The 56,503-nt window shown below is 66.9% G+C and carries 49 protein-coding genes (1 of these 49 cut by a window edge); 25 read left to right on the top strand and 24 right to left on the bottom strand.

What is annotated here, in order from left to right:
• From creB to ABE522_RS09795, 7 genes are all read left to right on the top strand, one after another.
• A protein-coding gene (gene creB, locus ABE522_RS09825; RefSeq protein ID WP_191771053.1) for a two-component system response regulator CreB crosses the window boundary here: on the top strand, positions 1-469 show its 3' portion. The gene continues 251 nt to the left of window position 1, outside the view; 469 of the gene's 720 nt are visible here — the last part of the coding sequence; its start codon lies off the left edge, out of view; its stop codon occupies positions 467-469.
• Positions 470-471: 2 nt separating this feature from the next.
• Entirely contained in the window at positions 472-1,905 is a 1,434-nt protein-coding gene (gene creC / locus ABE522_RS09820) for a two-component system sensor histidine kinase CreC (protein ID WP_346591528.1), read from the top strand.
• A gap of 87 nt (positions 1,906-1,992) precedes the next feature.
• A complete protein-coding gene (gene creD, locus ABE522_RS09815) occupies positions 1,993-3,348 on the top strand; it encodes a cell envelope integrity protein CreD (protein ID WP_346591527.1) in 1,356 nt (451 codons plus the stop codon).
• A 146-nt stretch (positions 3,349-3,494) separates the two neighbouring features.
• Complete coding sequence (locus ABE522_RS09810; RefSeq protein ID WP_346591526.1) at positions 3,495-5,111, top strand: M20/M25/M40 family metallo-hydrolase; 1,617 nt, start codon at positions 3,495-3,497, stop codon at positions 5,109-5,111.
• 105 nt (positions 5,112-5,216) lie between these two features.
• A complete protein-coding gene (gltX, locus tag ABE522_RS09805) occupies positions 5,217-6,623 on the top strand; it encodes a glutamate--tRNA ligase (RefSeq protein WP_346591525.1) in 1,407 nt (468 codons plus the stop codon).
• Between the two features lie 25 nt (positions 6,624-6,648).
• On the top strand, positions 6,649-7,134 hold the full coding sequence (locus ABE522_RS09800) for a Fur family transcriptional regulator (RefSeq protein ID WP_042612667.1): 486 nt from the start codon (positions 6,649-6,651) through the stop codon (positions 7,132-7,134).
• A gap of 478 nt (positions 7,135-7,612) precedes the next feature.
• Positions 7,613-8,752: a metallophosphoesterase gene (locus ABE522_RS09795; RefSeq protein WP_346591524.1), complete on the top strand. Its 1,140-nt coding sequence runs from the start codon at positions 7,613-7,615 to the stop codon at positions 8,750-8,752.
• Here ABE522_RS09795 and ABE522_RS09790 read toward each other — a convergent pair.
• On the bottom strand, positions 8,718-9,683 hold the full coding sequence (locus ABE522_RS09790) for a TIGR03571 family LLM class oxidoreductase (protein WP_346591523.1): 966 nt from the start codon (positions 9,681-9,683) through the stop codon (positions 8,718-8,720). The genes ABE522_RS09795 and ABE522_RS09790 overlap by 35 nt on opposite strands.
• A 184-nt stretch (positions 9,684-9,867) precedes the next feature.
• Here ABE522_RS09790 and ABE522_RS09785 point away from each other — a divergent pair, with 184 nt between their 5' ends.
• Positions 9,868-11,109: an MFS transporter gene (locus ABE522_RS09785; protein WP_346591522.1), complete on the top strand. Its 1,242-nt coding sequence runs from the start codon at positions 9,868-9,870 to the stop codon at positions 11,107-11,109.
• Between the two features lie 140 nt (positions 11,110-11,249).
• Here ABE522_RS09785 and ABE522_RS09780 read toward each other — a convergent pair whose 3' ends face one another.
• The 4 genes from ABE522_RS09780 to ABE522_RS09765 form a co-directional block, all read right to left on the bottom strand.
• The gene (locus ABE522_RS09780) at positions 11,250-12,197 is read right to left on the bottom strand and encodes a nucleoside hydrolase (RefSeq protein WP_346591533.1); all 948 of its coding nucleotides are present in this window, start codon (positions 12,195-12,197) and stop codon (positions 11,250-11,252) included.
• Positions 12,198-12,516: 319 nt separating this feature from the next.
• Positions 12,517-14,673 (bottom strand): TonB-dependent siderophore receptor, encoded by a 2,157-nt coding sequence (locus tag ABE522_RS09775; protein ID WP_346591521.1) that lies wholly within the window; start codon positions 14,671-14,673, stop codon positions 12,517-12,519.
• A gap of 197 nt (positions 14,674-14,870) precedes the next feature.
• Positions 14,871-16,577 carry a malate dehydrogenase (quinone) gene (mqo, locus tag ABE522_RS09770; RefSeq protein ID WP_346591520.1) on the bottom strand — a complete coding sequence of 569 codons (1,707 nt, stop codon included), beginning with the start codon at positions 16,575-16,577 and terminating at the stop codon, positions 14,871-14,873.
• A gap of 212 nt (positions 16,578-16,789) precedes the next feature.
• Positions 16,790-17,695, bottom strand: a complete 906-nt coding sequence (locus ABE522_RS09765; protein WP_042614669.1) for a LysR family transcriptional regulator ArgP — start codon at positions 17,693-17,695, stop codon at positions 16,790-16,792.
• Between the two features lie 133 nt (positions 17,696-17,828).
• Here ABE522_RS09765 and ABE522_RS09760 point away from each other — a divergent pair, with 133 nt between their 5' ends.
• The 3 genes from ABE522_RS09760 (at position 17,829) to ABE522_RS09750 (ending at position 22,595) form a co-directional block, all read left to right on the top strand.
• Positions 17,829-18,464: a LysE/ArgO family amino acid transporter gene (locus ABE522_RS09760; RefSeq protein ID WP_042614668.1), complete on the top strand. Its 636-nt coding sequence runs from the start codon at positions 17,829-17,831 to the stop codon at positions 18,462-18,464.
• 144 nt (positions 18,465-18,608) lie between these two features.
• Entirely contained in the window at positions 18,609-20,588 is a 1,980-nt protein-coding gene (locus ABE522_RS09755) for an alpha/beta hydrolase family protein (protein WP_346591519.1), read from the top strand.
• Between the two features lie 81 nt (positions 20,589-20,669).
• Entirely contained in the window at positions 20,670-22,595 is a 1,926-nt protein-coding gene (locus ABE522_RS09750; protein ID WP_346591518.1) for an alpha/beta hydrolase family protein, read from the top strand.
• Positions 22,596-22,648: 53 nt separating this feature from the next.
• Here ABE522_RS09750 and ABE522_RS09745 read toward each other — a convergent pair whose 3' ends face one another.
• Positions 22,649-24,400: a peptide MFS transporter gene (locus ABE522_RS09745; protein WP_346591517.1), complete on the bottom strand. Its 1,752-nt coding sequence runs from the start codon at positions 24,398-24,400 to the stop codon at positions 22,649-22,651.
• A 76-nt stretch (positions 24,401-24,476) separates the two neighbouring features.
• Positions 24,477-25,628 carry an acetyltransferase domain-containing protein gene (locus ABE522_RS09740; RefSeq protein ID WP_346591516.1) on the bottom strand — a complete coding sequence of 384 codons (1,152 nt, stop codon included), beginning with the start codon at positions 25,626-25,628 and terminating at the stop codon, positions 24,477-24,479.
• 141 nt (positions 25,629-25,769) lie between these two features.
• Here ABE522_RS09740 and ABE522_RS09735 point away from each other — a divergent pair, with 141 nt between their 5' ends.
• The 3 genes from ABE522_RS09735 (at position 25,770) to ABE522_RS09725 (ending at position 31,322) form a co-directional block, all read left to right on the top strand.
• Positions 25,770-27,737 carry an OPT family oligopeptide transporter gene (locus ABE522_RS09735; protein WP_192083122.1) on the top strand — a complete coding sequence of 656 codons (1,968 nt, stop codon included), beginning with the start codon at positions 25,770-25,772 and terminating at the stop codon, positions 27,735-27,737.
• Between the two features lie 140 nt (positions 27,738-27,877).
• Positions 27,878-29,956, top strand: a complete 2,079-nt coding sequence (locus ABE522_RS09730; protein WP_346591515.1) for a S9 family peptidase — start codon at positions 27,878-27,880, stop codon at positions 29,954-29,956.
• A gap of 124 nt (positions 29,957-30,080) precedes the next feature.
• Complete coding sequence (locus ABE522_RS09725; RefSeq protein ID WP_346591514.1) at positions 30,081-31,322, top strand: DUF819 family protein; 1,242 nt, start codon at positions 30,081-30,083, stop codon at positions 31,320-31,322.
• 424 nt (positions 31,323-31,746) lie between these two features.
• Here the strand turns inward: ABE522_RS09725 and ABE522_RS09720 are convergent, their stop codons facing one another.
• The 5 genes from ABE522_RS09720 to ABE522_RS09700 are packed head-to-tail and all read right to left on the bottom strand — an operon-like array spanning position 31,747 to position 34,780.
• Positions 31,747-32,226 (bottom strand): hypothetical protein, encoded by a 480-nt coding sequence (locus ABE522_RS09720; protein WP_101100193.1) that lies wholly within the window; start codon positions 32,224-32,226, stop codon positions 31,747-31,749.
• A 49-nt stretch (positions 32,227-32,275) separates the two neighbouring features.
• Positions 32,276-32,536, bottom strand: coding sequence for a cell division topological specificity factor MinE (gene minE, locus ABE522_RS09715; protein ID WP_042615170.1), 261 nt, complete (start codon positions 32,534-32,536; stop codon positions 32,276-32,278).
• A 2-nt stretch (positions 32,537-32,538) separates the two neighbouring features.
• Positions 32,539-33,348: a septum site-determining protein MinD gene (gene minD / locus ABE522_RS09710; RefSeq protein WP_042615169.1), complete on the bottom strand. Its 810-nt coding sequence runs from the start codon at positions 33,346-33,348 to the stop codon at positions 32,539-32,541.
• Positions 33,349-33,390: 42 nt separating this feature from the next.
• Positions 33,391-34,170 (bottom strand): septum site-determining protein MinC, encoded by a 780-nt coding sequence (gene minC, locus ABE522_RS09705; protein WP_191770989.1) that lies wholly within the window; start codon positions 34,168-34,170, stop codon positions 33,391-33,393.
• Between the two features lie 13 nt (positions 34,171-34,183).
• Positions 34,184-34,780 carry a GNAT family N-acetyltransferase gene (locus ABE522_RS09700; protein WP_042615168.1) on the bottom strand — a complete coding sequence of 199 codons (597 nt, stop codon included), beginning with the start codon at positions 34,778-34,780 and terminating at the stop codon, positions 34,184-34,186.
• 140 nt (positions 34,781-34,920) lie between these two features.
• Between ABE522_RS09700 and ABE522_RS09695 the strand changes: the two genes are divergently transcribed.
• From ABE522_RS09695 to ABE522_RS09675, 5 genes are all read left to right on the top strand, one after another.
• Complete coding sequence (locus ABE522_RS09695; RefSeq protein WP_346591513.1) at positions 34,921-36,111, top strand: sensor histidine kinase; 1,191 nt, start codon at positions 34,921-34,923, stop codon at positions 36,109-36,111.
• On the top strand, positions 36,111-36,752 hold the full coding sequence (locus tag ABE522_RS09690; protein ID WP_042615166.1) for a response regulator: 642 nt from the start codon (positions 36,111-36,113) through the stop codon (positions 36,750-36,752). Before ABE522_RS09695 ends, ABE522_RS09690 begins: the two co-directional genes overlap by 1 nt.
• A gap of 228 nt (positions 36,753-36,980) precedes the next feature.
• Complete coding sequence (locus tag ABE522_RS09685; RefSeq protein ID WP_346591512.1) at positions 36,981-38,054, top strand: polyketide cyclase; 1,074 nt, start codon at positions 36,981-36,983, stop codon at positions 38,052-38,054.
• A gap of 88 nt (positions 38,055-38,142) precedes the next feature.
• Positions 38,143-38,514 carry a DUF423 domain-containing protein gene (locus tag ABE522_RS09680; protein WP_346591511.1) on the top strand — a complete coding sequence of 124 codons (372 nt, stop codon included), beginning with the start codon at positions 38,143-38,145 and terminating at the stop codon, positions 38,512-38,514.
• Between the two features lie 3 nt (positions 38,515-38,517).
• Positions 38,518-39,192, top strand: coding sequence for a DNA-3-methyladenine glycosylase family protein (locus tag ABE522_RS09675; protein ID WP_346591510.1), 675 nt, complete (start codon positions 38,518-38,520; stop codon positions 39,190-39,192).
• Positions 39,193-39,357: 165 nt separating this feature from the next.
• Here the strand turns inward: ABE522_RS09675 and ABE522_RS09670 are convergent, their stop codons facing one another.
• The 4 genes from ABE522_RS09670 to ABE522_RS09655 form a co-directional block, all read right to left on the bottom strand.
• Positions 39,358-40,170, bottom strand: a complete 813-nt coding sequence (locus ABE522_RS09670) for a M15 family metallopeptidase (protein WP_346591509.1) — start codon at positions 40,168-40,170, stop codon at positions 39,358-39,360.
• 9 nt (positions 40,171-40,179) lie between these two features.
• Positions 40,180-40,800: a hypothetical protein gene (locus ABE522_RS09665; RefSeq protein WP_346591508.1), complete on the bottom strand. Its 621-nt coding sequence runs from the start codon at positions 40,798-40,800 to the stop codon at positions 40,180-40,182.
• Positions 40,801-40,852: 52 nt separating this feature from the next.
• Positions 40,853-41,032, bottom strand: coding sequence for a type II toxin-antitoxin system antitoxin (locus tag ABE522_RS09660; protein WP_057508857.1), 180 nt, complete (start codon positions 41,030-41,032; stop codon positions 40,853-40,855).
• 61 nt (positions 41,033-41,093) lie between these two features.
• Positions 41,094-41,858 carry an SPFH domain-containing protein gene (locus ABE522_RS09655; RefSeq protein ID WP_406846334.1) on the bottom strand — a complete coding sequence of 255 codons (765 nt, stop codon included), beginning with the start codon at positions 41,856-41,858 and terminating at the stop codon, positions 41,094-41,096.
• A 246-nt stretch (positions 41,859-42,104) separates the two neighbouring features.
• On the opposite strand from ABE522_RS09655, the gene purT reads away from it, so the two are divergent.
• Complete coding sequence (gene purT / locus ABE522_RS09650; RefSeq protein WP_346591507.1) at positions 42,105-43,292, top strand: formate-dependent phosphoribosylglycinamide formyltransferase; 1,188 nt, start codon at positions 42,105-42,107, stop codon at positions 43,290-43,292.
• 1 nt (position 43,293) lies between these two features.
• On the opposite strand, the gene ABE522_RS09645 is transcribed toward purT, so the two are convergent.
• Positions 43,294-44,511 carry an endonuclease/exonuclease/phosphatase family protein gene (locus tag ABE522_RS09645; protein ID WP_346591506.1) on the bottom strand — a complete coding sequence of 406 codons (1,218 nt, stop codon included), beginning with the start codon at positions 44,509-44,511 and terminating at the stop codon, positions 43,294-43,296.
• 38 nt (positions 44,512-44,549) lie between these two features.
• Positions 44,550-45,305, bottom strand: coding sequence for an arginyltransferase (locus ABE522_RS09640; RefSeq protein ID WP_101100203.1), 756 nt, complete (start codon positions 45,303-45,305; stop codon positions 44,550-44,552).
• 152 nt (positions 45,306-45,457) lie between these two features.
• On the opposite strand from ABE522_RS09640, the gene ABE522_RS09635 reads away from it, so the two are divergent.
• Positions 45,458-46,027: an EF-hand domain-containing protein gene (locus ABE522_RS09635; RefSeq protein WP_346591505.1), complete on the top strand. Its 570-nt coding sequence runs from the start codon at positions 45,458-45,460 to the stop codon at positions 46,025-46,027.
• Positions 46,028-46,165: 138 nt separating this feature from the next.
• On the opposite strand, the gene ABE522_RS09630 is transcribed toward ABE522_RS09635, so the two are convergent.
• The 4 genes from ABE522_RS09630 to ABE522_RS09615 all read right to left on the bottom strand — a co-directional run bounded on the left by ABE522_RS09630 (position 46,166) and on the right by ABE522_RS09615 (position 49,931).
• On the bottom strand, positions 46,166-47,392 hold the full coding sequence (locus ABE522_RS09630) for an RNA polymerase sigma factor (RefSeq protein WP_346591504.1): 1,227 nt from the start codon (positions 47,390-47,392) through the stop codon (positions 46,166-46,168).
• A 239-nt stretch (positions 47,393-47,631) separates the two neighbouring features.
• The gene (locus tag ABE522_RS09625; RefSeq protein ID WP_346591503.1) at positions 47,632-48,141 is read right to left on the bottom strand and encodes a pathogenicity-like protein; all 510 of its coding nucleotides are present in this window, start codon (positions 48,139-48,141) and stop codon (positions 47,632-47,634) included.
• A 10-nt stretch (positions 48,142-48,151) separates the two neighbouring features.
• A complete protein-coding gene (gene tesB, locus ABE522_RS09620) occupies positions 48,152-49,060 on the bottom strand; it encodes an acyl-CoA thioesterase II (protein WP_042615152.1) in 909 nt (302 codons plus the stop codon).
• 91 nt (positions 49,061-49,151) lie between these two features.
• Positions 49,152-49,931, bottom strand: coding sequence for an enoyl-CoA hydratase/isomerase family protein (locus ABE522_RS09615; protein ID WP_101100208.1), 780 nt, complete (start codon positions 49,929-49,931; stop codon positions 49,152-49,154).
• 34 nt (positions 49,932-49,965) lie between these two features.
• On the opposite strand from ABE522_RS09615, the gene ABE522_RS09610 reads away from it, so the two are divergent.
• On the top strand, positions 49,966-50,418 hold the full coding sequence (locus ABE522_RS09610) for a copper chaperone PCu(A)C (RefSeq protein WP_346591502.1): 453 nt from the start codon (positions 49,966-49,968) through the stop codon (positions 50,416-50,418).
• Between the two features lie 131 nt (positions 50,419-50,549).
• Here the strand turns inward: ABE522_RS09610 and ABE522_RS09605 are convergent, their stop codons facing one another.
• On the bottom strand, positions 50,550-50,957 hold the full coding sequence (locus ABE522_RS09605) for an acyl-CoA thioesterase (protein WP_343244158.1): 408 nt from the start codon (positions 50,955-50,957) through the stop codon (positions 50,550-50,552).
• The gene (gene uvrA, locus ABE522_RS09600) at positions 50,957-53,959 is read right to left on the bottom strand and encodes an excinuclease ABC subunit UvrA (RefSeq protein ID WP_346591501.1); all 3,003 of its coding nucleotides are present in this window, start codon (positions 53,957-53,959) and stop codon (positions 50,957-50,959) included. Before uvrA ends, ABE522_RS09605 begins: the two co-directional genes overlap by 1 nt.
• 292 nt (positions 53,960-54,251) lie before the next feature.
• On the opposite strand from uvrA, the gene rplU reads away from it, so the two are divergent.
• The 3 genes from rplU (at position 54,252) to cgtA (ending at position 56,098) form a co-directional block, all read left to right on the top strand.
• Positions 54,252-54,569, top strand: a complete 318-nt coding sequence (gene rplU, locus ABE522_RS09595; RefSeq protein ID WP_042615146.1) for a 50S ribosomal protein L21 — start codon at positions 54,252-54,254, stop codon at positions 54,567-54,569.
• Between the two features lie 11 nt (positions 54,570-54,580).
• A complete protein-coding gene (rpmA, locus tag ABE522_RS09590; RefSeq protein WP_042615145.1) occupies positions 54,581-54,844 on the top strand; it encodes a 50S ribosomal protein L27 in 264 nt (87 codons plus the stop codon).
• Positions 54,845-55,042: 198 nt separating this feature from the next.
• Positions 55,043-56,098, top strand: a complete 1,056-nt coding sequence (gene cgtA / locus ABE522_RS09585; RefSeq protein WP_101100211.1) for an Obg family GTPase CgtA — start codon at positions 55,043-55,045, stop codon at positions 56,096-56,098.
• Positions 56,099-56,503 lie beyond the last annotated feature (405 nt).

The raw sequence follows: 56,503 nt of genomic DNA, 5'->3' as shown, positions 1-56,503 counted from the left end.
GCTGCCGGTGATCTTCCTGACCGCGCGCAACGATGAGGTCGACCGGGTGATGGGGCTGGAGCTGGGCGCCGATGACTACGTCACCAAGCCGTTTTCGCCGCGCGAACTGGTGGCGCGCGTGCGTGCCCGACTGCGCCGCAGCGGCGTGGCGGGGACCGCGTCCGATGGCCGCTGGCAGCAGCAGGGTACGTTCCATATCGACCGGCAGGGCCGCCGCATCCGCTATGGCGAGCAGCTGCTTGACCTGACGCGCTACGAGTACGCGCTGCTGGCGGCGCTGCTGCAGCGACCCGGCGCCATTCTCAGCCGCGCCCAGCTGATGGACCGCGGCTGGGATGCCAGCGCCGACAGCGCCGACCGCACCGTGGACACCCACATCAAGACGCTGCGCGCCAAGCTGCGCGGTGCCGGGGCCACCGATGATCCGATCCGCACCCATCGCGGCGTCGGCTACGCGCTGGAGGCCTGAGCATGCGGCTGGGGCTGAAACTGTTCCTGGGCTTTTTCCTGATCGTCGGCCTGGCTGCGTTCTTCGTGATGCGCGTGTTCGTGGAGGAAGTGAAGCCAGGAGTGCGCCAGGCGATGGAGTCCACCCTGGTGGATGCAGCCAACGTGCTCGCCGAACTGGCGGCGCCCGAACTCAAGGCCGGTACGCTGGCCCGCGGTGGCTTCACCTCCAGCCTGGCCCGCGCGCAACGCCGCGACCCGAAGGCGATGGTCTGGCGCTTTCCCAAGCGCGCGCTGGACTACCGGGTGACCATCACCGATGCCAAGGGCATCGTGTTGTACGACTCGCTGGGCCGTGACGTCGGCCGCGACAACTCGCGCTGGAATGATGTCCATCGCACCCTGCGTGGCGAGTACGGCGCGCGGTCCAGTCCGGAGGTGCCCGGCGATGCCACCCACACGGTGATGCACGTGGCGGCGCCGGTGTACGACCCGGCCGATGGCCGCACGCTGATCGGCGTGCTGTCGCTGTCGCAGCCCAACCGAAGCATCGATCCTTTCATCACCGCCAGCCAGCGCCAGATCATGCTGCGCGGTGCGTGGCTGATCGGCCTGTCGGCGCTGATCGGGATCCTGATGACGGCGTGGTTGATGACCGGTGTGCGGCGGCTCAACCGCTATGCGCAGGCGGTCAGTGCCGGTGAGCCGGTGGCCCCGCCGAAGCCGCGGGGCGATGAGATCGGCGACCTCGGCCGCGCGCTGGAAACCATGCGCCGGAAGCTGGAAGGCAAGGCGTACGTGGAGCAGTACGTGCAGTCGCTGACCCATGAAATGAAAAGCCCGCTGGCGGCGATCCGCGGCGCGGCCGAGTTGTTGCAGGAGCCGATGCCGGCCGAAGACCGCGAGCGCTTCGCGCGCAGCATCGTCGACCAGCAACAGCGGCTGACCCAGACCATCGACAAGCTGCTGGCCCTGGCCGAGGTGGAACAGCACGGCTGGCTGCAGTCACGTGACACGTTGTCCGTGGCCACGCTGTTCGCCGCGGTGGTGCAGGGTGCGCAGCTGCGCGCGCAGGCCGCCGGCGTGCAGGTGCAGGTGCAGCCTCCCGGCACGATGGCGCTGCAGGGCGATGGCTACCTGCTGCGCCAGGCGCTCGGCAACCTGCTGGACAACGCGATCGATTTCTCGCCGGCCGGCAGCAGCATCCAGCTGATCGCTGCGGTGCAGGCCGGCGGCATCGCGCTGCAGGTCGTCGACCAGGGGGCCGGCATCCCGGAGTTCGCTCGCGAGCGCGTGTTTGAACGCTTCTATTCGCTGGCACGCCCAGCGACCGGCGCACGAAGCTCCGGTCTGGGGCTGCCGTTCGTCAGCGAGGTGGCACGCCTGCATGGCGGACACGCCAGCGTGGAAGCGGGGACACCCGGCGGCACCCGCGCGGTACTGTGGCTGCCGCGCTAGCGGCCACTTCACATTCGCTTCAAACTCAGCTCAAACCCCGCACACCCGCGGTGTCCATCCTGCAGGCCTCTCCAACGAGGATGGACCATGAAATCCCTGCACCTGTTCCTGCGCTTCGCCATTGTCGGCGGGCTGATCCTGCTGTTGCTGGTTCCGCTGCTGCTGATCCGCGGTGTGATCACCGACCGCAGCGAGTACCGCGAAGAGGCGTTCCGCCGGGTGGCCGAAAGCCGCGCCGGCACCCAGCAGCTGGTCGGCCCGGTGCGCGTGGTGCCGTGGATCGAACGCACCACGGTGGTGGTGGTCGACAAGGCGGGCAAGAGCAGCAACGAGGTGCGGATCACCCAGGGCCACTGGCTGCAGATGCCCCGCCAGTTGAGCGTGGATGGACGGCTGGCGCCGGACCTGCGCTCGGTCGGCCTGTTCAAGGTGCCGGTGTACAGCTGGCAGGGGCACATCGCGGCCGACTTCGCTGCCGATGACTACCCGGTGAAGGAGGGGCGCAGCTATGGCACGCCTTACCTGGCCATCGGCCTGAGTGATGTGCGCGGCCTGGTCGGTACGCCGGACCTGCGGGTCAACGGTGCGCCGTTGCGGCTGCAGCCGGGCGTCGGCATGGCCGACGCGCTGGGGCGTGGCCTGCACGCCGAGGTAGCCGGGTTTGACGATGCACGCGGTGGCACGCTGGCCGCCAGCCGGATCGAGCTGGACCTGCAGGTGGATGGCAGCCGCTCGCTGGCGGTGGTGCCGGTGGGCGATGACAACCAGATCGCGCTGCGTTCGCGCTGGCCGCACCCCTCGTTCGCCGGTGCGTTCCTGCCCAATGAACGCCGCGTCGATGCGCAGGGCTTCGAGGCGCGCTGGACCGTGTCTTCGCTGGCGTCCGATTCCCAGCGCCAGCTGCGTGCAGGTGATCCGTCGACGCAGGCGGTGGAGGTCTCGCTGGTGGATCCGGTGGACGTGTACACCCAGGCCGACCGCGCTTCCAAGTACGGCGTGCTGTTCGTGCTGCTCACCTTCGTCGGCTTCCTGCTGTTCGAACTGATCCGCCAGCTGCGTATCCATCCGCTGCAGTACCTGATGGTCGGCCTGGCGCTGGCGATCTTCTTCCTGCTGCTGATCAGCCTGTCCGAACATATCGCCTTCTGGCAGGCCTACGTGATATCGGCGCTGGCCTGCATCGGCCTGCAGGCGGTCTACCTGGCCAACGTGCTGGGCCACTGGAAGCGCGGTGCGGGCTTCGCGCTGATGCTGACGGTGCTGTACGGCGCGCTGTATGGCCTGCTGGTGTCGGAGAACAACGCGCTGCTGATGGGCTCGCTGCTGCTGTTCGGCATCCTCGCGCTGGTGATGTGGGTGACCCGCCGCGTGGACTGGTATGCGCTGGGCATGGGCACGCCGCCCGCGCTGCCCACGGACGGCCAGCCGCGCACCCTGGGCTGATCCTTTCCGGCCCGCATGCCAAGGCGCCACATTCCCGATCGGAATGTGGCGCTGCTGCGTTGTGTGACCTTAGGCATCTGTCGCGCGCGGCCCTTCGCCCTACACTCGGGGATTGATCTGTGACGGCGCGAGCCGGGGGCTGGACGATGGGGAAGTGGGGTGTGCTGGCAATCGCGCTGGCGTTGAGCAATCCGGCCGTGGCGCAGCGCGCCGAGCCGGTCGACCTGGACATGGTCAGCAAGATCCGCCAGGAAGCGTTCCATCGCTCGCAGGTGATGGATACCTTCAGCCATCTCACCGAAAGCATCGGCCCTCGGCTGACCAATTCGCCGGCAATGGCCCAGGCCAACGCCTGGACGCGCGGCAAGTTCAACGCGTGGGGCCTGGTCAACGTGCACGATGAAGCGTTCGAGGACTTCGGGCGCGGCTGGGAGTTCACTTCGGCATCGGTGTTGATGCTGGGCAGCGGTGCGCAGGGGAATCGGATGCAGCCGCTGCACGCGCTGCCCAAGGCCTGGACCCCGGGCACCAACGGCCCGGTGGAGGGCGAGCTGGTGCAGGTGGACATCAAGAAGCTGGCCGACCTGGAAAAGTACAAGGGCAAGCTGCGCGGCAAGATCCTGCTGCTGGGCGAAGCGCGCGAATACAAGCGCGGCACCGAGCCGGATTCGCACCGCCACGATGCGACCTCGCTGGAAGGCCTGCAGGAATTCACCGTGCCGAAGAACGCGGCGGCCGACAAGGAAAAGCGGGTCAAGGAATATACCGAGCGCCAGGAGCTGGCCAAGGCGGTCAATGCCTTCTTCGTGGAAGAGGGCGCACTGGCGGCGATCAGCATCAGCGGCTGGGACAACGGCATCATCCGGGTGGCCGGTGGCGGTTCGCGCAAGGCGGGTGAATCGGCTGGCATCCCGGAGCTGGCGATGATCTCCGAGCACTTCAATCCGCTGGTGCGCGCGCTGCTGGCCAAGCAGCCAGTGAAGCTGCGCGTGGACGTTGCCGCACGCTTCACCGATGACAGCAACCAGCCCGGCTACAACACGCTGGCCGAGATCCGCGGCAGCGGCAAGGCCGATGAAGTGGTGATGCTCGGCGCGCACATGGACTCCTGGCATACCGGGACCGGCGCAGCCGACAACGCCGCCGGCGTGGCGGTGATGATGGAGGCCATGCGCATCCTGAAAGCGGTGGGGGCCAAGCCCAAGCGCACCATCCGGGTCGCGCTGTGGAGCGGCGAGGAGCAGGGGTTGATCGGCTCGCAGGCGTACGTGGCCAAGCACTTCGCGCAGTTCCCCGAGCCCACCGATGCGGCGCAGAAGGCCTTGCCGGCGTCGCTGCGCGAGCCGACCGGTGCACTGGTCAAGCGCCGCGATTACGAGAAGTTCTCGGTGTACTTCAACATGGACAACGGCTCGGGACGTTTCCGTGGCATCTACGCCCAGGAAAACCTGGCGGCGATGCCGGTGTTCGAGGCCTGGCTGAAGCCGTTCAACGATGTCGGCGCGACCACCGTGGCGACCCGCAACACCGGTTCCACCGACCACATCAGCTTCGACCGCGTCGGGCTGCCGGGCTTCCAGTTCATCCAGGACAAGCTGGACTACTTCAGCAACGTCCACCACAGCCACCTGGACACCTGGGACCACGCCGAACCGGGAGACCTGAAGCAGGCCGCCGCGATCGTGGCCTCGTTCGTCTATAACGCCGCCACGCGCGAGGACCTGTTCCCGCGCAAGGCGCAAAAAGGGGACGGAGGGGATTAAGTCGTAAACGGCACGGGTCCGGCATGAAGGGTGGGGGGGATCGCGACTTAATCCCCTCCGTCCCCTTTTGCTAAAATCGGCGGATATTCGTTCCCCGAGCGTCCCATGACCTGCCGCACCCGCTTTGCCCCCAGTCCTACCGGCTACCTGCACATCGGCGGCGCCCGCACGGCGCTGTACTGCTGGCTGGAGGCCCGTCACCGTGGCGGCGAGTTCGTGCTGCGCATCGAGGACACCGACCGCGAGCGCAGCACGCAGGGCGCCATCGACGCGATCCTGGAAGCGATGGAGTGGCTGGGCCTGGGCTATGACGAAGGTCCGATCTACCAGACCCAGCGCGTGGCGCGCTACCTGGAAGTGGCCGAACAGCTGGTGGCCGACGGCAAGGCCTACTACGCCTACGAGACCCGCGAAGAGCTGGACGCGATGCGCGAGGCGGCCATGGCGAAGCAGGAAAAGCCGCGTTACAACGGCGCCGCACGCGAGCAGAACCTGCCTTGGCGCGATGACCCGAACCGGGTGATCCGCTTCAAGAATCCGCTCGACGGCACGGTGGTGTTCGACGACCTGATCAAGGGTCCCATCGAAATCGCCAACAGCGAGCTGGATGACATGGTGATCTTCCGCCCGGACGGCTACCCGACCTACAACTTCGCCGTGGTGGTGGACGACTGGGACATGGGCATCACCGAGGTGATCCGCGGCGATGACCACATCAACAACACCCCGCGCCAGATCAACCTGTACCTGGGCATCGGCGCGCCGGTGCCGAAGTTCGGGCATATGCCGATGATCCTGGACGAGCAGGGCGCCAAGCTGTCCAAGCGCACCGGCGCGGCCGACGTAATGCAGTACAAGGACGCCGGTTACCTGCCGGAGGCGCTGCTGAGCTACCTGGCCCGGTTGGGCTGGTCGCACGGTGACCAGGAGATCTTCACCCGCCAGGAGCTGATCGATCTGTTCGACGTGACCAACTGCAACTCCAAGGCGGCCCGACTGGACATGGCCAAGCTGGGCTGGGTCAACCAGCACTTCCTGAAGACCGAAACGCCTGCGTCCATCGCGCCGGCACTGGTCTACCAGCTGGAGAAGCTGGGCCTGGACCTGAACGCAGGCCCGTCCGCGGAAGATGTCGTGGTCGCCTTGCGCGAGCGCGTGCAGACGCTGAAGGAAATGGCCGAAAAGGCGGTGGTCTGGTACCAGCCGCTGGAAACCTACGACGAGGCGGCCGTGGCCAAGCACCTGAAGGCCGGCGCTGAACTGCCGCTGGGCAAGGCGCGCGAGCTGCTGGCGGCATTGCCGGAGTGGAACGCCGAAAGCGTGGGCGTGGCCCTGCATGATGCCGCCGCAGCGCTGGAGATCGGCATGGGCAAGGTCGCCCAACCGCTGCGCGTGGCCATCACCGGTACCCAGGTGAGCCCGGACATTTCGCAGACGGTGTACCTTGCCGGTCGCGATGAGGCCTTGAAACGCATCGATGTTGCCATTACCAAGGTAGTGGCCGCGGCCTGAAATCCGCCCGAACTGGAGAACCCGCATGTCCGCCAAGCACGCCTGCACGGCCCCGCACCACCACGTCCACGACGCGTCGGACTTCGTGGGGGTGGTCGAGCGCGTGTGCCGCGAGCGCGGACTGCGGCTGACTCCCATCCGCGCCAACGTACTGCGGCTGATCGCCGAGGCCGGCAAGCCGGTGAAGGCGTATGAACTGCTGGAGTGGGTGCGCAGCGGCAAGGGCGTGGGCGCTGACGCCCCGCCGACGGTATACCGCGCGCTGGATTTCCTGATGGCCAACGGGTTCGTACACAAGCTGGAATCGGTGAACGCCTTCGTGGCCTGCCATCATCCGAGCAGCGCGGCGCATTCAGTACCGTTCCTGATCTGCAACAGCTGCCACAGCGCGGTGGAGCTGGAAGACCGCGAGATCGTCAGCCAGCTGGAAAAGCGCGCCAAGGAGCTGGGATTCCAGCCGCAGGCACAGACGCTGGAAGTACACGGACTCTGCGCCCGCTGCGCGGGGTGAGTTTTTGCTGTTGCCGGGCCTGCGTCCCGGCGGCCCGCTTTTTCAGGCCACAGCAACGGCAACAACGGCGGGGCTGCTTGTTGGCGGGGCGGGGTGGCTGTGCAGGACACGTCGCAAGTACGTCCGTGTAGGCTCGCTTTTCGCCTCCATGCGAAAAGACGGTCCTGCACACCCACCCCGCCCCACCTTCGACGGGTCCATGGTGGCCCGGGAACATGCGGTAGCGCCGACCCATGGTCGGCGGAATGTTCCCGCCAACGGCCCGCTGCGCTCGCCGACCATGGGTCGGCGCTACCGCTTTTTCTCTTTTTCATACGCGGCGGGCGGCCCCCGGCCCACCCCAGACCCAGCGCAAAACGCCGCCCGCGAGGGGCCCAGCCGTTCGCCACAGAAAACTGCTTTCCGCACTGGAACCCCGGAGACGAAATCAGTCACGATGCACGGCTAACCTCCCCACTGCTTCCCTGGAACCCCCATCGTGCTGAGTGTCATTGCTTCCGTTCTCGCGTTGTACATCGTGCTGCGCCTGGTCTGGCCCCTGCGCCTGCCGCTGGCCGCGCGCCTGCTGCTCGCCGTGCTGGTGTTCGGCATGGCCCTGCACCATCGCATCGTCGCCCAGTTCGCCGGCACCATGGCCTCGCCGGAAATCCCGAAGATGGCCATCGCCGTGCTGGCGACCGGCTTCACTTCCCTGCTGCTGGGTGCGCTGTTCCTGCTGCTGCTGGATGCCGCGCTGCTGCTTGCGCGCCTGCTGCGCTGGGCCAAGGCAACCGCTGCATTGCGCGCGCGCTGGCTGCGTCCGGCGGCCGGCCTCACTGCCCTGGCGCTGGGCATTTTCGGGGTCAGCCAAGGCATGGCGGTGCCCAAGCCGCGCAACATCGAGGTGGAGATTGCCGGACTGCCAGCCGCCTTCGATGGCTATCGCGTGCTGCAGCTGACCGACATCCATGCCAGCCGCCTGCTGACCGGCGACTGGGTGCGCAGCGTCGTGGCCGAAAGCAACGCGTTGAAGCCGGACCTGGTGGTGATCACCGGTGACCTGATCGACGGCACGGTCGCTGCCCGTGCGGATGAGTTCCAGCCGCTGGGTGACCTGCAGGCACCGGACGGCGTCATCGCCATCACGGGCAACCACGAGTATTACGCGCAGTACACGCAATGGATGCAGGCGTTCCGCGGACTGGGCATGCAGGTGCTGGAAAACACCCATACCGAAGTGCGTCGTGGCGATGCGGCGCTGACCATCGCCGGTGTCACCGACCCGGTGGCAGAGCGCTACGACCTGCCGCAGCCGGACCTGGCAGCCGCCCTGCAGGGCGCCGATCCACAGGCGCCGGTGATCCTGCTCGACCATCGCCCGCGCGAGGCGCAGGCCAATGCAGCGCGCGGGGTGAAGCTGCAGCTGTCCGGCCACACCCACGGCGGCCATATCATCGGCATGGACCAGCTGGTGAAACGGGCCAACGGCGGCTATGTGTCCGGCCGCTACCAGGTGGGCGACATGACCCTGTACGTGAGCAACGGTGCGGGCCTGTGGCCGGGATTTGCCGCGCGCATCGGCGTGCCCTCGGAGATCACCCTGATCACCTTGAAGGCTGCGCCGAAAGCGCGGGAATGATCTCCGCGCCGATCTGTTCGATGACCTCTGCGGCGGGCCGCCCGCCGCTGAGGTTGAACATCACGTGGTCGACGCCGAGCGCGTGCATGCGCTGCAGGTAGTCGCGGACGGCAGCGCTGCCGCCACGCAGGCCCAGCTCCAGCGGCGTGGCCGGCGCTGCAGGATCTTCCAGCAGCTGCAGCTGCGCGGACTGCACGAAGGGCTTGCGTGCACTGCCGAGCTTCTGCCGCAGGGCGTGCTGCCACAGTCCGATCCGGCCTTCCTGCGTGGCTTCTTCGCGATGGTAGGTGGCCCAGCCGTCGGCATGTTCGGCGATCCACTGCAGGGACTGCCGGGCCGAGCCCACCACCAGCATCGGAACGCGTGCGGCCGGCGCGGGCAGGACCGGATAGCCGGCCTGCTGCAGCAGCAGCACACGCTCCTGCGCATCCGGCGACAGTGCCGCGCGCAGCAACGGCCAGCGTTCGCGGAACACCTGCGCGCGCTGCTCCAGCACGGCGCCGAACGCGGCGAACTCTTCGGGCCGGTCGCCCGAGCCCAGGCCCAGGATGAAACGCCCATTGGATATCCGGTCCAGGCTCAATACTGCCTTGGCGATGTGCAGCGGGTGGCGCAGCGGCAGCACCGCCGCGGCCAGTCCGATGGCGATGTGCGAAGTGGTGGTGGCGAGCAGGGTGAGCCAGACGAAAGGATCATCGACGGCACTGGCCTGCGGCGCGGTGGTGTCCGCAGGTGACCGCTGCGGCACCATCAACGGGACATCGCGCGCCCACAGCGCGGCAAAGCACTGTGCTTCGGCCAGGCGTGCCAGCGCGGCCGCCTGGTTTGGATCCGGCTGCGCACCGGCCTGGGTGCCCAAGGGCGTCATCAGGCCCAGTGTGAGCCGGCGCTGAGCGAACAGCGTGTCGTAAGCGGCATTATGTCCGGGCACGGGCGGTGTCCCTTTCTTCGAGGACTGCAGCCTACCTGCAACGCCGTGCAGCGGGCGCCACCTGCGATGGAATGCTGCAGGCCACTGCCGTGCGCGGCGTCCTTCACCCCTGCTGCGCTAGGGTGGCCGCTTCTGGAGCGGAGGCGGGCGGATGCAGCATCGGGCAGGAAGCGCGGTTGGTACGATGCATCGCCGCTCCATGTGGGTGGCGGCGTTGTCCACCGTCGTGGAGTGGTACGACTTCACCCTCTATCTCTACTTTGCCACCGTGCTGTCGCGGGTGTTCTTCGGCGGCGGCGAGACCGCCCTGCTGGCGACGCTTGCCGGCTTCGCGGTGTCCTACCTGATGCGTCCGTTGGGTGCGCTGTGTTTCGGCCATCTCGGCGACCGCCTGGGGCGCCGGTGGATGCTGCTCGCTTCGATGGCGCTGATGGCTGCGGCGATGTTGGCCACGGCGCTGCTGCCCACCCATGCCCAGATCGGTGCGAGCGCCGGCGTGCTGTTGTTGGCACTGCGCTGCGTGATGGCGTTTTCAGTGGGCGGGGAGTACACCGGCGTGGTCGCCTACCTGCTGGAAAGCGCGCCGCCGCGGCGACGCGGACTGGTGACCTCGCTGGCGTCCGCGGCAAGCGAGGTCGGGGCGCTGTTGGCGGTTGCGTTGTCGGCGCTGACCGTGGCGCTGCTGCCGCCGGCAGACCTGGATACCTGGGGCTGGCGGATCCCGTTCTTCGTCGGCGCCGCGCTGGCGCTGCTGATCCTGCTGGCGCGCTCGGGCATGCACGAATCGCCCGAGTTCGAACGCCAGCAACGCGAAGGCAGCGTGCCCAGTGCGCCGATCCGGCAGATCCTGCGCGACCACCCCGGCGCGGTGGCACGCACCTTCGCGATCTCCGCACTCGGTTCGATCACCTATTACGTAGGCATCACCTACGTGCCGGCGTTCCTGCACGCCAATGGACGCGGGGAGGGCGAAGCGTTGTGGCTGTCGACCATCGCCGCGGTGGCGGTGATCCTCGCCACGCCACTGTTCGGGCTGTTGTCGGACCGGTTTGGTCGGCGCCCGCTGCTGCTGGGGCTGACCCTGCTGTCGGCGCTGCTGCCGCTGTCGATGTTCGCGTGGATGGCGCAGGCATCGACGATGGGGGTGATTGCCGCGGCGGTGATCCTGGCCTGCGTGGCCGGAGGCATCAGTGCCGTGGCGGCCTCGGCCACGGCCGAACAGTTCCCCGGCGAAGGTCGGCTGAGCGGGCTGGCACTGGGCGTGACCATGGCCACGGCGGTATTCGGTGGCGCCACCCCGTGGCTGGCGCAGTGGTGGGTGGAGCGCAGCGGTTGGAATGCTGCGCCCGGTGCGATGATCGCCATCGTCGCGGTGCTGGTGCTGCCCGTGCTGTGGCGCCTGCCGGAGACCCGCCCGCTGCGGTAGCGCCGAGCGCAGCGGACGGCCGTGACGACCAACGGTCGTCACCCACCATCAAAGGACGGCCAGCGGCCGTCACCCACCACCAAAGGACGACCAACGGTCGTCACCCGCCACCAAAGGACGGCCAGCGGCCGTCCCTACCGTTACAACGACAGGGTTCTTTCGATGTCGGCCAACACGGCGCTGGCATCCACGCCGATCGCGATCGACTGCATCGCCTGGCCGTCCCACACGCTGGGACCAAACGCCATGCCGGCCGGCTTGGGGATGGTCATCCCGCGCGCGACACCGTCAGTGGCCACGCGCACGCTGGCATGCTCGAATTCGAACAGTTCCGGGCGGGTCAGCGCGATGCAGGCACAGCAGTCGTGCACCACCATGCCCTTGTGGCCGGCCTGCAGGTAGAAGTCCACGTAGTCCTGCGACAGCGCACGCACCAGGTCCGCATCGGCGCCACCGGCGTGGGCCAGTGCATCCAAGCCGTGGCGATCCATCTCCACCTGGGTGGTGACATCCAGGCCGATGGCGATCACCGGCCAGCTGGCGGTGAACACGATATCCGCGGCTTCGGCGTCGCCCCAGATGTTGGCCTCGGCGGCCGGGGTGATGTTGCCGTTGACATGGAACGCGCCGCCCATGATCACCACGCCGCGCACCAGCGAGGCGATATCCGGCGCTTCGCGCAGGGCCAGTGCCAGGTTGGTCATGCGGCCTACCGCGACCAGGGTGACCTGTCCGGGCTGCGCACGGACCAGGTCGATGATCAACTGGTGTGCGCTGCGCGGATCGGCGTCCACGTCCAGCTGTGCCGGCACCGGGTGGTTGCCCAGGCCGTTGTCACCGTGGATGTGCACCGGCCAGGCTTCGGGCTGGGCATCGGGCTGCAGCGGGCCGGCGGCGCCGCGCGCCACGGGCGCCTCCAGGCCCCAGGCCTGCTTCAGGAACAGCGCGTTGTGGGTGGTCGATTCGACGGCGGCATTGCCGAACACGGTGGTGACGGCCAGCAGGTTCACCTGCGGGTGCTTGTGCAGGTACAGCAGCGCCAGGGCGTCGTCGACGCCCGGGTCGGTATCGAAAATAACGTTGTGCATCATGTTGGTGTTCTTCTTCCGTCCGGGGTGGTGCGGGGCGCGCTCAGCGGCTGCCCGTAGCGTAGTGTCTCAAGTGTCCGGACATGATGACAGGCGGGCCCGGCGAGAGGGGGGCCGACGACCAACGATCGTCGCTACCGGGGCGGAGAGCGTGACGACCAACGGTCGTCACCCACCGAGGACGGTCGTCACTCACCAGGGGCGGCAATGCCCATCGGTAGCGCCGAGCCATGCTCGGCGAGCGCAGCGGCAGGGGCAGACGACCAGCGGTCGTCACTACCAGGGCAAGAGCGTGACGACCAACGGTCGTCACCCACCCTCAGTACTTCCAGCGCAGGCTGAAGGCCACGAAGCGCGGTTCGCCGTAGTTGTTGTAGTCCAGGTTGGCCCAGTAGGTCTTGTCGAGTGCGTTGCGTACGCTCAGCGTCGCCGTCCAGCTGTCGCTGATGCGGTAGTTGGCGTTGAACTGCACCAGCGCATACGCCGGCTGGTTCACCGTCACCGTGCCGCCCGGCGCGTAGGGCACGTTGAAGCCCTGCACCTTGCTCTGCCACTGCACGCCACCGCCCAGGGTCAGCCGCTCCCAGGCACCGCGCAGGCGCACGCTGGTGTTGAGCTGCAGGAAGTCTTCGGGCAGGTTCGCGTACAGCAGGTCGGTGGCCGCGCGGGTCACCTTGACGTGGGTGAAGCCGGCATTGACCGTCCAGCCCGGCAGGATCTCGCCGTTGAGGTCCATTTCCCAACCGCGCGCCTTGGTGCCGTTGATGCCGATGTAGGCCGAGCTGCCATCGCTGAGCGAACCGTCCGGCACGCTGGCATCGCGCACGGCATAGTTGTCCTGCTTCGCTTCGAATACCGCGGCATTGGCGGTGAAGCGGCCGTCCAGCCATTGCGACTTGATGCCTGCCTCGACATTCGACCCTTCCACCGGGGCCAGCAGGTTCTCGTTGCGGTCCTTGTAGTTCTGCGGATTGAAGATCTCGGTGTAGCTGGCATACCCGGAAACATTCGGGGTGATGTCATACACCAGGCCCACGTACGGGGTGACTTCGTCATCCACCTTGTAGGCGCCGCTGGTGGCGGTGTAGACGTTGGCGGTATTGTAGGCGCGGGTGCGGGTTTCCCACGAACTCAGGCGCGCGCCGGCGATCAGCGAAAGCGGTTCTGCCAGGCGCAGGCGGGTGGAGGCATACACGCCGCGCTGGGTGGTGCGCGCATCGCGGTGCGCGCCGGTGCGGTTGACCACCAGCTCCGGCGCCTTGCCATCCCAGGCGTGGATGTCGGGGATGTCGTAGCGCCAGCCGCCGGTGGGGGTCATGGTCCAGGCGGTGGACTGCAGGTCGGAGAAGCTGCCACCGAACACCACGTCGTGCTCGCGGCCGAACAGCCCGAAGGTGCCCGACAGATACACGTCCACGCCCTTGCGGGTGTCGTCGGTCTCGCCCGCCGCACCCAGCAGGTAGATGCCTGCGCCAGTGCTCGCATCCGGATACCCGCTGCCGTACACGCGCACGTTCTGCACGTTGCCGCGGGTGTAGGCGGTGTTGACCTTCAGCAGCCAGTTTTCGCCGAAACGCTGTTCCAGGTTGGCGAACGCGGTGCTGGTCTGGCGTTGCCACCTGGCCCAGTCCGGGGCCAGGTTGGTGCTGCGCGGCAGGTGCGCGAAGCTGCCGTCGCTGTTGAAGAACGGCACCGTGCCCCAGGTGGTGGCGGTGGGGTTGTTGTCCTGGGTCTGGAAGCCGACGGTGACGGTGGTGGAGTCGGTGAGGTCGCCTTCCAGTACCGCCATGCCGGACATCTTGTCCTCGCTGTAGCGGTCGTAGTAGTAGTCCTTGTCCTGCCAGGCGGCGACCACGCGGCTGCGGAAGCGGCCATCGGCGGTCAGCGGCGCGTTGACGTCGGCCTGCATGCGGCGGAAGTCCCAGCTGCCGGCACTGATCGCAAAGGACGCATCGAAATCCTTGCCCGGGCGCTTGCGCAGCAGGTTGACCGTGGCCGACGGCACGCCGGCGCCGCTGAGCAGGCCGTTGGCACCGCGGATCACTTCAATGCGGTCATAGAAGGCGGTGTCGTATTCCTGGTTGGTCGAACCGCTGTAGGTCGGCAGGCCATCCACCTGGAAATCGGTGATGGCAAAGCCGCGCGCGTAGTACAGCGGGCGCTGGGTGTCGTAGAAGGACACGTTGACGCCGGTGACGTTGCGCATCACGTCGTTGATGCTGAACAGCGATTCGTCCTGCAGGCGCTCCAGGCCGATCACGGTGCTGGACTGCGGCGTCTCCTGCAGGGTGATCGGCAGGCGCGTGGTGCTGGACGCAACGGCGCGGCTGCCGCGCACGCTGACTTCGTCGAGGGTCTTGGCATCCGGGGCGACGCTGGCATCGGCAAGGGTATCGGCCAGGGCAGGCGCGGTGGACAGCGCGGCCAGCAGGGCAACGGTCAGCGGTGCGTGGCGGAACGAGGGAATGGCGGTCATGGCGGCTTCGATGGGAGGCTTGGGGGTCAGGCAGGGCAACGCCGGCGAACGGCGCCGTCAGCAGCTGGAACAGGGGCCGTAAATGTAAATGATTATCAACACCTTTACAATTCGCATCGCTAAAGTGCACCAGGCAGATACACCAACGGCCACCCGAAGGTGGCCGTTGGTGATGTTGCCGGAAGCGGGCCGCAGGCTTACAGCGCCTGCATTTCCTCGTTCCTGTTGCGCTTCTCCTGCGGCGGCAACGGCGTTTCGGCCGGGCGCGCCACGGTTGCCGGAATGGCGGGCGGCTGGGTTACGTCGGCCGGCACGTCCAGGAACGGCAGCTTCAGCGTCTGGCTGGTCAGCGTGCGGATCTCGTTGGTCAGCGCCGGGCTCTCGTTGAGCTTGCGGCCGTAGGACGGCACGATCTCGCGCAGGCGGGCTTCCCAGCCGGCCTTCATCTCTTCCGGGAAGGCCTTGGCCATCAGGTCGAGCATGATCGGTGGCGAGGTCGAGGCACCCGGCGACGCGCCCAGCAGGGCGGCCAGGGTGTGGTCCTTGTCGGTCACGATCTCGGTGCCGAACTGCAGCAGCGGGCCCTTTTCCGGGTCGTTCTTGATGATCTGCACACGCTGTCCGGCGGTGACCAGGGTCCAGTCCTCGCGCTTGGCGTTGGGGTAGTACTTGACCAGCTCGGCCTGGCGGTCATCGTCGTTCAGCTGGGCCTGGCTCATCAGGTACTTCACCAGGTCCAGGTTGTCCGCGCCCACGTTCAGCATCGGCGCCACGTTGTTGTGGGTGACCGACGAATACAGGTCGAACCACGAGCCGTGCTTGAGGAACTTGGTGCTGTACAACGCAAACGGTCCGAACAGAACCACCGGCTTGCCATCCAGTTTGCGCGAATCCAGGTGCGGCACCGACATCGGCGGCGAACCGGTTTCGGCCATGCCGTAGGCCTTGACCCCGTGGCGCGAAGCGATCGCCGGATCCTTGAAGGCAAGGAACTGGCCGCCGACCGGGAAACCGCCGTAGTTCTTCGACTCCGGGATGCCCGACAGCTGCAACAGCTTCAGCGCGGCGCCACCGGCACCGATGAAGACGAAGCGCGCGTGGGTGGTGCTTTCGTTGCCGGACTTGAGGTCCTTGACGGTCACGTTCCAGGTCTTGTCGTCGTTCTGGCGCAGCGCGCTCACTTCATGGCCCAGGTGCAGGCCGAAGTTCGGGCTGCGCTTGAGCCCGTCGGTGAGCTGGCGGGTGATCACGCCGAAATTGACGTCGGTGCCCAGCGGCATCCAGGTCGCGGCAACCTTCTGGTTCGGGTCGCGACCTTCCATCAGCAGCGGGGCCCACGCCTTGATCTGCGCGGGATCTTCGGAGTACTGCATGCCGTAGAACAGCGGATTCTTCACCATTGCCTGCTGGCGCTTGCGCAGGAAATTGATGTTGTCATCGCCCCACACGAAGCTCATGTGCGGGGTGGCGTTGATGAAATCGCTCGGCTGGCTCAGGCGGCCCTGGCGGACCTGGTGCGACCAGAACTGGCGGGAGATCTCGAACTGTTCGGCGATGCCGACCGCGCGCTTGGTCTCGATGCTGCCATCGGGCAGCTCAGGCGTGTAGTTCAACTCGGCGAATGCCGAGTGCCCGGTGCCGGCATTGTTCCAGCCGTCCGAGCTCTCCTGGGCCACGCCGTCGAGCCGCTCGTAGATCTGGATGTTCCAGTCCGGCTGCAGTTCCTGCAGGTAGGTGGCCAGGGTGACGCTCATGATGCCAGCGCCGACCAGCACCACATCGACGGGTTTTTCGTTGCTTGCCGCCGGCACCGAGCGCGTGGTGAGCGGCCAGTACAGGAACAGTACCGACGACACCAACAGCAGCACGAGCAGGGCGACTAAAGCCTTGCCAAATTTCTTCATGGGAGTGATTCGTTTGGGGAGGGAATCAGGATGCGTGCCGGCCACATAAGCAGTGTGAAAAGACTTCAACCAGCGCGTGAACTGCGTCGGATGAGGCCGGTCACGGCGTCCAGTGGGCGTATTTTACCCGGTTGTGGTCCTGATTTGGTGCGACGCAGCATCCTGCGGGAGGCGCGCTGTGAGACGTGCCCCGCCGACGGGCCCTTGATGGTTCAGCGCTTGCGGCGGATCAGTGCGGTCGAGGCCCCCAGCACCGCCCGCGTCAGCAGGGCCATGGTCTGCACATCGCCCTTCCAGTGCTGCCAGTACAGCGGCACGTCTTCCCAGGCGCGCTGGCGCACGTACACCAGCCGCCCCGCGTCCAGGTGGCGCTTGACCAGCGGCAGTGGGTTCATGGTCCAGCCGAGCCCGCCCAGGTTGGCCTGCACGAAGGCGCGGGTGGAGGGAATCCACCAGGTGGGCGCCGTGTTGGGTACCTCCACCCCGGCCATGCGGCGGGCAAAACGCGCCTGCATGTCGTCCTTGCGGTTGAACACCAGCACCGGCGCCTGGGCCAGCGCCTGCGCGCTCACCCCCTTGCCGAAATGGCGGTCGCGGAATTCCGGGGTACAGGTGGCCGCGTAGCGGATGCTGCCCAGGGCATGGATCTGGCAGCCCTGCACCGGCTCGTCCAGCGTGGTCACCGCGCCCAGCACGGTGCCCTGGCGCAGCAGTTCCACGGTGTGGTCCTGGTCTTCCACGCGCAGGTCCAGGGTGGTACCGGTGACCTGGGCGAACTGCTGGGCGGCCTGCGGGAACCAGGTTTCCAGGCTGTCATGGTTGACCGCCACGGGAATGCTGGCCTGCGGCAGGTCCTCGTCGGCCAGCCCCATGCGGTGCAGTGCATCGTGTTCCAGCAGGGCGGTCTGCTCGGCCAGCTGCACCAGCACCTGGCCTTCGGCGGTCGCGGTAGCCGGTGCGCCACGCTTCACCAGTAGTCGGCCGACGCGGTCTTCCAGCGCTTTCACCCGCTGGGACACGGCCGATGCGGTGACATTGAGCGCCTGCGCGGCGCGGTCGAAGCTGCCTTCGCGGATGACCGCAGCGAGGGCGCGGAGCTGGGCATGGTCGACGCGCATGGCGATTAAGTTCTGCTAAAGAGGCTTAAGGAAGTTTAGCTTTTCTTGAGATTGGTGCAACGCGACAATACACCCCGTACCCGGTGCTGTCCGCCTTCGCGAGGCACCGCCCCCTGCTCCACGAGGTGTTCCCATGTTCTCGATCATTTCCGCCAGCACCGGCCTTGCGGCCTGGTTCAGTGGCGCCGCCACCGGCATCGGCCTGTTCGCCGTGGTCGGCGCGCAGAGCGCCTTCATCCTGCGCCAGGGCATCCTGCGCAAGCACATCGTGCCGGTCGTGGCGACCTGCGCGGCGATCGATGCGGTCTTCATCTTCGCCAGCGTGGCCGGGCTGCGCACCCTCATCCAGGCCGCGCCGTGGCTGACCAGTGCCGTGCTGTGGACCGGCGTGGCGTTCCTGGCGTGGTACGCGCTGAAGTCGGCGCGGCGCGCGATCGCCGGCGGCGGTGGCATGGGCGAAGCCGAAAGCGATGACGGCAGCCGCCGTGCCGTGCTGATGGCCGCGGTCGGCTTTTCGCTGATCAACCCGCACTTCTGGCTGGACATGATGGTGATCGGCTCCATCGCTGAAAACTTCGGCAACGACCGCATGGCCTACGCGGCCGGCGTGGTCACCGCCAGCTGCCTGTGGCTGACCGCGCAGGGCCTGGGCGCCCGCCTGCTGGCGCCGCTGTTCAACAAGCCAGGCACGTGGCGGGTGCTGGACGGCACCATCGCGGTGATCCTGAGCATCCTCGCGCTGACCCTCGCGGTCCGTGGCGTGAACTGATTCCACTCTCCAAGGTGGGGTGTGCAGGGCGGCATCGGAAACGGTGCCGCCTTTTTTTTCAGGTTTTCCTGATTCCCAATTCGTTCACCTCCTGTTTACAATCGCCCGGTCGCGGACATGGTGTCCGCAGGGGGCGGGATAAGGATGCGCAAGACGATACTGGCGGCGATGATCGCCGCGATGGCCCTGCCGATGATGGCAACGGCGGCGGACGTGGACCTGGACACGTTCCTCAAGCGCGACAGCTTCACCGATCTCAAGCTGTCGCCGAACGGCGACTACTACGCGGCAACCATTCCGCTGGAGAAGTCGACCGCCGTCGCCATCCTGCGCGTGGCCGACAGCCAGATCGTGGGGCGCTTCGTGCCGCCGGAGAACAACCATGCCGCGCGTTTCGACTGGGTCAGCGATGACCGGGTGTTGATCGAACTGGGCCAGAAGTTCGGTTCGCTCGACGAGCCGCAGCGCACCGGTGAGCTGTATTCGCTGCGTGCCAACACCACCAGCGGTGAGCTGCTGGTCGGCTACCGGGTGACCGGCGGCAACACCGGCACGCGCATTTCCGGCAAGAAGGCCGAGGCCGTCGCGGCGTTCCTCAGTGATGACCTGCCGAGCGATGACAAGCACGTGCTGATCGCGGTGACTTCGTTCAACGGCGACCCGTACACGCGCCTGGAGCGGATGGACGTGACCAGTGGGCGCCGCATCCCGGTGACCCGCTCGCCGGTGCAGCGTGCCGACTTCACCACCGATGCCGAAGGCAATGCGCGCTTCGCGCTGGGTGCCGGTTCGGACAACGTCAACAAGCTGTTCTACCGCGACCGCAACAATGAAAACTGGAGGCTGGTCAACGACGAGGCGGTGTCCAAGCGGATCGAGCGCGCGATCGGTTTCTCCGCCGACGGTGCGTTGGCCTACCTCAACGTGGAACAGCCTGCGGGACCGGACAAGATCATCAGTTGGAATCCGGTCAGCGGCGAACGCAGGGACCTGCTGCGCGACCCGATGGTCGACCCGGCGCGGCTGATCTACCGGCCGGGCACCGCGGTGCCGGTGGGCGCGCTGTTCCTCGGCGATACGCCGCGCACCCGCTTCTTCGACGAGACCTCTGCCGACGCCAAGCTGTATCGAAGCCTGGAATCGGCCTTCGGCGGGGACGCGGTCTTCATCACGTCCAGCACGCGCGACAGCAACAAGGTCCTGGTGGAGACGTTCTCCGGCCGTAATCCCGGTGATTTCTTCATCTACGACCAGAAGGCGAAGGCGGCCCAGCACGTGGTCAGCCGCAGCACCTGGATCGACCCGGCACAGACCGCACCGGTCCGCGCGATCACCGTCAAGGCACGTGACGGTTTGCCGCTGCACGGCTTCCTGACCACCCCGCACGGGCGCGAGGCGAAGAACCTGCCGATGGTGGTGCTGCCCCATGGCGGGCCGTTCGGCATCTTCGAAGATGGGACCTACGACAGCCAGGCGCAGATGCTGGCCAGTGCTGGTTATGCCGTGCTGCAGATGAACTTCCGCGGTTCCGGCAATTACGGCCGTGCGTTCGAACAGGCCGGTGCCCAGCAGTGGGGCATGGCGATGCAGGATGACCTGACCGATGCAACCCGCTGGGCGATCAGCGAAGGCGTCGCCAACAAGGCGAAGATCTGCGTCTACGGCGCCAGCTACGGCGCCTATGCGGCCCTGATGGGCGCGGCGAAGGAACCTGGCCTGTACCGCTGCGCCGCCGGTTACGTGGGGGTCTATGACCTGCCGATGATGCACAGTCGCGGCGACATCCAGCAACGGATGTCCGGGGAAACCTACCTGCGCGAATGGATCGGCCCGGCCGACAAGGTGCGCGACGTCTCGCCGGTCAACCTGGCATCGCAGATCAAGGTGCCGGTGTTCCTGGCGGCCGGTCGCGAAGACCAGCGTGCCCCGGTGCAGCACACCGAACGCATGGAAGCGGCACTGAAGCAGGCCGGCGTGCCGGTGGAAAGCCTGTACTACCCACGCGAAGGGCACGGCTTCTACGTCGATGCCAACCGTCGCGAGTACTACGGCAAGCTGCTTGCCTTCCTGTCGCAGAACCTCGGCGGTGACAAGGCGGCCGCGCCGAAGCCGGCCGCACCGTGACGGCAGGGCGGCATCGGCGACGGTGCCGCCTCTTCATTGACTGCACGACAGGACAGGCTGTCCGGGTAAAAGGGGATAAGGATGCGCAACATGATGTTGGCGGTGATGCTCGCTGCCCTGGTACCGGCGGTGTGTGCCGCCGGGGAAGTCGACCTGGAAAAATACCTGAAGCGGGATACCTTCACTGATCTGAAGATATCGCCGAGCGGCGAGTACTTCGCTGCGACCTTGCCGTTCGAAAAGCAGACCGGCGTGGTCATCCTGCGGGTGGCGGACAACCAGATCGTGTCGCGCTTCCTGCCGCCGGTGAACAATCACGCCGTCGGTTTCGACTGGGTCAGCAATGATCGCGTGCTGATCGAACTGGCCATGAAGTTCGGCTCGCTGGACCAGCCGCAGTTGACCGGTGAACTGTATTCGCTGAAGGCCAACGTCCCTAATGGCGGCAACCTGCTGGTGGGCCAGCGCAAGCTGCAATGGGTTGCTGCGTTCCTCGCCGACCAGTTGCCGCAGGACGAAAAGCACGTGCTGATTGCCGTTTCCACGTTCGGTGCGGAGCCGTACACCCGGCTGGAGCGCATGAACGTCGCGGACGGCCAACGCTGGACCGTGGCGCGGTCGCCCGTTCGCCGTGCCAGCTTCACCACCGATGGCCAGGGCCAGGGCCGCTTCGCGCTGGGGGCCGGCTCGGACAACATCAACAAGTTGTACTACCGGGACCGCAACAAGCAGGATTGGCGGATGCTCAACGACGAGGCGGTGACCTCGCGCATCGAGAGTGCCATAGGGTTCTCGGCCGACGGGGCGCTCGCCTATCTGATGGTCGAGCAGACCGATGGGCCGGACAGCATCGTCAGCTGGAACCCGGTCACCGACGAGCGCAGGCAAGTGCTTCGCGACCCGGTGGTGGATGTCACGCGGATCATCCACCGGCCCGGCACGTCCATCCCGGTGGGGGCGCTGTACATGGGCGACACGCCACGCACCCGCTTCTTCGATGAAGCGTCCGAGGACGCCAGGCTGTACCGCAGCCTGGAAGCCGCGTTCGGTGGTGACGCGGTCTACATCACCTCCAGTACGCGCGATGGCAGCAAGGTGCTGGTGCAGACCTTCTCGGCCCGCAATCCGGGTGATTTCTTCATCTACGACCAGAAGGCCAAGTCGGCCCAGCACCTGATCAGCCGAAGCGCATGGGTGGAACCTGACCTGGCCGCGCCGGTACGCGCAGTCACGATACAGTCCCGCGATGGCATGCAGCTGCACGGCTTCCTGACCACGCCGCACGGACGCGAAGCGAAGGGCCTGCCGATGGTGGTGCTGCCGCATGGCGGTCCGTTTGGTGTGTTCGACTCCGGTGCATACGACGAAGAATCCCAGTTGCTGGCGGCCGCCGGTTATGCCGTGCTGCAGCTGAATTTCCGCGGTTCGGGAAACTACGGCCGGGCCTACAAGGAGGCGGGCAAGCGTCAATGGGGCGGCGCCATGCAGGACGACGTGACCGATGCCACCCGGTGGGCGATTGCAGAGGGCATCGCCGATCGCGCGAAGATCTGCATCTACGGTGCCAGTTACGGCGCCTACGCCGCGCTGATGGGCGTGGCCAAGGAGCCGGACCTCTACCGGTGTGCCGCCGGTTATGTTGGTATCTACGACCTGCCGATGATGCACACGCGCGGCGACATCCAGGACAACAGGTCAGGCACGAACTACCTGCGTGAGTGGCTGGGCCCGGTAGACAAGGTGCGCGAGGTATCGCCGGTCAACCTGGCTTCGCAGATCAGGGTGCCGGTGTTCCTGGCGGCCGGCCGCGAAGACCAGCGTGCCCCGGTGCAGCACACCGAACGCATGGAAGCGGCACTGAAGAAGGCCGGCGTGCCGGTGGAAAGCCTGTACTACCCACGCGAAGGGCACGGCTTCTACGTCGATGCCAACCGTCGCGAGTACTACGGCAAGCTGCTTGCCTTCCTGTCGCAGAACCTCGGCGGTGACAAGGCGGCCGCGCCGTGAAAAAGGGGACGGAGGGAATTAATCTCGATTAATTCCCTCCGTCCCCCTTTTTCTTACTTCACTCCGTGCATCATGCGGCGAAGCAGGGGGGCGGTGGCGAAGGCAAGCACGGCGCAGCCCAGGCCGATCCACATCAGCAGCCAGAACAGGTGGGCGTAGCTGGCCGAGGCGCTCACCAGGTCCAGCGTTTCGCCTTCGGGCACTTCGATGGCGGCCAGCTTGCCGAACAGCGCGGCCAGCGTTTCAGAGAACGCTGTGGCCAGGAACCAGGTGCCCATCATCAGGCTGACCACGCGCGGCACCGCCAACTGGGTGACCGCCGACAGACCCACCGGGGACAGGCACATCTCGCCACTGGCCAGCAGGAAGTAGGCCAGCACCAGCCACCACACACTGGCCATCTGGCCGGTGGCGCCGACCTGCTGCGCGGCCAGCGCCAGTGGCACGAACGACAGTGCGCCGAGCACCAGGCCGATCGACGATTTCATCGCCTTGCCCGGTTCGGCACGACGGCGGTCCAGCCACGCCCACAGCAGCGCGAACAACGGCGCCAGCACCACCAGGAACAACCCGCCCAGGTAGGTGAGCGAGCCGGCGGTCTGCGGGATGACCAGGCAATCGCGGACCAGCAGCACCAGCATCACCAGCACGATGGCGATGAACATGCGGCGCGGCCATGGCGAGCCGGGCGAACGGTCGGACAAGCGCGCGCTGACCACGAAACCCAGCGGCGCCAGCAGCAGCGACAGGATCGACCACGGCAGCGGGGTGCCATCGCGGATCACCAGCGCGGGCACGATGTCCTTGGTCAGCAGGCGATCGGTGAAGGTGACCCATGAGCCGTAGCTCTGCTCGTACAGGGTGAAGAACACCAGCGCCATCAGGATCAGCGCCATCAGCGCGATCATCTGCTGGCGCTGCACCGGCGTGCAGCGGGTGCCGGTGAACCAGGCGAACCACAGCAGCACGCCCCCCAGCACCACCAGCATCAGCATCAGCGCGAGGCTGATTTCACCGCCGAGTGCGAAGGCGCCGTTGCCGGCGGCCCACATCAGCCACGCCACCGGCAGCACCGCCAGCACCGCGCCGGCGTAGATCAGCCACTCGCGCGGCAGGCCCAGCACACGTTCACGCAGCGAAGCCGGATCACGCGGTTCGGCGTGGCCGTGCAGGTACTTCTGCCCCCACAGGAACATGCCCAGCCCGACCAGCATGCCGATGCCGGCCGCGCCGAAGCCGTACTTCCAGCCGTAGGCTTCACCGAGGAAGCCGCACACCAGCGAAGCGAACAGGGCGCCCAGGTTGATGCCGGCGTAGAACAGCGAAAAGCCGGAATCGCGGCGCGGATCGTCTTCGGCGTACAGCTTGCCGACGATGGTGGAGATGTTCGGCTTCAGGAAGCCGACCCCCATGATGATCAGCGCCAGCGACAGGTACGTGATGGCCAACGCACCGGTATCGCGCACTACCTGTCCGTTTTCCAGATAGGCCCCGTGCCCTTCGACCGCCATGCCGAGGTGGCCGAGCACCAGCAGCACGCCGCCGAACAGCACCGCCCGGCGCATGCCCAGCCAGCGGTCGGCCAGCATCCCGCCGAACACCGGGATGCAGTACACCAGCCCGCCGTAGGCGCCGAGCAGGTCCAGCCCGGCCTTGTCGCCGAACAGGTGGTACTTGGTGAGATACAGCAGCAGCAGCGCCTTCATGCCGTAGAAGGAGAAGCGCTCCCACATTTCGGTGAAGAAGCAGACGTAGACGCCCTTGGGGTGGCCCAGGAAGTCGTCATTGGCAGCGATGGCGGTCATCGGTTCGGGGGCAGACAATGAAGCCGGGGATTATGCGGTCAGAACTCCATGGATGCGCGGAAAGTGCCAGCCCTCCTCACAGATAGCGCAGCCAGGCGATATCCCGACGGCGTGCCTTCAGCGCGGCGAAGGCCCGGGTCGGCAGGTACAGCAGCAGCGCCAGCGCGGTGCTGGTCAGCAGCAGCGCGGCCACCGATTCCACCGCGAACAGGGTGCCGTTGGTGGGCCCCCACAGCGCCAGCGCGGCCAGGTACATCAGCTTCAGCACATACAGGTGCAGCAGGTAGAAGAACATCGGCGCCGCACCGATCCGGGCCAGCGGCTGCAGCGCGGCGGCCACGCCGGGCACTTCATACAGGCGCAGCAGCAGCAGGCCCACGCCGAGGGTGGCCAGCAGGAACAGCAGCGAAGGCGGGTACTTGGTGACGTTGAAAATGCCCATCAGCGTCTGCAGCGTGGTGGGCTGCAATTGCCACGGCGCATCGCCGTAGACATTCAGCGCCCGCAGCAGCATGAAGGCCGCCAGCGCGCCCCAGCCGGCCCACAGCAGCCAGCGCTGGCGCTGTCCCGGCGGGCGTGTGGTGGCGAACCACGGGCCCATCAGGTAGCCCAGCACGATCACCCCGATCCACGGCAGCAGCGGGTAGGAGGTACGCAGGCGCAGCGCATCACCGAACACGATCCAGTCGCGCTGGTGCAGCACTTTCCACAGCGTGGCCAGCACGCCGTTGCCTTGCACGTGCACGCCATCGAGCAGGTTGTGCCCGGCCACCAGCAGCAGCGCCAGCGGCAGCAGCACGCTGCGCGGCAGCCAGGCCAGTCCGGCCAGCGCGATCATGCTCAGGCCGATCACCCAGATCACCTGCAGGTAGATCGTGTCCGGCGGCCATTGGAAGGTCCACGCGAAGTTGACCAGGGTCAGCTCCAGCACCACCAGGAACAGGCCACGCTTGAACAGGAAACCGGCGATGGCGCGACGCGGGTCAGCCTGGCGCTGGCCGTACAACCAGGCCGAGAGGCCGGTCAGCAGCACGAACACCGGCGCGCACAGATGGGCCAGCAGGCGGCAGGCGAACAGGGCAGGGGACACCGTGGTCACGTCCATCGGGTCGCTGACCTGGTACTGCATGAAGAACGTTTCGCGGACGTGGTCGAGCAGCATCAGCAGCATCACGGTGCCGCGCAGCTGGTCGATGGAGGCCAGGCGGGTGGAGACGGAAGGGGGCATGCGGGCGCGCTGGAAGGGGTCTGGAAAGGATATAACATATCATTTCGGCCTCGGCCCGCGCGAGGGCAAGGTGCTGGCGTGCTGGACTTGCCGCAGGCCGGACGCTAGCGTTGCAGGGATTTTTTCGTATCAGGGGCTTCAATGAACAACGTCGCTGCGCCCAAGCAGCTCACGTTCCGCGCGGTGGTGCTTGCCATCGTGTTGGCCGTGGTGCTGTCGGCCGCCAACGCCTACCTGGGCCTGTTCGCAGGCCTGACCATCGCCACCGCGATCCCCGCGGCCGTCATCTCCATGGGCGTGCTGCGCCTGCTGGGCGGTGGCACCATCCTGGAAAACAACATCGTCCAGACCGGTGCCTCGGCCGGCTCGTCGATCGCCGCCGGCGTGATCTTCACCATTCCCGCGCTGGTGATCATGGGCTACTGGCCGGACTTCAAGTACTGGTGGGTGCTGGGCATCGCCGGCCTCGGTGGCCTGTTGGGCGTGCTGTTCTCGGTGCCGCTGCGGCGCTCGATGATCGTTGAAGATCCGCTTCCGTTCCCGGAAGGCAAGGCCGCGGCCGAAGTGCTCAAGGCCGGCGAGAACCCCGGTCCGGGCCTGAAGATCCTCGGCCTGTCCGCGGTGATCGGCGCGGTGGTCAAGGTCGCCGCGGCCAGCGGCATGCGCCTGATCCCCGATGCCTGGGCCACCTCGGCCTACCTGGGCAGTTCGAAGATCACCGCCTTCATCGGCACCAACCTGTCGCCGGCGCTGCTCGGCGTGGGCTACATCGTCGGCCTGAACGTCGGCATCGTGGTGGTGTCCGGCTCGATCCTCACCTGGCACATCGCCATCCCGGTCTACCAGGCGTTCTTCCTGCAGACCGACCCGGCGCTGGCCGCGTCCATCGCCACCGCCTCGTCCACCGATGCGGCGTTCGCCATCTGGGGCGCGAAGATGCGCTACCTCGGCGTCGGCGCGATGCTGATCGGCGGCATCTGGACCCTGTTCTCGCTGCGCAAGTCGCTGCTGAGCGGGGTCAAGAGTGGCTTCGCCGCAGCCCGCAAGAGCACCGGTCCGGCGCTGGCCGAAACCGAGCGCGACCTGCCGATGAAGTGGATGCTGGTCGCGCTGGTGGCCTTCACCCTGCCGCTGCTGGCGCTGTACCAGGCCATCGTCGGCCAGTGGCATGTGTCGATCCCGATGACCATCATCATGATCGTCGCCGGCTTCCTGTTCGTTTCCGTGTCGGCCTACCTGGCCGGCCTGATCGGCTCGTCCAACAACCCGGTTTCGGGCATCACCATCTCCACCATCCTGTTCGCTTCGGCGGTGCTGGTGCTGCTGCTGGGCAAGGATGGCCTGACCCCGGTGGGTGCCTTCGGTGCGCCGCTGGGCGCGGTGGCGGCAATCATGATCGGCGCGGTGGTGTGCTGCGCGGCGGCGGTCGGCGGTGACAACCTGCAGGACCTGAAAGCCGGTTACATCGTCGGCGCCACGCCGTGGAAGCAGCAGCTGATGCTGGGCATCGGCGCGTTCTCCTGTGCGCTGATCATGGCTCCGGTGCTGAACCTGCTGGCCACCGCCTACGGCATCGGCGCACCGACCCCGGAACACCCGAACGCACTGGCGGCCCCGCAGGCCAACCTGATGGCGTCGGTGGCGCGCGGCCTGTTCGGCGGCGAACTGCCGTGGAACTTCATCATGATGGGTGCGGTGGTCGGTGCGGCCATCATCGCCCTGGATGAGTGGCTGAAGAAGACCGGCAAGCGCTTCCGCGTGCCGGTGCTGGCTGCCGCGATCGGCATCTACCTGCCGCTGGAACTGATGGTGCCGATCTTCCTCGGTGGCCTCATCTCCTACCTGGTGGAGCGCTTCCACAAGGTGCGTGCCGACGACGAAGAAGGCCGCGACCGCGTGCACAAGCCGGGCGTGCTGTTCGCCGCCGGCCTGATCACCGGCGAAGCCCTGATGGGTATCGCCATCGCGGTGCCGATCGTGGTCAGTGGCCGCGCCGACGTGCTGGCGGTTCCGTTCGCGCTGCCGGCCGCGCAGTGGATCGGCCTGGCCGTGCTGTTCCTGGTCGGCTGGCTGATCTACCGCACCGGCAAGAAGGCCAACGCCGGCTGATCGGCATGGCGGGAAGCGGGGAAGCGGGGAAGCGCCGGGCCGGGCCCGGCGTTTTCCGGTCCGCACGCATGACCGATGGCCTTGGCACGCTGCCGTGCCGGGGCCTACCATCGACGTTTTGCCGTCCCGCGGAGTACCCGATGAAACTGCGTCATGCCTTGTTGCCGTTGAGCCTGCTCGCGGCGCTGCCGTCCGTGGCTGCCGCCCGCGGCCTCGATGTCCGCGACCTGATCGCCTTGGACCGCGTTTCCTCGCCGGTGCTGACGGCCGATGGCGGCAGCGTGGTGTTCGCCAAGCGCAGCGTGGACAACGAACAGAAGGCCAGCAATGCGCTGTTCGTGCGCAACCTGCGCACCCGCGATGCCGCACCGCCCAAGCAGCTGACCCCGAGCGGCTGGAACGTCAACTCTGCTTCGTTGTCGGCCGATGGCCGCACCGTGTACTTCCTCAGCGCCAGGAGCGGCAGCCAGCAGCTGTACGCGCAGGGCCTGGACGGCACCACGCCGCGCCAGCTGACCGATTTCCCGGTGGACGTGGACAGTTACCACGTGTCCCCGCAGGACGACCGCGTGCTGTTCAGCGCCGGCGTCTTCCAGGACTGCGGTTCGGACCTGGCCTGCACCGAAAAGAAGCTGGCTGCGATCAAGGGCACCAAGGCCAGCGGCCAGGTGTTCGATTCGATGTTCGTGCGCCACTGGGACACCTGGAACGATGGCCGCCGCAACACCCTGTTCGTGGCGCCGCTGCCGACCGGCAAGGCCGCCGGGGTAAAGGGTGCGTCCGCGCTCAGCGCCACCCTGGCCGGCGACGCGCCGTCCAAGCCGTTCGGTGGCAATGATGATTTCGCCTGGTCGCCGGATGGCAGCAGCGTGGTCGCCAGCATCCGCGTGGCCGGCCGCGAAGAACCGTGGTCGACCAACTTCGACCTGTACCGGTTCGATGCGGCAGGCAAGCAGGCACCGGTCAACCTGACGGCCGCCAACCCGGCCTGGGATGCCGGCCCGGTGTTCAGCGCCGACGGCAAGACCCTGTTCTACCGCGCGATGAAGCGCCCGGGCTTCGAAGCGGACCGTTTCGGTTTGATGGCGATGGACCTGGCCAGCGGCAAGACCCGCGAAATCGCTGCCGACTGGGACCGCTCGGCCGGCGGCATCGTGCTGTCCGCCGATGGCAGCACGATCTACACCACCGCCGATGAGCTGGGCGAACACCCGCTGTTCGCCGTGGACGTGGCCAGCGGCAAGGTCGACAAGCTGATCGGCGATGGCAGCGTGACCGCCGTGGACGTGGCCGGCAACAGCGTGGCCATCACCCGCAACAGCCTGAAGAGCAACGACCAGGTGCTGGTCGGCATGCTGCCCGCCGCCGGCCAGCCGATCGGCGAGCTGCGCGCGCTGACCCCCGCAGCCGGTGAGGTGCTGAAGGACGTGTCCTTCGGTGACTACGAACAGTTCGAGTTCAAGGGCTGGAACAACGACACCGTGCACGGCTACGTGGTCAAGCCGCACGACTATCAGGAAGGCAGGCAGTACCCGGTTGCGTTCCTGATCCATGGTGGCCCGCAGGGCAGCTTCGGCAATGGCTGGAGCTACCGCTGGAATCCGCAGACCTATACCGGCCAGGGCTACGCGGTGGTGATGATCGACTTCCACGGTTCCACCGGCTACGGCCAGGCGTTCACCGATGCGATCAGCCAGCACTGGGGCGACCGTCCGCTGGAAGACCTGCAGAAGGGCTGGGATGCGGCGCTGAAGCAGTATGCGTTCCTGGACGGCGACAAGGCCTGCGCGCTCGGCGCCAGCTACGGCGGCTTCATGGTCAACTGGATCGCCGGCAACTGGAACAGCCCGTTCAAGTGCCTGGTCAACCACGATGGTGTGTTCGACCAGCGCATGATGGGCTACGCCACCGAAGAGCTGTGGTTCACCGAGTGGGAGCAGGGCGGTACGCCGTTCGCCAAGCCGGCCAACTATGAGAAGTTCAACCCGGTCAACCATGTCGCGGACTGGAAGAAGCCGATCCTGATCATCCACGGCCAGCTGGATTACCGCATCCCGGTCGAGCAGGGCCTGGCGGCGTTCACCGCCGCGCAGCGGCAGGGCATCGACTCGAAGTTCCTGTACTTCCCGGATGAGAACCACTGGGTGCTGAAGCCGGCCAACAGCGTGTTGTGGCATGACACGGTGAACGCCTGGTTGAAGCAGCACATCGGCCAGTAAGCCGCGTTGAAGCGCCGCCCCCCGGGGCGGCGCTTTTGGTTTTCGTAGCGCCGCGCCCTGCTCGGCGTCTTTTTTTTCACCGCTGCGCTCGCCGGGCATGGCGCGGTGCTATCCCTGGGTTGGCATGGTCTCGACTCCCTTGATCCAGAACGACATCGTCGTCTTCGGCCTGATCGCCGCCACCCTCGGTGCGGTGTTCTGGACCGCGTCGCGCCAGCAGGGCCTGTGGAAACGCTTCTACGCCTTCGTGCCGGCGCTGCTGCTGTGCTATCTGCTGCCCGGCATCTACAACACGGTCGGGTTGATCGATGGCCAGAACACCCGGCTGTACAACCCCATCGCACGAGACGTGCTGCTGCCGGCGGCGTTGGTACTGCTGACCCTGGCGGTGGACATCAAGGCGATCCTGCGGCTGGGCCCGAAGCTGGTGCTGATGTACCTGGGTGCTTCGGCCAGCATCATGCTCGGTGCGGTGGTGGCGTTCCTGCTGATGCGCGCGCTGCATCCGGAAACCGTGGCCGGCGACACCTGGGCCGGCATGGCGGCGCTGGCCGGCAGCTGGATCGGCGGCGGTGCCAACATGCTGGCGATGCGCGAAGTGTTCGACGTCGATGCGACCACCTTCGGCCAGTTCGCGGTGGTGGACGTGGGCGTGGGCTATGTGTGGATGGCGGTGCTGATCTTCCTTGCCGGTCGCTCGGCGAAGATCGACGCACGCAGCGGCGCCGATACCTCCGCGATCGATGCGTTGAAGGAGCGGATCGCGCGGTTCCAGGCCGAGCACGAGCGCATTCCCACCCTGACCGACCTGATGTCGATCGTGGCGGTGGCCTTCGGCGGTGTCGGCCTGGCCCACGCCATCGGCGCCCCGCTGGCGGCCTGGTTCAAGCTGCATGTCAGCTGGGCCGCGCAGTTCAGCCTGGATGCGCCGTTCGTGTGGGTGGTGGTGTTGTCGACCACGCTGGGCCTGGGCCTGAGTTTCACGCGCGCACGCACGCTGGAAGGCGTGGGCGCCTCGCGGGTGGGCTCGCTGCTGCTGTACTTCCTGATCGCCTGCATCGGCATGCAGATGGACCTGGTGGCGCTGCTGGATCGTCCGTGGCTGTTCGCGCTGGGACTGATCTGGATCGCGGTGCACATCGTGCTGTTGTGGCTGCTGGCCAAGCTGCTGCACGTGCCGTTCTTCTACTTCGCCATCGGTTCGCAGAGCAACATCGGCGGGCCGGCATCGGCGCCGGTGGTGGCCGCGGCGTTCCATCCCGCGCTGGCGCCGGTGGGCGTGCTGCTGGGCACGATGGGGTATGCGACCGGCACGTACCTGGCGTACGTGGTGGGGATCACGTTGCGGGCGTTGGCGGGGCAGTAGGTTCTTGTCTGTTTGCATGGGGCGCCGGGGGAGGCGGGGATCAGCGGGACACGCCGCAAGTACGTCCATGTAGGCTACGTCGCCGCATCCATGCGGCTCAGTGTCCCGCCGACCCCCGCCTCCCCCGGCGAGCCAGCATCGCGCCGCGGTGGGGAAAAGAAAAAAGCAGAAGCAGGTAGCGCCGAGCCGTGCTCGGCGGCATCCATCCGTGGCCGTCAGCAAAGAGCCGCCGAGCATGGCTCGGCGCTACCGCTCTCGCTTTTCTCTTTCCCACCGGTCGCGTGAGCTGGCAGGGTGAGGGCGGGGCAGGCCGTACGGGACACTGTGAGGCAGGAGCCGAACAGTAGCCTACATGGACGTACTTGCGGCGTGTCCCGTACGGCCTGCCCCGCCCTCACCAACCCGGCACACAAGCAACAACAGCTCAGCCGACCAACAACCCCCGCTCGACCAACCACGCGCGCGCGTCCTCCGCGTCGTGCTCGAACCACGCCTGCGTGGAGCCCAACCGGTACGTGTACCCCCACGCGTCCATGTCCGCCATCAGCTGCGCGCTGCCCACCCCCGGCAGCTCCGCCGCCAGCACGATCTGCAGGTAACAGGTCGCGTCTTCTTCGGGCACCGAATCGGTGGCGTCGGTATGCACCAGCGCACGCCGCTCCGGCGGCAGCACGATCAGGTGGCAGGCTTCGTGCAGCATCGAATGCACGGGCGTGTCATCGCGCACGTAGACATCGCTGGCGATGATGCCCGCTTCGGGCTCGCCCCAGTAACTGCCGGGAATCGGCGCGCCTGCCGCCACGTGGTGCAGGTGCAGGCCATGCCCGGACAGCAGGCGCGCGGCATCGTCGAAGGCGATGTCGCCGACGCGGGTGACCGATGGTTCGGGGGCGGGTTCGTTCATGGCATCGAGCAGAAACCCCGCCCGCGGCTGGCGCGGGCAGGGCAGGGGATCAGGGCTTTTCAGGCCCTTCCGGCAAGGCGACGGAGATATCCAGCACGTCGTGCTGTCCGTCCTTGACCAGGTCGACCTTGACCGCATCGACATCGATGTTGACGTACTTGCGGATCACTTCCAGCAGCTCGCGCTGCATCAGCGGCAGGTAATCGGGGCCGCCGCGGTGGCTGCGTTCCTGCGCGATGATGATCTGCAGGCGGTTCTTCGCTGTCTCGGCGGTGGTCTTCTTGGCTTTCAGGAAATCGAACAGGCCCATGCTTACCCTCCGAACAGCTTGCTGAAGAAGCCCTTCTTCTCCACGGCGGTGAAGCGCATCGGGCGGTCTTCGCCCATGATGCGCGCGACGGCATCGTCATAGGCCTGGCCGGCCGGTGATTCGCCGTCCAGGATGACCGGTTCGCCCTTGTTGGAGGCATTGAGCACATCGCCGGATTCGGGGATCACGCCGATCGCCTTCAGGCCCAGCACTTCTTCCACGTCGGTGATGCTCAGCATCTCGCCGGCTTCCACGCGCACCGGGGTGTAGCGGGTCAGCAGCAGGAAGGCCGGTACGTCATGGCCGTTCTCGGCTTTGTGGGTCTTCGAATCCAGCAGGCCGATGATGCGGTCGGAATCGCGCACCGAGGACACTTCCGGGTTCACCACCACGACGGCGCGGTCGGCGAAATACATGGCCAGGAACGCGCCCTTTTCAATGCCGGCAGGCGAATCGCAGATGACATATTCAAACCCATCGGCGGCCAGGTCCTTCAGGACCTTGCCCACGCCTTCCTGGGTCAGCGCATCCTTGTCGCGGGTCTGCGAGGCCGCCAGCACGTACAGGTTGTCAAAGCGCTTGTCCTTGATCAGGGCCTGCTTGAGGGTGGCTTCGCCGTGCACGACGTTGACGAAGTCGTACACCACGCGGCGCTCGCAGCCCATGATGAGGTCGAGGTTGCGCAGGCCGACGTCGAAGTCGATCACCGCCACCTTCTTGCCACGACGTGCCAGGCCGCAGGCAAGGCTTGCGCTGGTGGTGGTCTTGCCGACGCCGCCCTTGCCGGAGGTGACTACGATGATTTCAGCCAAAGGACTTCTCCTGCTCTTGTTCTGGTTGGGGCTGCGACAAAGTCAATCCAGCGCAGCGATCTTGATCTGGTCCTGTTCCAGCCAGACCTGCACGGCTTTGCCGCGCAGGTTGTCCGGTACATCGTCCAATACCTTGTAGTGGCCGGCAATGGCCACCAGTTCGGCATGGAAATCGCGGCAGAAAATACGCGCCGCGGTATTGCCCTGGGCACCGGCCAGCGCGCGTCCGCGCAGGGTGCCATAAATGTGGATGCTGCCATCGGCGATCACTTCGGCGCCCGCGCCGACCGTGCCCATCACCGTGAGGTCGCAGTTTTCAGCGTACAGCTGCTGGCCCGAACGCACGTTGGCCAGCTGCATGCGGCCCGGCTTTGGGGGTTCACCCGGGGCCGGCGCGGCGGCCAGTGCGGCGACAGCGGGCGCGGCGCGGCGCGGTTCGCGCGCGGGAGCCGCCGGGGGCGCTGCACGGGGCGGGGCCGGCTCGGCATCGGCGCGTTCGTACTGTGCGCGGAACTTGGCCAGCAGCGGCAGGCCAAGCTGCTGGGACAGCAGTTCGATTTCCGAGGTGCCGTAGGCCAGCGCCACCGGCAGCACGCCGGCGCCACGCAGCCCGTCCAGCAGCGCCTTGGCGCTGGCCACGTCCGGGGTGCGGCTCAGGCCGCCGAAATCAAGGATCACCGCGGCGCGTCCGAACAGCTTGGGCGCGCGGTTGACCCGCTCGTTCATCTCCTGCACCAGGCGCTCCACATCCATCGTGCGGATGCGCAGGTTGGCGATACCTACCTGGCCGATCTTCAGTTCACCGGCCTGTTCGTAATCCATGTTCACCGCCACCTCAAGTACCCGTCGACTGCTGGGCGGGGGCGGGCCGTTGCCGGCCACGCGCCCACGCCACGTCCGGCAGCTTGCCGCCGTAGGTATCACTCACCCAGGCATAGCTGCACAATTCCTTGGCCAGCATGCTGGCGCGGACATCCACGTGCGGCATGGTGTTCTGGCCCAGTTCGCGGAAGCCGAAGCTGCCGTGGAAAAGCAGCGCCGCATCGGCGCCATGGTCCTGGAAGACCTCGCAGGTCATCTGCGGATAGCGCAGTTCGGCATAGCTCTGCGCATCGGCGTAGAACGCCCGGCCCACGCCACCACCGCGGCGGCGGCTGGCCACCACGATGCGGTCGATATAGAAGAAGCTGCTGGGCAGCTGCTGCTTGAACCAGGCGAAGTTGCTGCTGTCGTGCTGGCTTTCACTGCCGAACCCGATCAGGAACCCGGCCAGGTTGCCGTCGCGCTCGGCGACGCGGAAATACTCGGCGGTTTCATAGAACAGGTGCAGCCGGTGCGCGTCCAACGGCAGGATCGCCAGACCGGCGTTGTTGTTCAAGGCCAGGACGGAATCGAGCTCATGCTCGCGCACGTCGCGGATGACAATCGACATTGAGACTCCGTGGGGTGGTGCGTGTTGCCCGTTGCCGGGCCCTTCCCGCTGATTATTGCATGGGGGGGACGCTGCCGGGGGAAACCGGGGCATGACTTCCGTGGGAGTGACGCAGGCCAGGTTCAGCCTAAGATGCAGGGATGTTGGGAGCCCTCAGTCATACCCGTGTCCTCCGTCTGGCTGGCCTGTTCACCTGGGTCATGGTCGGTCTTCCCCTGGTTTACTCGCAGATCGAGAACCTGCGTCGGCCGGCCAGCGACAACGGCGCGGCGGTGCTGTTGTTCGCCGCCTACCTGGTTTTCGGCGGGGCCTACTTCCGGCTGACCCGCGACCTGCGCAGCGGTGGCCATGCCCGCTGGCTTGATCGCGGCATGCTGGTGCTGCTGACCATTTCCGCGCTGGGGGTGAGCTTCCTCAGTGGTTCCGGGCTGGGCAGCATCCTGATGATGGTGGCGGCCGGGGTGATCCCGTGGATGCTGCCGGCCCGCTATGGGGTGCTGTGGCTGCTGGTCAGCCAGCTGGCGGTGGCCCCCGTCTATTACGTACTGCTGAGGTTCCCGCTGTTCGAAGCGGTCATGCAGTCACTGTTGTACGGCGGCTTCTCCATGTTCATCTTCGTGACCAGCCTGGTCGCCCGGCAGCAGACCGACGCGCGCGAGGAGCAGCGCCAGCTCAACACCGAACTGCGCGCCACCCGCGTGCTGCTGGCCGAAAGTGCGCGGGTCAACGAGCGAACGCGCATTTCGCGTGAACTGCACGACCTGCTGGGCCATCACCTGACCGCGCTCAGCCTGAATCTTGAAGTGGCCGGCCACATCACCGAAGGCCGGGCACAGGAACACGTGCACCAGGCGCATACCCTGGCCAAGCTGCTGCTCACCGACGTGCGCGAGGCGGTCAGCCAGCTGCGCGACAGCGGGGCGATCGACCTGGCCGCGGCGCTGCGCCCGTTGACCCAGCGCGTGCCCTCGCTGGACGTCCACCTGGACGTGCCCAGTCCGTTGAACGTGGAAGACCCCGAGCGGGCCCACGTGCTGCTGCGCTGCACCCAGGAGATCATCACCAATGCGGTTCGCCATGCCGGCGCGCGCAACCTGTGGATCACCGTCCGCCGCGAAGCCGGCGGGGTCAGCCTGGAGGCGCGTGACGATGGGAACGGCGCTGATGGCATCATGGTGGGCAATGGCCTGCGCGGAATGCGCGAGCGCCTGCAACAATGTGGTGGCGAGCTGCAGATTGAAACCCACCGGGGACAGGGCTTCCGCCTGCGTGCCTCGGTTCCTGGTGTCCCGGCGTTGGCGCTGAGCACCGCACCTGAAGGAGTTCGTTGATGATTCGCGTCTGCCTGGTCGACGACCAAACCCTGGTGCGGCAGGGGATCCGCTCACTGCTGGCGTTGGACGATGGCATCGAGGTGATCGCCGAGGCCGCGGATGGGCGCCAGGCCGTGGAGATCATTCCGCAGGTCAAGCCGGACGTGGTGCTGATGGACATGCGGATGCCGGCCATGTCCGGGCTGGAGGCATTGCAGATGCTGTCCAAGCTGGAGCAGCTGCCGCCGACCATCATCCTGACCACCTTCGACGACGACCAGCTGGTGCTGGCCGGGCTGAAGGCCGGCGCCAAGGGCTACCTGCTCAAGGACGTGACCCTGGACCAGCTGGTGGGGGCCATCCGCACCGTGTCCGAGGGCGGGTCGCTGGTGCAGCCGGCGGTGACCCAGCGCCTGCTGTCCGGACTGGAGCACATGCGCAACGAGTTCGTCAGCCTGGACCGCCCGGATCCGCTGACCGACCGTGAAACCGAGATCCTGCGGCTGATGGCCAGCGGTTTCTCCAACAAGGAAATCGCCAATTCGCTGGGGGTGGCCGAAGGCACCATCAAGAACCACGTGTCCAATATCCTGTCCAAACTGGGCGTGCGCGACCGGACCCGTGCCGTGCTCAAGGCATTCGAGCTTCAATTGGTCTGAAAATCGTTCAACGGCGGGGGTTTACCGATAATATGGGCCGGTACCCCGCGTCTGCCCCCTACTGGTGGGTGGCCCATGTGCGCTACCCTTCGGCCCCTTGTCTGTACAAATCGGTTGTCGGCACGGAAACCGGTGGTCCAAACCAGATCAACAAAGCCAACGAAGCTGCTAGGATTGGCGCTTCGCTTCACTCAACCCGGCCGTGGGATCGGCCCCGGAGACTTCTGAATGACCCGTATTATCGAGTTCCTGATCGCCTTGGGGATCGTGGCTGGCCTGTTCGTCATCATTGGCGTGGTCCTCCCGGGCGAGCGCCATATTTCGGAAAGCATCGAGACCAACCGCAAGATGACGATCGTGTACGACACGGTCAACAGCCTGCGTCGCTTCAAGGATTGGAACCCCCTCCTGCTGCGTGATCCCGCTACCGACCTGAAGTTCTCCGGCCCGGCTGCCGGCGTCGGCGCCACCCTGGACTACACGTCCAAGGACCTGGGCAACGGCACCTGGAAGATCACCGAGAGCGAGCAGAACAAGCGCGTCGCCATCGCCATCGAAGACGCCACCAAGGGTCACGACAAGACGACCGCCTTCATCCTGGAGCCGACCGGCAAGGATGGCCGCAACGTCAAGATCACCCAGGAATACAACGTCAAGTATGGCTTCGACCTGTTCGGTCGTTACGCCGGCCTGTACGTCAGCCGCCACATCGGTGACGACCTGAAGCTGGGTCTGTCGCGCATGGCGAACATGCTGGCCACCGTGCCGAACGTGGACTACCGCACTGCAGAGGCACCGCTGAACGACCTGGCCATCGTCGATGTCCCGGCCGAAGACCTGCTGGTGGTCACCGCGGGCAACGTGGACCGTGGCGAAGCCACCATCACCAAGTCCATCGCCGACAACCAGGAATGGATCAAGCGCGTGATGGAGGCCAACAACCTCGAAGCCGTCGGTCCGTTCCGCATCATCACCACCGATTTCGGTGCCGAGAAGTACGCCTTCGACGTCGCCCAGCCGGTGAAGAAGAAGGGTACCGAAGGCGTGCCGGCTGAAGAGCTGGACGTCAAGATCGATGGCGGCGCCCCGGTGAAGTACGTCCGTGTTGCTCCGCACCGTTCGGCCCATGCGACCTACACCGGTCACGTGGCTGGCCTGGACGTTGCCCGCAATGCACTGCGCGCCTGGTCGGTGACCGGCGGCAACGAAGTGATCGACCGACCGTACGAAACCTGGAATGGTGGCGTGCAGAAGTCCTTCACTCCGGAAGGTACGTACGACATCTACTGGGCCGTCAAGTAAGCCTGGACGCCTGATGTAACGTAGAAAACAAAGACGCGCCGCATATTGCGGCGCGTTTTTTTTTGGCAGTGCTGGAAAAGGAGTGGACATGTTTGCGATCGATCGACGCGCGCGCAGGCCTTCGTTGCTGGCCTGCCTAGGCGCGCTGCTGGCAGCGGCTTCCATCGGCCTGTCCGCCTATGCCTCGCACGGCGTCAGCGAACCGCTGGCCCAGCAGCACCTCAACATGGCCGCGCTGTATGCGTTCGCCCACGGCGCCGTGCTGGTGGCGCTGGGACCGCGGGCCACGGCCACGTTCGGCAGGCTGGCGCTGTACGTGATCCTGCTCGGCACGCTGCTGTTCGCCGGCAGCCTGGCCGGCAACGCGCTGTGGCAGTGGCCCACGCGGCTGGCGCCGGTGGGTGGCATGGCGCTGATGCTGGGCTGGGTGCTGGTGGCGATCGATGCACTGAGGCGCTGAGCCATGCCCCGCTTCGCGCGTGGCTTCGACGTCGAACAGGCGCACGCCTGGCTGGCCCGGCGCGATCGCCGGCTGGCAGCGTGGATGCGCCGGCTGGGCCCGCTGCCGGCGCCGGAAGGCTGGCGGAAATCGTTTGACCCGGTCGATGCGCTGGCGCGGGCGATCCTGTTCCAGCAGCTCAGCGGCAAGGCCGCCTCGACCATTGTCGGGCGGGTGGAGGCGGCCATCGGCAGTGCCCGCCTGCATGCGGACACGCTGGGCCGTATCGACGACGCCGCGCTGCGTGCATGCGGGGTATCGGGCAACAAGACGCTGGCGCTGCGGGACCTGGCACTGCGCGAAGCGGCCGGGGAGATTCCCAGCCTGCGGCGGATGGCGGTGATGGAACACGAGGCGATCATCCAGGCGCTGGTGCCGGTGCGCGGCATCGGCCGCTGGACGGTGGAGATGATGCTGATGTTCCGGCTGGGCCGCCCGGACATCCTGCCGCTGGATGACCTGGGCATCCGCAAGGGCGCCCAGCGCGTGGACAAGGCCGAACTGATGCCGACGCCGAAGGCGCTCGCCCTGCGCGGTGAAAAGTGGGGGCCTTACCGCACCTACGCCAGCCTGTACCTGTGGCGCATCGCCGATTTCAGCGAAGGCCCGGCCATCAAGACCAACCGCTCCCAGGACTGACCCGGTAGTGACGACCGCTGGTCGTCAGCGCCCTGCCGCTGCGCTCGCCGAGCATGGCGATGCCGGCCGTCCTGGCCGGCACCCTCCGGGCCGTCGCAAGCGACGTTGGCAGCGGCTCCTGCCGCTGCCTTCGGCGCTACCCCGGTGGGTGACGACCGTTGGACGTCACGCTCCTAAGCTGCCGCACCAGCGCCAATGCCACGGCTCATGCACGATCCCATGCGGATTCCCGCGCGGATAACTCATCCGGAACCCGTGCGCCGCCGCGTGCTCCTGCAGCCACGCAAACGCCGCGGTCTCTTCAAACGTCGCCTCGGCCGGCGGGTCCCCGGGCGTGCCGATATCCAACGCCATGCCGCTGTGGTGCTCGCTGAATCCGGGCGCGGCATTGACCTTCAGGATCTCCGCCACGCGCTGCCCGCGGGCCAGCTTCCGCTCGAAAATCCCCAGCTGGTAATCGTGGCTGCGGTAACCGGAAATCGCGTCCAGCGCGATGCCTTCACGGGCCGCCTGCAGGCGCATGCGTCGCCACGCCTGCGCTGCACCGCGACGCAGCCACAGTGGCCGTCCGAAGCGGTCGCGCCCGGCAAAATGCAGCAGCACCGGCTCGGCTTCCAGTGCCAGGCCGGTGTCGGCGGCATATGCATCGGCGTCCAGCCCCAGCTGCTGCAGGCGCGCTTGCAGGCCCTGTGGTGAGAGCAGGCGCTCCTCCAGCGGCCCGCTGCCGCGTTGCGGGTTCAGCCAGGACAGCGCGTCCAGTGCTTCCGCGGCACCAGGTTCCTGCGGCAGGTGTGGAACCAGCGAGTGCACGCCGTGGTCGAAGATGGCAGCCAGGTAGCGGCCATCGCGCTTGCGTCGCAGCACCCAGCGGGCACGCGCGAGCAGACGCGCATCGGCGTTGCCATGGGCGCGCAGCAGCGCGGACGGCCACGCTTCGATGGCGTCGGTATTGAGCAGCAGGGGCAGGGATCTGGACATGCGCCCAGCTTAGCGCGGACGACCGGAAGGCATGGCGGCCCGGCGCAGCGCGTCCAGCAGCGATTGCGGTTCGGCCAGGCTGAGCAACAGGGTCGGGCCGTCGCGCACCGGAATCACCAGCACGCGGTGCACATCGGTCACCAGCGCAAAGCCCTTGCCGCCGCCGTGCAGGCGATAGTGTCCGGAGTGGAAGCCCGGCATGCTGTAGGCGTTGATCTTGTGCCGCAGGCCGTGCCGGCGATCCTGTTTCAGGTCGACCACGGCGGCCTGCTGCAGCTCCATCTGTTCCACCGGGGTGTGCTTGCGGTAGAACGTTGAATGGACGCTCAGTACGCTGCCATCCAGCTGCACCCGGCGCCGGAAGAACAGCCAGCACAGCAGTACGGTGATCAGCGTGGCGATGGCCAGGCTCCACGCCGCGCTGCCGTGCAGGGTGAAGTAGGGCGGGGTGAGCGTGACCGCGAACGGCATCGTGCCGGCTTCGGCAGGCTGCCGCGAGGGGTAAAAGGTGAGGCCGACGAACAGCAGCAGCGGCGCCACGATCCACAGCAGTCGCAGTGGCGAGCCATCACTGACCGCGAAGCGGCGGGGATCACTGCCGCCGCTCATCGCTGCGCCTCGATCCAGCATGCGGCACCCTCGATGGCGCCTGCAGGCAATCGGCGCCTGCCCAGGTTCCTGCTCATTCCTTGCTCTCCTGCGAAGGGGTGGGTTTCGGCAGCCGTCCGGCCTTGCGCAAGGCATCGCGCAGCATGTATTCGATCTGGGCGTTGAGGCTGCGCAGCTCGTCGTCGGCCCAGCGCTGCGTCGCGGCCAGGACATCGGCGTTGATGCGCAGTGGATAGGCTTTCTTCTCGCTCATGGATACTCCTGGCTCAACGGCTGGTTCCGGCCCGCGGCCGGCGGGTCACCGTCATGCCGGCTCAGTACAAGGAACCGGCGTTGACCACCGGCTGAGTGCCGCGGTCGGAACACAACACGGTCAGCAGATTGCTCACCATGTGCGCCTTGCGCTCTTCGTCCAGCTGCACCACGCCGTTCTTCTGCAGTTCGGCCAGCGCCATTTCCACCATGCCCACCGCACCGGCGACGATCCGCGTGCGGGCGGCGATCACCGCATTGGCCTGCTGGCGCTGCAGCATGGCCTGGGCGATTTCCGCAGCGTAGGCGAGGTGGCTGATGCGCGCGTCGATGATCTGCACGCCGGCATCGGCCAGGCGTTCGGCCAGTTCGTTCTTCAGGTGCAGCGAAATCTCGCTGGCATGGCTGCGCAGGGCGAGCTGGCCTTCTTCGTGCTGGTCATACGGGTAGCTGGTGGCCATCGCACGCAGCGCGGACTCGGACTGGATATGCACGAAGCTTTCGTAGTCATCCACGTTGTAGACCGCCTCGGAGGCATCCACCACCTGCCACACGATCACCGCGGCGATCTCGATCGGGCTGCCGTCCAGCTCGTTGACCTTCAGCTTGCCGCTTTCGAAGTTGCGCACGCGCTGGCTGACCCGGCGCTTGGAAAAGAACGGGTTGTTCCAGCGCAGGCCGTTGTCCTTGACCGTGCCGACGTACTTGCCGAACAGGCTCAGCACCGCGGCCTGGTTGGGTTGCACGGTGTACAGGCCAGCCAATGACAGCAGGGCCAGGAGCATCACCAGAACGCAGCCCAGCAGCAGCATCGGGCTGGGGCGCATCCCGTTGGCGCCGCTGGCGCCGGCCAGGAACACGGTGCCGGCGATGCCAGCAACGATGACGACGGCGGCCAGCACGGCCAGGCCGTTGAGGGAACGGAGCGGCTTCTCTTTCATGACGGGACTTCCTTGAGGGTCTGGATCAGAAGATATCAAATTGATATCAGTCTGCAAGTGCCGTCCGTCGGCAGGCAGGGGGCGACCGGCTAGAATGCCCACCCGCCTTCACCTCCACGCTGGAACGCCGCCATGTCCGCATTTGGAACCCCGTTGTCCCCCTCCGCCACCCGCGTCCTGCTGCTGGGATCGGGCGAACTTGGCAAGGAAGTGGCCATCGAGCTGCAGCGCCTGGGCGTGGAAGTGATCGCCGCCGACCGTTACGCCGACGCGCCGGCAATGCAGGTGGCGCACCGCGCGCACGTGATCGACATGCTGGATGCGATGGCCCTGCGCGAGCTGATCGCGTTGGAAAAACCGCACCTGGTGGTGCCGGAAATCGAGGCCATCCACACCGAGACGCTGGTCCAGCTGGAGCAGGAACAGGGGCTGCGCGTGGTGCCGACCGCGCGCGCGGCGCGGCTGACCATGGACCGCGAAGGCATCCGCCGGCTGGCGGCGGAAACGCTGGGCCTGCCGACCTCGCCGTATCGTTTCGTGGACACCGAAGCGGAGTACACCGCCGCCGTGCAGGCGATCGGCCTGCCGTGCGTGGTCAAGCCGGTGATGTCTTCTTCGGGCAAGGGCCAGAGCACGCTGCGCAGCGAAGCCGACATCGCCCCGGCCTGGGCCTATGCGCAGACCGGTGGCCGCGCCGGTGCCGGACGCTGCATCGTCGAGGGCTTCATCGATTTCGATTACGAAATCACCCTGCTGACCGTGCGGCATGCGGGTGGTACGTCGTTCTGCGCGCCGATCGGCCACCTGCAGAAGGACGGCGATTACCGCGAAAGCTGGCAGCCACAGGCGATGTCCGCCGCGGCGCTGGCGCGCGCCGAGGAGATTTCCCGGGCCATCACCGATGACCTCGGCGGCTGGGGACTGTTCGGCGTGGAGCTGTTCGTGAAGGGCGACGAGGTGTGGTTCAGCGAAGTGTCGCCGCGCCCGCATGACACCGGCCTGGTGACCCTGGTATCGCAGGAACTGAGCGAGTTCGCGCTGCACGCGCGCGCGATCCTCGGCCTGCCGATCCCGGTGATCCGCCAGGGCGGAGCGAGCGCGTCCTGCGCGCTGCTGGCCCACGGCGAGGGCGTGCCGTACTTCACTGATGTCGCCGCCGCGCTGCAGGTGCCGGACACCGCCGTGCGCCTGTTCGGCAAGCCCAGCGTGCACGGCCACCGTCGCGTTGGCGTTACCTTGGCGCGGGCCGACAGCACCGAGCAGGCCCGCGCGATCGCCCGCGATGCCGCCGCCGCCATCGGCGTCACCCTGAAGCCCTGAGTTACTTCACGTCGGCCCAGACCAAGTGGTGGTCGCTGCCGTCGGCGATCTTCGCTTCGTCCGTGCCTTCAGCCGGCCAGAACACGCCGCCGCCGACGTAGGCGAAGCCCACCGAGGGCAGCACGTAGTCCAGCCGCATGGTGCCGGATTTCGGGCCGAAATCGCCGGTGGCGTGCCGAGGGGCGCCGCGACGGCTGATGCCCTTGGCGGCGTAGGCCAGGCTGGTCTGTTCGCCGCCGATGCTCGACGGGGTGGCATGGCGCAGCACGCGTGGATGCTCGATCAGTTCCAGGATGCCTTCATGGCGGCCATCGCCGTCGACCGGGTCGTTGTTGAGGTCGCCCAGGATCACGAAGCGCGCGTCCTGCGCCAGCCCGCCGCAGCGCTGCTGGTCGTCGCACAGCCACGGCTTGTCACCGGCTGACAGATACTCCTGCCACAGCTTCAGCTCGTCGTGGTTGCGCGCGGCGTTGCGCTTCTCCGGGCCGTCGAACACCGGCGGGGTGGGGTGGGATACCAGCGCATGCACCACGCCGGAGGGCGTGCGCACCGGCACGTCCCAGTGCGACTTGGACGAAAGCCGCAACTGCGACCACACCGCATCGGAATAGAAGCTCTTGCCGGTGCGCGGGTCGATGGGACGGATCGCGCCGGGCAGGGAATTCCACTTCAGCAGCTGGAAGCTGCGCACCTTGGCTTCGTCGATCGGATAGCGCGACAGCACCAGCATGCCGTACTGGCCCGGGTGCAGGCCGTAGCCCCACGCGTCGTTGCCACGGGCGCGGCCTTCGCCGCCCACTTCGCCGTTGTTGTCCAGGTCCAGCCCGCTCTGCACGCCGGTGTTGACCGGGGCGAGATAGCGATAGGCGAAGTTCAGCGGCTCGCCGCCACCGGCCTGGGCCACGGCCAGGTAACGCTGCTGGAACAGATCGGCGGCGCGGTGTGCGTCGTCGTAGTCGAATTCGTTGAGCAGCACCAGGTCCGGGCGTACCTGCTGCAGCACCGCGGCGATCTTGCGCGCGTGCGCGCTGTCGCCTTCCAGTTCGGCGATCAGCCCGCCGGCCTGGTCGGAGTAGAGGGAGGTGTTGTAGGTCGCCAGGCGCAGGGCGGTCGAGGCATCAGGCATCGCGGCAGCACGCTCGGGGGTCTGGGCGCAGGCGCTGCACAGCAGGGCCACGGCGACGGTCAGGGCGGGGAGGCTGAAGGCTGGAATTTTCATGGGCGGTATTGTGCACCGGCGCCTGTGTCAGCGGCTTGTCAGCGTCCGGCCAGTTCGCCATCGAATTCGTTCCAGCGCCGGCCGTCGTAAGCTTCCAGCGGGCGGAACCGGCGCTTGTAATCCATCTTCAGGTGGTCGCGGATCCAGTAGCCCAGATACAGGTGGGGCAGCGATTCGCGCTGCGCCCAGGCCACCTGCTGCAGGATCGCGAAGGTGCCCAGCCCGCGCTGTGCATGGTCGGGATCGAAGAAGGTGTAGACCGCCGACAGGCCCTGCTCGGTGACGTCGGTGACCGCCACGCCGATCAGTTCGCCTGGCCCGCCCTGCGGCGGCGGCAGGCGGATTTCCAGGAAACGCGTGCGCGACCAGCTGCCGATCAGGAACTGCTCGAACTCGTGCGGCCCGTGGGTGTCCATGCCGCCGTTGGCATGCCGATGGGCCAGGTAACGGTGGTACAGCGCGAACAGTTCTTCGCGCGGGGCGGCGGCGGTGATGCGCACTTCCAGGTCGGCGTTGCGGGCCACGCAGCGGCGCTGGCTGCGGTCCGGGGCGAAGCGCTGCACGGGTATGCGCACCGCCACGCAGGCGTGGCATTGGGCGCAATGCGGGCGGTAGACCAGGTCGCCGCTGCGGCGGAAGCCCCAGCTGAGCGCCATCGGGTACAGGCCGCCCAGGCGGCGGTCATGCGGGTCCAGCACCAGATCGCGCGCGGTCCGCTCCGGCCAGTAGCCGCAGGGGTGCTCGCCGGTCTGGAACAGCCTCAGGTCGTCGTCGCGGTCGCCGTGTATCGCCATGTCCACAGCATAACGTCCGGCTGTCGCAGTGGCCGCGACTGTCTGCCAGATGAACACGCCCGGGGCCGACGTCAACCGTGGCCGCGTCCACGCGTTGTTGTCCTTCGAGGGTGATTGAAAAACACCCCGTCCCCTTCTACTGGAGTGACCCCATGACCCTGCGTACCCCCCTGCTGCTGGCCCTGCTGCTGAGCACCTCCGCCACCGGTATCGCCCTGGCGGCCGATGCGCCGCCGGCGCCGCAGCGCCCGGTCAAGCTGGACACCAACAACGACGGTTTCATCGATCGCACCGAAGCCGCGGCCGCTCCGCGCCTGGCCGAACGTTTCGACCAGCTGGACGCCAACAAGGACGGCAAGCTGTCCCGCGAAGAACGGCCGCGCGGCAAGCACGGGCACCGCGGCCCAGGGCGTGACCATGCCGATCAGCTGGCCCGTCTTGATACCAACAAGGACGGTCGCATCAGCCGCCAGGAGGCCGCCGCCGATCCGCGGCTGGCCGGGCGCTTCGACCAGATGGACATCAACAAGGATGGCTACCTGGACAAGGTCGACCGCGAGCTGCGCATGAAGCAGCATCGTGATGCCTGGTTCACCGCGGCGGACAGCAACAAGGATGGCCAGCTGAGCAAGGCCGAGTTCGATGCGGCCAAGGGCCCGATGCGTGGCCCGCGCCATGGGGGCCACGGGCCGCAGGGCCCGGTGCGGCCGTTGCAGGACTGACGGCCAGCGGCCCATGGAGATTGACGGCCAGCGGCCCATGGAAGATTGACGGCCAGCGGCCCATGGAGATTGACGGCCAGCGGCCGTCACTACCGGGTTTCGAGTGCGGTGACGGCCACTGGTCGTCACCGCTTGGGATTACAGCGCGCCGTTTCTCCACAACAGCCAGCCCACCATGAGCAAGGCCGCCAAGGCCGCGCCGATCATGCCGTGCTTGCCGTACAGCGCTTCGTATTTCCAGTTGCGTCGACCCTGCAGGCCGCGCCGGGCCGCGTCGCGGTCGATCAGCGGCTGCATGATCCGCCGCAGCGGCACCAGGCACTGCCAGCAGACCAGGGACAGGCCCGCGAACAGGACGAACAGGCCCACCCACGCCGGCAGCGCCAGCAGTGACAGCACCAGTACCGCTACGCAGACCACCAGCGCGGTGAAGGTGTTGAGGTGCACGAAGCGCCGGATCCGCGCGCGTTCCTGCGGCGATTCCGCGAACGACAGCAGGTAGCGGCCGCCCAGGTAGCTGAAGACCGTCCCGCCGACCACCGCGCCGATCATCGCGCCCACGTTGACGTGATCGGCGAAGCCCGGAAACTGGCCCGCCGCCGCGGTCAGCGACCCCATCGCCGTTCCCGCCGACGCACTGGCACCGCCCAGGCCGAGCTTGCTGCCGCCCACGCCCACGCCGGTGCCCAGGGCCAGGATGGCTGCGCTGGCGGTGCCCGGGGCGGCCACCATCAGCATGGACACCACCGTGGTGGCGAACGCTGCACCGGGCGCGCTGCTGCGTGCGAACTCACCGAAGCGCTGCAGCATGCCTTCTCGCACCATGCCGCGGGCGCGCGACAACCGCTTGCGTACGGCCGCATCGCTGAGCCCGAGCAGGCTGGCCACATGCTGCGAACGCTGGCCTTCGCGGTAGTACAGCAGCAGCACTTCGCGGCTCTCTTCGGGCAGCGCGGAGATGATGTCCTCGGCGGCGACTTCTTCTTCGATGCGCAGCAGGCGGTCGGCCGCGCCGGGGGCCGGATCGGCGGCCATGCTGATCGCCAGTTCGGCTGCTTCGCCCGAAAGCGGCCGACCGCGCTGGCTGCGCAGCCAGTCGCGGGCCAGGTTGCGGGTGATCTGCCGCAGCCACGGCATGAAACTGGAGGGGTTGCGCAGCTGGCGCAGCTGCTGCCAGGCGCGCACGAACGCCTCTTGGGCGATGTCTTCGCTGGCGTGGCGGTCGCGGGTGATGGCCAGGGCGATGGCGGTCACCGTGTTCTGGCAGGCCACCACGATGCGCCCGTACGCATGCTGGCAGCCATCGGCCGCGGCGGGCAGCTCGCGGTGCAGGGTGTCATCGAGGCTGGCGGCTGATGCGGTCATGGGCGGCGCTCCTGCGGGGATTGTGTCCCAAGACGGAGCGCCGCGCAGGATGTGACCGGTGGTCGTGACGACCGCAACCAACCGGTGGGTGACGACCGCAACCAACCGGTGGGTGACGACGGCTCTGGAGACCTCTGCAACAGCGTGACGACCAACGGTCGTCACCCACCGGAGCAGGCGGTCGTCACCCACCGGAGCAGGCGCAGGCACCTGGACGGCCGGCGGCCGTCACTACCGGCTCAGGGTTGCGGGGTTGTCGGCTGGATGCGCACGCGGACTTCTTCTTCCTCAACCGGCGCGGCCGGTGCGGCGGGCTGCTGTTGCGGAGCAGGAGCGGGCGCCGGAGCGGCCGGCTGCTGTGCGCCGCGATGGCCCATCCCGATGAACAACGCCACGCCGGCAATCACCACCAGCAAGGCGATGCGGATACGCCAGGCCCAGCCGCGGCCCGTGGACGGCGCCCCGGTTTCGCGGAAGGCGAACTCCGCGGTCGGGTGGTCGCGGCGGGTGGTGTCGAGCAGCCGCGCATCACGCAGGATCTCGCGCGCACGCGGCTGGTCGTCCGCGCGCACCACCCATACCGTGGGATGGCGGATGTTCTTGCTCTGGTCAAGATAGCTGAACTGCCCGCGACGCTTGGTGTGGTAAGTGCGCCCATCGGTCACGCGCACTTCGATGTCGTGGCTGCGCAGCAGTTCGGCCACGCCTTCCACGGTTTCCACGCGCTGGCTGCTGAAGATCTGTCTCATGGCGCGTTCCTCAGTCCTTGGCCGGCACGGCAGCAGCGGCGGCGCTGTCAGGCACCACGCGGATCAAGCCTTCCTGCGCGGTGCTGGCCACCAGGCGACCGTGGCGGTCGAAGAACTGGCCACGTGCCAGCCCACGCGAATCCTGCGCGCTCGGGCTGTCCAGCGCATACAGCAGCCAGTCGTCGGCACGGAACGGACGGTGGAACCAGATCGCATGGTCCAGCGATGCCATCTGCACGTGCGGCTGGTAGTAGCTGATGCCGTGCGGGAAGGTCGCCGTGCCCAGCAGATGGAAATCCGAGGCGTAGGCCAACAGCGCCTGGTGCAGTTCCGGTGCATCGCCGACCGGTTCGGTCAGGCGGAACCAGACCTGGTGGTAAGGCGGGCGTTTGGGCGGGTTGAGCTCATCGCGCGGATAGACGTGGCGGAACTCGAACGGGCCGCCCCGCGACAGCCAGCGCTGCACCTTGATCGGCAACCGGTCCAGCACGTCCTGCGGCAGCGGGCGGTTGGGTTCCAGGTCTTCCGGCTGAGGTACTTCAGGCATCTTGTGCTGGTGCTCGGCGCCGCTTTCTTCCTGCTGGAAGGAGGCCGCGCAGAAGAAGATCACCTTGCCGTGCTGGATCGCGGTCACCCGGCGTACCGAGAAGCTGCCGCCATCGCGGGTGCGGTCCACGTCGTAGACGATGGGGTGGTCGATGTTGCCCGCACGCAGGAAGTAAGCGTGCAGCGAGTGCACGTGGCGTCCGTTTTCCACCGTGGCCTGGGCGGCGGCCAGCGCCTGGCCCAGCACCTGCCCGCCGAATACGTACTTGGTGCCGATGTCGCGGCTCTGGCCACGGAACAGGTTGTCTTCCAGCCGCTCCAGGGTGAGCAGGTCGATCAGTTCGGAGACGACGGGTTCGTGCGTGTCGTTCAAGGGGGGACAGCCGGTGTCGGGACAGGCCGTGATTATAGCCGGGCGGCCGTGCAGCAGCCCCCGGCAGGTGCCGTCGGCGGTTGCCCGGTGCTCAGCCCTTGCCGAGCCGGGCCACCAGCGCCTGCAGTGCCTGCTGCGCATCCGGCGCATACCAGGCCTCGACGAAGCGATCCAAGCGGATCAGGTCCGGGTGCAGGGCTTCGTGCAGGTCCTGGCGGGCGATCGCGCGGGTCAACAGCATCGGCTGGCGTGGCATCTTCAGCAGCCGCTGCAGCCAGGCCACTGCGCGCGCCACGACCAGGTCGCCGTCGGCCAGCTCGTCGACCAGGCCGATCTGCAGGGCCTGCTCGGCCGGCACCATGGCGGCGGTGGTCAGCAGGATCCCGGCGCGGTGCATGCCCACGGCGCGGCGCAGCAGGCGCTGGATGCCCTCAGGTGCCACCAGGCCCACCTGCACTTCGTTCAGGCCGATGGCGAACGGCTGCGCCGGATCGGTGCTGCGCGCCATCACCCGGTAGTCGCAGCACAGGGCCAGTACGCAGCCACCGGCCGGGGCGTGTCCGGTCAGCGCGGCCACCACCGGGATGCGGCTTTCGGCCAGCGTGCGTACCGCGCCGAAGAACGCGTTCCAGCTGTCCAGCAGGGCGTGCTGGTCGTCGCCATGCGACAGCAGGTGGGGCACGTCCATGCCGCCGGTGAATACCCGTTCGTTGCCCGACAGCACCAGTCCGTGCACGTCTTCGGCCATGGCCTGTTCGACGGCGTGGATCAACTGCCGGCAGAGGTCGGTGTCCAGCGCATTGACCGGCGGCCGCGCCAGGCGCAGTTCGCGGATCGGTCCATGGTTGTACACCTCGATGAGCGTGGTCATGCTGCGATCTCTTGCCGGGAAGGAACGTGGTCCGATGATAACCAAACCATGCGTTGGCGTATTGTCCGCGTTGTGTGCATTCGCAGCATCGGGAGCGGCGCTGGCCGCGCCGGTGGCGTGCCTGCAGTTGAAAGACGGATGGGCGCGGTTGCCGCCGAGCGCGGCGATGTCGATGACCGCCGGCTACGGTACGATCCACAACACCTGCGCCACCGCGGTGACGATCATCGGCGCGCGCAGCGCGGTGTTCGGCGATGTGTCATTGCATGAAACCACGCTGCAGGGCGATGTCAGCCGCATGCAGCACCTGCACCACCTGGAGCTGCCGGCCGGTGCGATGGTCGAGCTGAAGCCGGGTGGCAAGCACCTGATGTTGATGCAGGGCAAGGCCGCGCTGAAGGACGGGCAGGCGGTGCCGCTGGTGCTGCAGCTGGAAGGCGGTGGTGAAGCCGCCGCGACACTGCAGGTACGCAAAGCTGCGCGCTGATGCTTCTGCTCCGGTGGGTGACGACCGTTGGTTGCTCTGGTAGGTGACGACCGTTGGTCGTCACGCTCTTGTTTGCTGCCCTATCTAAGCGTGACGCCCAACGGTCGTCACCCACAGCGGCCGTCACTCCCTCAGGTGGAGGCGTTGCGTACGGCGTCGGGGAGCGGGGCGCTCCTGCCGGTCTGGGTGTCCATCCACACCACCACTACGTTGCCGTCCGAATACAGGCGCGATTCGTCCTGCTGGTCGACGATGCGGTGGCCGATGGTGACGCTGCTGTTGCCCAGCCGCTCCACGAACAGTTCCACCAGGATGTCGTTGGGCCACACGATCGGCAGCCGGTAATTGACGTTGGTGGCGGCCACCACCGGTGCGATCCGGTCGGTCATCGCCACGCCTTCCACGCCCAGCATCCAGCGCACGCGCGCTTCTTCCAGATAGGAAATGTACTTGGCGTTGTTGACGTGGCCCATGCTGTCCATGTCGCGCCAGCGCACGCTGATCGGGATGCGGGCGAGGATCTTGTGCTCGGTGCTCATCAGGCGTCCTTCTTCTTGCGCGTAGCGGTGGTCTTGGTCGCGGTGGATCTGCTGGGGGCGCCGGTGCTCCTGGCCGCGGCGGCCTTCTTCTTCGGCTCCGGTTTCACCTTGCGCGGCGGGCGCGCATCGGGCTTGTTGGCCACCGCCGCCGGCTTGTCCGGGCGCGCGCTGACCGAGGGCAGCATCTTGGCCAGGAACTGGCCGGTGTACGAGGTCGGGCAGGCCGCCACGTCTTCCGGGGTGCCGGTGACCAGGATGGTGCCACCGCGATGGCCGCCTTCCGGACCGAGGTCGACGATCCAGTCGGCAGTCTTGATGACGTCCAGGTTGTGCTCGATCACCACTACCGTGTTGCCTTCGTCGCGCAGCTTGTGCAGCACGCCCAGCAGCGCTTCGATGTCATGGAAGTGCAGGCCGGTGGTCGGCTCGTCCAGGATGTACAGCGTGCGCCCGGTATCGCGGCGCGACAGTTCCTTGGACAGCTTCACGCGCTGCGCTTCACCGCCGGACAGGGTGGTCGCGCTCTGTCCCAGCTTGATGTAGCTCAGGCCCACGTCGACCAGCGTTTCCAGCTTGCGCGCGATGCTCGGCACCGGTTCGAACAGCTTCAGGGCATCTTCGACGGTCATCTGCAGCACGTCGTTGATGTTGTAGCCCTTGTACAGGATCTCCAGCGTTTCGCGGTTGTAGCGCTTGCCGTGGCAGACATCGCAGGGCACGTACACGTCCGGCAGGAAGTGCATCTCCACCTTGATCAGGCCATCACCCTGGCAGGCTTCGCAGCGGCCGCCGCGCACGTTGAAGCTGAAGCGGCCCGGCGAATAGCCGCGCGCACGTGCTTCGGGCACCTGGGCGTACAGCTCGCGCAGGGGAGTGAACAGGCCGGTGTAGGTGGCCGGGTTCGAACGGGGGGTACGACCGATCGGCGACTGGTCGATGTCCACCACCTTGTCGAACAGGTCCAGCCCGTCGATTTCCCTGTACGGGGCGATATCGTGCGATGCGCCGTTGATCTCGTTGGCGGCCAGCGAGAACAGCGTGTCGTTGATCAGCGTCGACTTGCCCGAACCGGACACGCCGGTGATGCAGGTCATCAGGCCGGCCGGAATGGCCAGGTCGACGTTCTTCAGGTTGTTGCCGCTCGCCCCGCGCAGGTGCAGGGTCATCTTCGGGTTCGGCTTGTGCCGGCGTGCCGGGATCTCGATCGCACGCTTGCCCGACAGGTACTGGCCGGTCAGCGAACGCGGCGCGTCCAGGATGTCCTGCAGGCTGCCCTGGCCGACGATCTCACCGCCATGCACGCCTGCGCCCGGACCAATATCCAGCACGTAGTCGGCCAGGCGGATCGCATCTTCGTCATGCTCCACCACGATCACCGTGTTGCCGAGGTCGCGCAGGCGGGTGAGGGTGCCGAGCAGCCGCTCGTTGTCGCGTTGGTGCAGGCCGATGGACGGCTCATCCAGCACGTACATCACCCCCACCAGGCCGGCGCCGATCTGCGAGGCCAGGCGGATGCGCTGGGCTTCGCCGCCGGACAGCGTATCGGCCTTGCGCTCCAGGCTGAGGTAATCCAGGCCCACGTCGACCAGGAAGCCCAGTCGTTCGCCGATTTCCTTGACGATCTTGCTGGCGATCTCGCCACGCCAGCCCGGCAGGCTCAGCGTGTTGAAGAACTTCAGCGCATCGTCGATCGGCATCACCACCAGGTCCGGCAACGGGCGGTCGGCCACGAACACGTTGCGCGCGGCACGGTTCAGGCGCGCACCCTTGCACTCCGGGCAGCTCTGTTCGCTGATGTACTTGCCCAGCTCTTCCTGCACCGCCGAGGATTCGGTTTCCTTGTAGCGGCGTTCCAGGTTGGGAATGATGCCTTCGAAGCGGTGCTTGCGCTGGGTGCGCCCGCCGGCTTCGGTGAAGTAGGTGAAGCTGATGGTTTCATCACCGCTGCCGTACAGCACGGCTTTCTGCACGCTGGCCGGCAGGGTGTTCCAGGCTGCGTCCACGTCGAACTTGTAGTGCTTGGCCAGCGAGGCGATCAGCTGGAAATAATAGGCATTGCGACGGTCCCAGCCGCGCACCGCACCGGCCGACAGCGGCAGCTCGGGATGCACGACCACGCGGGTCGGATCGAAGAACTCGGCCATGCCCAGGCCATCGCAGCCGGGGCAGGCGCCCATCGGGGCATTGAACGAGAACAGGCGCGGTTCCAGCTCCGGCAGCGAGTAGTCGCAGACCGGGCAGGAATACTTGGAAGAGAACAGCGCAGGGGCTGCTTCGGGATTGTCCAGCGACTGCACGGACACCATGCCGTCGCCCAGCTTCAGCGCGGTTTCGAAGCTCTCGGCCAGGCGCTGCTTGATGTCCTCGCGCGGGCGGAAGCGGTCGATGACTGCTTCGATGGTGTGCTTCTGGCGCAGCGCCAGCGGCGGCACCTCATCGATTTCATACAGCACGCCATCCACGCGCACGCGCACATAACCCTGCGCGCGCATCTGGTCGAACACCTGCGCATGTTCGCCCTTGCGGTCGCGGATCACCGGCGCCAGCAGCATGTAGCGCTGCTCCGGGTCCAGGGTCAGCACGTGGTCGACCATCTGGCTGACGGTCTGCGCTTCCAGCGGATAGCCGTGGTCGGGACAACGCGGGGTGCCCACGCGCGCGTACAGCAGGCGCAGGTAGTCGTAGATCTCGGTGATGGTGCCGACGGTCGACCGCGGGTTGTGCGAGGTCGATTTCTGCTCGATCGAGATGGCCGGGGACAGGCCTTCGATGTGGTCCAGGTCCGGCTTTTCCATCACGCTGAGGAACTGACGGGCATAGGCCGACAGCGATTCCACGTAACGGCGCTGGCCCTCTGCATAGATGGTGTCGAAGGCCAGCGAGGACTTGCCCGAGCCGGACAGGCCGGTGATCACGATCAGCTTGTCACGCGGCAGATCGAGATCGATGTTCTTGAGATTGTGCGTCCGCGCGCCGCGGATGCGGATGAAATCCATCGCCATGGGGGATCCGGTGTTGGGGGCTTGGGCTGGGGCCCGGCCAGCAGGAAGGGCGTCGGGGACGGCAATCAAGCAGCCTACCGAGCAGACCAGATGGGGGCAATGGGCGACAATGCCAGCCGCCAGTCGCAGCACATGAGATTGACGTACAGGGTGATGAAGGCCTTGTGGCGCCTGGGTTTGCGGGGTGTGGGGGAGGGTTGACCCGGGCTGGGTGAGCCGGTACAATTCCGCTCCTGTCTGCCCTCGATGGCAGCAGTCAATAGACCACAATAACTACAAAGGAAGTCTGGTCATGTACGCAGTACTGGTCACCGGCGGTAAGCAATACCGCGTCGCGCAGGGCGAAAAGCTCCGCGTGGAAAAGCTCGAAGTCGAAGTCGGCAGCGAGATCAAGTTCGACAACATCCTGCTGCTCGGCGACAGCGATGGCATCAAGATCGGCGACGCCCTGAGCGGCGCTGCGGTCACTGCCACCGTCCTGTCCCAGGGTCGTGCCGACAAGGTCCGGATCATCAAGTTCCGTCGCCGCAAGCACCACATGAAGCGCCAGGGTCACCGTCAGTACTACACCGAAATCGAGATCACCGGCATTGCCGGTGGCAGCAAGTAAGGAGATAGGTCATGGCACATAAAAAAGGCGTAGGCTCTTCGCGCAACGGTCGCGACTCCAACCCGAAATACCTCGGCGTGAAGATCTTCGGTGGCCAGGCCATCGACGCCGGCAACATCATCGTGCGTCAGCGCGGCACCCAGTTCCACCCGGGTACCGGCGTCGGCCTCGGCCGTGACCACACCCTGTTCGCCCTCGTGGACGGCAAGGTGGAGTTCTCGGTGAAGGGTGCGAAGAAGCGTCGCACCGTCAGCGTGGTTTCGGCCGAAGCCTGATCCAGGCGCGGCTGGCGCCCATGCCAGTCATGGGTGCGCTGCAGAAGAGCCCCGCTTCGGCGGGGTTTTTCGTTGGATGCAGCAGGTAGTTTCGACGTACATCCGGTCCACCGCGCAGGTGGCCGAGCCCTGGCGACGCCGGGGCAGTAGAATCCCAAGGCGACGGCAGGCTGCCGCGCCCATCGCAGGCATCGAAAAATGAAACTGGTAGACGAAGCAGAAATTGAAGTGTTCGCCGGCAACGGCGGCAATGGCTGTATCGGCTTCCGTCGCGAGAAGTTCATCCCGCTCGGTGGCCCCGATGGTGGCGATGGCGGCGGCGGTGGCAGCGTGTGGATCCGCGCCGACGAGAACCTCAACACCCTGGTCGATTTCCGCCATGACCGCATCTTCAAGGCGCAGCGCGGCGAGAACGGCATGGGCCGCCAGGCTTATGGCAAGGGCGGCGAAGACCTGGTCATCACCGTGCCGGTTGGCACCACGGTGACCAACGTGGCCACCGATGAAGTGATCGGTGACCTGACCCAGCACGGCGATCGCCTGCTGGTGGCCAAGGGCGGCCGCGGCGGCCTGGGCAACATGCATTTCAAGAGCTCGACCAACCGCTCGCCGCGCCAGGCGCTGCCGGGCGAGCCGGGTGAAGAGCGCTCGCTGAAGCTGGAGCTGAAGCTGCTGGCCGACGTCGGCCTGCTGGGCTTCCCGAACGCCGGCAAGAGCACGCTGATCCGTGCGGTGTCGGCGGCGACGCCGAAGGTGGCCGATTACCCGTTCACCACGCTGTACCCGAACCTGGGTGTGGTGAAGGTGGAGAACTACCGCAGCTTCGTGATCGCCGATATTCCCGGGCTGATCGAAGGTGCCGCCGACGGCGCAGGGCTGGGCGCGCAGTTCCTGCGCCACCTGCAGCGCACCCGTCTGCTGCTGCATCTGGTGGACATCTCGCCGATGGAAGGCGGGGTGGAAATTTCACCGGTGGAGCAGGTGCGTGCGATCGAGCGCGAGCTGGAACGGCATGATCCGGAGCTGCTCGACAAGCCGCGCTGGCTGGTGCTGAACAAGGCCGACCTGATGTTCGAGGACGAGGCCAAGGCAGCGGCCGAGCAGATCATTGCGGACCTGGGTTGGAAGGAGCCGTGGTTCCTGGTGTCGGCGCTGGGTCGTGAGGGTACGTTCCCGGTGATGAGCAAGATCATGGCGTTCTTCGATCGTCAGAAGGAAGACGAGCTGCAGGCGCGCCACGCGGCTGGCGAGTAATCGTCTTCGTTTGGCATCGCGCGAAAAGCCCGGCTTCGGCCGGGTTTTTTGTTGGCTGCTGGTTGGCGGCGAACGGCGGAGCCCCTCGTGGTGGGTCGCTCTACAGCTTGATTTCTGGGTTGGGCCGGGCGGGAGGGGTCGGTGGGGGACGGCAAGAGCCGCTCCTGCGGGCCTCGTTTCGCGCCATCCGTGGCGCGGGTCCACGTCATCGCATTCGCGCTGCCGCTCCCACGCTTTGCTGCGCAAACCGCGGGCCCCGTCTCACCAGCACCCACACCCCGCCGCTTCGCGGCCGCCCCTGACTCAGGGGCTCCTCCACCCGACGCGCCACCGTGCCTCTCGGTAGCGCCGACCCATGGTCGGCGAGCGTAGCGGCACCGTTGGCGGGACCATTCCGCCGACCAT

This window comes from Stenotrophomonas lacuserhaii (genome assembly GCF_039674585.1).
Lineage (GTDB): Bacteria > Pseudomonadota > Gammaproteobacteria > Xanthomonadales > Xanthomonadaceae > Stenotrophomonas > Stenotrophomonas pennii_A.
The sequence above is the reverse complement of the archived record's forward strand: the minus strand, read 5'-3'. Positions and strand labels throughout refer to the sequence as shown.

Excerpts from the sequence above, each read along its gene's own strand:
- creC (WP_346591528.1), top strand. The coding sequence starts at position 472 with ATGCGGCTGGGGCTGAAACTGTTCCTGGGCTTTTTCCTGATCGTCGGC.
- creD (WP_346591527.1), top strand. The coding sequence starts at position 1,993 with ATGAAATCCCTGCACCTGTTCCTGCGCTTCGCCATTGTCGGCGGGCTG.
- ABE522_RS09810 (WP_346591526.1), top strand. The coding sequence starts at position 3,495 with ATGGGGAAGTGGGGTGTGCTGGCAATCGCGCTGGCGTTGAGCAATCCG.
- gltX (WP_346591525.1), top strand. The coding sequence starts at position 5,217 with ATGACCTGCCGCACCCGCTTTGCCCCCAGTCCTACCGGCTACCTGCAC.
- ABE522_RS09800 (WP_042612667.1), top strand. The coding sequence starts at position 6,649 with ATGTCCGCCAAGCACGCCTGCACGGCCCCGCACCACCACGTCCACGAC.
- ABE522_RS09785 (WP_346591522.1), top strand. The coding sequence starts at position 9,868 with ATGCATCGCCGCTCCATGTGGGTGGCGGCGTTGTCCACCGTCGTGGAG.
- ABE522_RS09780 (WP_346591533.1), bottom strand. The coding sequence starts at position 12,197 with ATGCACAACGTTATTTTCGATACCGACCCGGGCGTCGACGACGCCCTG.
- ABE522_RS09775 (WP_346591521.1), bottom strand. The coding sequence starts at position 14,673 with ATGACCGCCATTCCCTCGTTCCGCCACGCACCGCTGACCGTTGCCCTG.
- mqo (WP_346591520.1), bottom strand. The coding sequence starts at position 16,577 with ATGAAGAAATTTGGCAAGGCTTTAGTCGCCCTGCTCGTGCTGCTGTTG.
- ABE522_RS09765 (WP_042614669.1), bottom strand. The coding sequence starts at position 17,695 with ATGCGCGTCGACCATGCCCAGCTCCGCGCCCTCGCTGCGGTCATCCGC.
- ABE522_RS09760 (WP_042614668.1), top strand. The coding sequence starts at position 17,829 with ATGTTCTCGATCATTTCCGCCAGCACCGGCCTTGCGGCCTGGTTCAGT.
- ABE522_RS09755 (WP_346591519.1), top strand. The coding sequence starts at position 18,609 with ATGCGCAAGACGATACTGGCGGCGATGATCGCCGCGATGGCCCTGCCG.
- ABE522_RS09750 (WP_346591518.1), top strand. The coding sequence starts at position 20,670 with ATGCGCAACATGATGTTGGCGGTGATGCTCGCTGCCCTGGTACCGGCG.
- ABE522_RS09745 (WP_346591517.1), bottom strand. The coding sequence starts at position 24,400 with ATGACCGCCATCGCTGCCAATGACGACTTCCTGGGCCACCCCAAGGGC.
- ABE522_RS09740 (WP_346591516.1), bottom strand. The coding sequence starts at position 25,628 with ATGCCCCCTTCCGTCTCCACCCGCCTGGCCTCCATCGACCAGCTGCGC.
- ABE522_RS09735 (WP_192083122.1), top strand. The coding sequence starts at position 25,770 with ATGAACAACGTCGCTGCGCCCAAGCAGCTCACGTTCCGCGCGGTGGTG.
- ABE522_RS09730 (WP_346591515.1), top strand. The coding sequence starts at position 27,878 with ATGAAACTGCGTCATGCCTTGTTGCCGTTGAGCCTGCTCGCGGCGCTG.
- ABE522_RS09725 (WP_346591514.1), top strand. The coding sequence starts at position 30,081 with ATGGTCTCGACTCCCTTGATCCAGAACGACATCGTCGTCTTCGGCCTG.
- ABE522_RS09720 (WP_101100193.1), bottom strand. The coding sequence starts at position 32,226 with ATGAACGAACCCGCCCCCGAACCATCGGTCACCCGCGTCGGCGACATC.
- minE (WP_042615170.1), bottom strand. The coding sequence starts at position 32,536 with ATGGGCCTGTTCGATTTCCTGAAAGCCAAGAAGACCACCGCCGAGACA.
- minC (WP_191770989.1), bottom strand. The coding sequence starts at position 34,170 with ATGGATTACGAACAGGCCGGTGAACTGAAGATCGGCCAGGTAGGTATC.
- ABE522_RS09700 (WP_042615168.1), bottom strand. The coding sequence starts at position 34,780 with ATGTCGATTGTCATCCGCGACGTGCGCGAGCATGAGCTCGATTCCGTC.
- ABE522_RS09695 (WP_346591513.1), top strand. The coding sequence starts at position 34,921 with ATGTTGGGAGCCCTCAGTCATACCCGTGTCCTCCGTCTGGCTGGCCTG.
- ABE522_RS09690 (WP_042615166.1), top strand. The coding sequence starts at position 36,111 with ATGATTCGCGTCTGCCTGGTCGACGACCAAACCCTGGTGCGGCAGGGG.
- ABE522_RS09685 (WP_346591512.1), top strand. The coding sequence starts at position 36,981 with ATGACCCGTATTATCGAGTTCCTGATCGCCTTGGGGATCGTGGCTGGC.
- ABE522_RS09680 (WP_346591511.1), top strand. The coding sequence starts at position 38,143 with ATGTTTGCGATCGATCGACGCGCGCGCAGGCCTTCGTTGCTGGCCTGC.
- ABE522_RS09675 (WP_346591510.1), top strand. The coding sequence starts at position 38,518 with ATGCCCCGCTTCGCGCGTGGCTTCGACGTCGAACAGGCGCACGCCTGG.
- ABE522_RS09670 (WP_346591509.1), bottom strand. The coding sequence starts at position 40,170 with ATGTCCAGATCCCTGCCCCTGCTGCTCAATACCGACGCCATCGAAGCG.
- ABE522_RS09665 (WP_346591508.1), bottom strand. The coding sequence starts at position 40,800 with ATGCTGGATCGAGGCGCAGCGATGAGCGGCGGCAGTGATCCCCGCCGC.
- ABE522_RS09660 (WP_057508857.1), bottom strand. The coding sequence starts at position 41,032 with ATGAGCGAGAAGAAAGCCTATCCACTGCGCATCAACGCCGATGTCCTG.
- ABE522_RS09655 (WP_406846334.1), bottom strand. The coding sequence starts at position 41,858 with ATGCGCCCCAGCCCGATGCTGCTGCTGGGCTGCGTTCTGGTGATGCTC.
- purT (WP_346591507.1), top strand. The coding sequence starts at position 42,105 with ATGTCCGCATTTGGAACCCCGTTGTCCCCCTCCGCCACCCGCGTCCTG.
- ABE522_RS09645 (WP_346591506.1), bottom strand. The coding sequence starts at position 44,511 with ATGAAAATTCCAGCCTTCAGCCTCCCCGCCCTGACCGTCGCCGTGGCC.
- ABE522_RS09640 (WP_101100203.1), bottom strand. The coding sequence starts at position 45,305 with ATGGCGATACACGGCGACCGCGACGACGACCTGAGGCTGTTCCAGACC.
- ABE522_RS09635 (WP_346591505.1), top strand. The coding sequence starts at position 45,458 with ATGACCCTGCGTACCCCCCTGCTGCTGGCCCTGCTGCTGAGCACCTCC.
- ABE522_RS09630 (WP_346591504.1), bottom strand. The coding sequence starts at position 47,392 with ATGACCGCATCAGCCGCCAGCCTCGATGACACCCTGCACCGCGAGCTG.
- ABE522_RS09625 (WP_346591503.1), bottom strand. The coding sequence starts at position 48,141 with ATGAGACAGATCTTCAGCAGCCAGCGCGTGGAAACCGTGGAAGGCGTG.
- ABE522_RS09615 (WP_101100208.1), bottom strand. The coding sequence starts at position 49,931 with ATGACCACGCTCATCGAGGTGTACAACCATGGACCGATCCGCGAACTG.
- ABE522_RS09610 (WP_346591502.1), top strand. The coding sequence starts at position 49,966 with ATGATAACCAAACCATGCGTTGGCGTATTGTCCGCGTTGTGTGCATTC.
- ABE522_RS09605 (WP_343244158.1), bottom strand. The coding sequence starts at position 50,957 with ATGAGCACCGAGCACAAGATCCTCGCCCGCATCCCGATCAGCGTGCGC.
- uvrA (WP_346591501.1), bottom strand. The coding sequence starts at position 53,959 with ATGGCGATGGATTTCATCCGCATCCGCGGCGCGCGGACGCACAATCTC.
- rplU (WP_042615146.1), top strand. The coding sequence starts at position 54,252 with ATGTACGCAGTACTGGTCACCGGCGGTAAGCAATACCGCGTCGCGCAG.
- rpmA (WP_042615145.1), top strand. The coding sequence starts at position 54,581 with ATGGCACATAAAAAAGGCGTAGGCTCTTCGCGCAACGGTCGCGACTCC.
- cgtA (WP_101100211.1), top strand. The coding sequence starts at position 55,043 with ATGAAACTGGTAGACGAAGCAGAAATTGAAGTGTTCGCCGGCAACGGC.